We start from the raw sequence: 57,671 nt of genomic DNA, 5'->3' as shown, positions 1-57,671 counted from the left end.
AAGTATTGCGCACGGGATCACCGATAGAGATAACCCAACCGATGTGCGTTTATTGGCTAATGTTAACCCTAGTTTCAATTGGGTGCGCTTAGCACAGCGGGTGCCGGTGCGTATCAGTTTGGATAGTATCCCTAAAGATTTGACACTGGTAGCTGGGATGACCTGTGCGGTGATTGTTCACCCCAGTACCAAAAAATAAGGGCGTTGCCGTTGTAAGCCAACTACTGTCAATATTGCAAGTGGCAGGCAGGGGCGGCAGCGCATCTAGCAGTTAATAGTGATCCCAATGTGCATTGCCATAATCTGCGACCTTGACTCTGGCTTCTTGTTTGTTGGCGCTGATTAACTGCGGTTTGGCTACTGGGTGCATTTTAATCACATTGTCGGTGAACGTGATATTTGCCTCATCTAACTTAAAGACGCTGACAGCATCTGCCAAGGCATTGGCTTGCTCTAGCAGTGATTCAGCCGCAGCGGTTGCTTCTTCTACGAGTGATGCATTTTGCTGTGTGGCTTCATCCATTAAGGTTATCGCTACGTTGACTTGGTCGATACCCGTACTTTGCTCTGCTGAGGCAGTTGCGATTTCGCTAATGATATCGGCTACCTGCTGTACAGAGGATACGACTTCCTCCATGGTCTTTCCTGCATTTTCTACTTGCTTGGTGCCTTCATAAGTTTTGCTCACCGAGTCATTAATCAGCGCTTTGATTTCCTTCGCTGCGCTGGCTGAGCGCTGTGCCAAGCTCCTTACTTCGCCGGCAACCACAGCAAAACCACGGCCTTGTTCACCTGCTCTGGCTGCTTCAACTGCGGCATTGAGCGCGAGAATATTGGTTTGAAAGGCAATACTATCAATCACGCTGATAATGTCTTCAATTTTTCGTGCGCTTTCGTTAATGGCACTCATGGTAATCACTGCGTCTGAAACAACCGCACCACCTTTTACTGCCACTCCTGAAGCGCTCAGCGCCAACTGGTTGGCACGCTTAGCGTTATCTGCATTACGTTTCACGGTTGAAGCTAGCTCTTCCATGCTGGCTGCCGTTTCTTCTAGGCTGGATACTTGTTTTTCAGTACGCGCTGACAGGTCATTATTGCCTGAGGTGATTTCTGCTGCGGCGGTATTAATGGTTTCTACTGAGGCTTTCACTGTAGCAATCGGGCCAACAATCATCTCTAAGGTTTCATTCACGCCTTCTACAATTTTTCTAAAGTCACCTAAGTGCGTGCTTGCATCTACACGCACTGAAACCCGGCCATCATGCGCGGCATTAGATAGTATGTTCACATCACTGACTAACGCATTAATAGAGGTAATGCAGGTGTTCAGATTGTCTTTAATGTTATTAAAGTCTCCATTAAAGCTGGCGGTGATTTTTTCAGGAATCTCGCCACGTGCAATGTGCTCCAGGTTGCTGGCAGCCATGTTCAATGGTGTGACGATAGCGTCCAATGTGGCGTTCAGGCCTTCAATTACTTTGCGATATTCACCTAAATGTTTTGAAGCATCGGCACGGGTAGTTAAGGCACCTGCTTCTGCATCTTTTGCCAGTAGGTTGGCATCTGCCACCAGCGCTTTGATGGCAAGGCCGCAGGCATTTAAGTTGTTTTTGATGATATTAAAGTCACCTTGGTAGTGATCGGTGATTTCAGATGGGATGATGCCTTTAGAGAGATTGTCCACATAATTTGCCGCCATTGTGAGCGGGGTGATAATGGCATCTAGCAGTTGGTTAATGCCGCTGCTGATGTCTTTAATCACACCAGTAGGCAATGTGTTGGTATCAATGCGCTCGCTCAGGTTACCTGCAACAGCCTGCTTAATAAGCTCGGCCACATTTTTCTCTGCAATGACTTCGGCAGTGCGGTTGCTCCACTGCGTCATCTTGCCTAATGCATAACCATCTGTTTCATCATATACCGGGCTAACCACTAATTGCAGGTGATGCTCGGCCATAGTGGTATCTATGATTTTCTGGCGACTGATTTCAGTAGCAAACTGTTCACGGTCTGCTGCATTTTCCAGATACTGGCTTAGATTCTCGCCCATCATTTTGTCTAAAGCGAACGCAGGGTGATATTTCTGAATGCCAACACTCATTTGCTCAAACAAGGTTTTTGCCGCGTGGTTCATATAGATGAGACGATTATCGCGATTAGATAAGGTAACGGCAATCGATGCTTGGTCTAGTGTGGCTTTAATACGCTGAATGCTACTGACAGCCTCTTTGTGGTCAAAATCCAGTCTGGTTTTGAGTGCATGATAGGCATCCACTACATCGGTTAGCTCATCCCTGTGCTCAGACCTTGGTACCAGCTTGTTATTCATTTCCTCTGCACTTTCACGCAGATTGCTACCAATCGCACGCAAACGCGGAATAATGGAGCGGTTCAGGTTCCAGCCCAGTAAGCCGCATATCATGAGGGCGACAACAATAAATGCAATCGCATAGTTTCTATGTTTGATATAGTTGGCTTGTGTCACTTCGTATTCTGCGGCCACGCCTGCGTAATGTAGGCTACTCAGTTTGTTCAGGCTTTCAGTCAGTGGGTCTATCGCTTTATATACATCTGAAGTATTAAATGTCATCAAGCGTTCAATATCATCGCTACGGATAATGCCTTGCAGTAACACCGCAGACTCAAGCGCAGTATCAAATAAAGGCTGAATCTCAGCGGCTAATGCTGATTCTGTTTCTGCATGCGGGCTGGCTAAATAGGATTTCCACTCTTTGTCTAATACCAGCAGTGCCTGATCAACATTGGCGGCAGCTTCGGCAGAAGTGATAATGCCTCTTTGCAGTTTCTGGCCAGTGCTAACAATATTGGTGCTGAACATATCATTAATCACTTTTAATTGCTTTAACGGCAGCACTCTGTTCTTGTAGACACTTTCTAGGCCATGGTTGCTTTCTTTAATGCCAGAAATGCCACTAAAACCTAGCATAGAGGTGGTTAATGCCACCATAATAAAAATGCAGGCAATTTTATTGTTAATCGTAATACGGTTGGTAAACTCTTTAAATCTTCTCAGTAACGCGGTATGCCAGCGCTCTTCATGCTTGATGGCGCGGTAATGCGCACGGGCTTTCTCAACTTGTGCTTTGCTGGCTTTGGTGCTGACAGACATATAGCCAACTACTTTGCCATGCTCACGCACTGTGGTGACACAAGAATATACCCAAAAATGATCGCCGTTTTGGCACAGCCCTTGTTCCACACCTATCCATGGCTTTTTACTTTGTAGTGTCATCCATATATCGGTGAGAATTTCTTTCGGCATCTCTGGGTGGTGGATAACGCTTTGCTTTTTGCCTATCAGGTCTTGCTCGTTGAAACCGGTCACTTCTATAAAGTCACGGTTTACGTAGATAATTTTTCCTTCTAAATCAGTTTTTAAGACGATGGAAACTGATTCGTTAATCTCTCGTTCAATTTGCGTTAACGTGATATTTTCTTTCATTGCACACCTTTTTTATTATTTGTATAACAAACATGGAATAGCGCTGATTGACGAAAAACACATGCGCTATGTTCTGACTTCTGTTTTTGTTCTGCGAATCCTGTCATGATGTGTTGCTAATCACGCTGCCATTTCTATAACGGATTCGTGAGGGCTGCGGCGTTCTATAAACAGGCTATTGCCTGCAATTTCCTTGGCTTGCTTTTTGGCGTTGACACACGCGGTGGAAACCTCGTGATGTGAGTGGTAGAGCGCGGAATTTACAATTAAGGCGCCAATCGATAGGCTGACAAAGGGATGAAAGCGTTGCTCACCTTGACGGTCTTGCGTGATGATGCCGCCGCTTTTTTGATCAGCATCCGAGTAAAACATAGGAGACACTTTAGCAATCTGGGATAACAGCGTATGGCAGCGACTTTCCCAGTTTTTACTCTGAAACAGGATGATAAAGTCGTCACCGCCGATATGGCCGACAAAGTCGTAAGGACCGCAGGCATCTGCTAGCACCTGGCCGGTTCTCTGGATTACTTCATCGCCTTTTTTGTAGCCATATACATCGTTATATGGTTTGAAGTAATCAAGATCGCAGTAGCAGGCCACAAACTGTGTGCCTGATTGCAACAAGCTATCAATTTGTTCGCTAATCGGTACGTTGCCCGGCAGTAAAGTAAGCGGGTTAGCGTAGCGTGCAGTATCTATCTGCATTTTGGTGATAAGCCTGAGTAAGTCATGCCCACTTGCCATGCCCGCGTACTGGCCATTGTCAGTGACAATAAAGCCGGCAGATAGGTGGTGTGGTTTACTTTGCAGGATTAAATCGCTTAATTTTTTGAGGCTAGTGTCTTTGTCTACAATTAATGCAGACTTGTCTGTCATCATTTCGCATGGGCGCTGCCCATAAAGTTCTCTGCGGAAAGGGCGCGCGTAATCGTTAATCATGATGCTACGATTAATCAGACCAATCGGTCGACCATCCAGTACGACGGGGATGGAGTAAATCTCCTGATTCTCATCGAACATTTTAAATACATCTTCGTTCAGGCAAGTCGGGCTGACTGGGGCAGAATATTTCAGTAGTTTTTCAACAGTTGCGCGATTTTGTAGTAGGTTTTCACGCTCAAATTCGAATCTGACTAAAGAGTTTTTAATGTCAGATGATGCTTCTCGTATAGGTGTTGGGTGTGGTCTGGCAATATGGTAGCCCTGACTATAGGCAATACCTAAGTCGCGGATTGCCATCAGTTGCTCATGGGTTTCAATCCCTTCCGCAATTACTTGGGCGCCTGATTTCTCGGCGATTTCCTGAATAGAGCGTGCAAACTGTAGTTTTACCGGGTCTAGGTGAATGTTCTGTGTGAAGTGCTTATCAATCTTGACGTAGTCAGGGCGGATTTCTGACCATAAGCGCAGCCCGGAAAAACCTTCGCCCAGATCGTCGATGGCGATTTCAAATCCCATGTTCCGATAGTGATGCGTGGCATCACGCATCAATTGGTAATCCAGCGTTTGTGCGTTTTCTGTTAACTCAATGATGACCTGGCTAGGCTTTAGGCCTAATGCCTCCATATATTTCAGAGTTTCACCAGATTTTGAGTATTTTTGTAATAAGATATCCGGGCTAATGTTAAGAAATATCTTGCCCGGCAGGTTTTGCCTAGCAAATGATTCCAGCACCGTCTGGCGACAAAGATATTCCAACTCTGTCACCAAGCCACAACTTCTGGCCATTGCAAACAAAGCCATGGGGGAGTGTAACGTGCTGTTGATTGGCCCGCGGATTAGGCCTTCGTAACCAATAAACTTGCCTTGCTGCATATTAAGTATTGGCTGAAAAACAGCAGTGAGCTGCCTATTTTGAATAATGTCGTGTAGATGCAAGCAAGCAGCTTCATTGGCGCATGGGCCGAGTTCCGTCATCCATGCCGGATTACTCACTGTACTCATTTAGACCTCTGGATCGTCTTATCATGGGTAGCAATATTGACGCGCCAATGTGACATGCGCGTGACAGTTTGGTGACATTTAATAATTGGTCTTGGTGTCGGTTTTTTAATGCGATATACATTAATCACCTAGATTCACCATGAGTTTAATGCTGTCATTTACGTGTGATAGGTTAAAATCTAACTTACTTAAAATCTGTGAATTGTTGAATGACTATTGCACCACTTCCGCAGGCTGCTAACGCTTCAGTGCCAAACTTAGAGAGCCACACTCCCATGATGCGCCAGTATCTCGGCTTAAAGGCACAACATCCTGATATGTTGCTGTTCTATCGCATGGGCGACTTTTACGAGCTGTTTTTTGAAGATGCCGAAAAAGCCTCGCGATTGCTGGGCATTACCTTAACGCATCGTGGTAGCAGTAACGGGCAGCCGATTAAAATGGCTGGCGTGCCGTATCATGCAGCCGAGCAATATTTAGCCAAGCTTGCCAAAATGGGCGAGGCAGTTGCTATTTGTGAGCAAGTGGGGGATCCGGCAACTACCAAGGGCCCTGTGGCGCGTGAAGTAGCGCGGATTCTTACCCCCGGCACGCTTACCGATGCCGCACTGTTAGATGAGTCTCGTGATAATCAATTGCTCAGTATTTTTCAGGCGGATGGCGTTGTCGGCTTGGCACGATTAAATCTAGCCTCCGGTAGCTTTATTCTGAGCGAAATTGCAGTCGGTTTATTAGCGCAGGAGATTGAGCGGATTGCCCCCAGCGAAATGCTGCTTGCCGATGATTTTCAGCATCATGCATTGAGTGCAAGTAAAGTGGCTAAGCGGCGCTTGAGTACGTGGCAGTTTGATTTTGATAGTGCGTTTTCTACCCTGACTAAGCAGTTTAATACTTATGACCTGAATGGCTTTGGCTGCGCAGATATGCTGCCCGCTATTTGTGCCGCGGGTGCTTTGCTAGACTACGTGAAGCATACGCAACGCACCACTTTGCCCCATATTAATGCCTTGAGTGTAGAAACTACTAGTGCTTACTTGCAGCTGGATGCGGCAACCAGACGTAATCTGGAAATTGATATGACCTTGCGCGGCGAGGCAAGCCCCACTTTGTATTCTTTATTGAATACTACGCAGACGGCGATGGGCGCGCGCTTATTGCGTCATTGGCTGCACCACCCTTTGCAAGACCGTAACCTGGTAATGAAGCGACATGAGGCGATTGCTGACCTCACACAAACCAACCAATTTTTAAGTCTGAGGCAGACATTAAAATCAGTCGCGGATATTGAGCGTATCACTGCGCGCGTTGCACTTAAAACGGCACGCCCTAGAGATTTATCTGGATTGGCTGTGAGTTTGCAGCAATTACCTTTATTACAAGCACAGCTTGAGCCACAGTCGGCTAGCTTGCTGCAAACCTTGGCGGTTAATTTAATTCCGCCAGCAGCGGTGCTGAGCTTATTAATCACTGCCATTAAAGCGGAGCCTAGTGTGGTGCTGCGTGAAGGCGGTGTGATTGCAGATGGTTATGATGCAGAGCTGGATGAACTACGAGCGATACAAACCAATCATGGTCAGTTTTTACTGAGCTTTGAGGCCGCAGAAAAAGAACGTACAGGCATTGCCAACCTGAAAGTGGAATATAACAGTGTGCATGGCTTCTATATTGAAATGAGCCGCGCACAGGCTGAGTCTGCCCCCGCAGAATACAGGCGTCGCCAGACCCTGAAAAATGTAGAGCGCTTTATCACGCCTGAACTGAAAGCGTTTGAAGATAAAGTGCTGAGCGCGAATGACCGTGCATTGGCACGTGAAAAAATGCTGTATGAGCAAGTGCTAGCTGAGCTTGGGCAATATATCGCAGCATTACAAACTAATGCGGGTGCAGTAGCGGCGCTAGATGTGTTGTGCTGCTTTACCGAGCGAGCCATCAGCTTAAATTATGTGGCGCCTATGTTCACCACAGAAGCTGGATTAGAGGTGGTGAACGGCCGTCATCCTGTAGTTGAGCAGATTTCTTTGCAGGCATCAGGCCAGCCGTTTATCGCCAATGATGTTGTGCTTAACCCTTACCGCCAACTGCTGTTAATTACCGGTCCGAATATGGGTGGTAAATCTACTTTTATGCGGCAAACCGCATTGATTGTGTTATTAGCGTATTGTGGCTGCTATGTGCCGGCGACGAGCGTGAAGATTGGTGAAATCGACCGCATCATGACGCGAATTGGGGCATCGGACGACTTGGCGGGCGGGCGCTCCACTTTTATGGTGGAGATGACAGAAACTGCCAACATCCTCCATAACGCCACTGATAAGAGTTTGGTGTTGCTGGATGAAATTGGCCGTGGTACCTCTACATTTGATGGTTTGAGTTTGGCTTGGGCAGTTGCTAAGCAGTTGTTAGAGAAAAACCGCGCCTATACTTTATTTGCTACGCATTATTTCGAGCTGACGCGGATTGTGGATGAGTTTAAATATGCCGCCAACGTGCACTTGGATGCAGTTGAACATGGCAACACCATTGTATTTATGCATAAGGTAGAGGAGGGTGCTGCCAACCAAAGCTATGGTTTGCAAGTTGCCCAGTTGGCGGGCATCCCTAAGCCCGTTATTAGTGCAGCAAAAAGAAAGCTTGCTCAGTTAGAGCTCAATCAAGTAGCCAATCAAGATGCATCTGCCGTGCCGCAGGTTGATATGTTTATGGTGAATGAGCAAGCGGCAGATGCGCCATTACACCCAGTATTGGCAGAATTGGAGTCGCTGCAAGTTGACGATCTCACGCCTAAGCAGGCGTTAGATATGCTGTATCGTCTAAAAGAAGCCACCATTCAAGCTTAAAGCGTACGTTTGCTTTCCTAGTCTTATTCACCTGCATCTTGGAGCGCAAATGTATGTGTACACCATGATGGTGGCACTAGTCATCAATAGTGCTTCATCTTGGTACAAGCGCGTGCATACGCACTTTATTTGTGCGAACTCCTAATTTTTAAGTTGTTTCCTAGCGCACCTAAAACAGTAGATTCTATTAAAAACAAGCATTTATAATTGTTTGGCATAGTTGGCACAGCTATTGCTTATATTAGCTCAACTGATAGAGTCTTAAGCCGCTATGTTAAAAGTAATGATAGTTGATAATAATTTGGAGCGCATTAAGCCACTTAAGCAATCTTTGATTGATAGTGGCTACGATGTAATCGCGCATCTGAGAGATACCATCAATTTGAATGACGCATGCAGCAAGCTCCAGCCGGACGTTGTGGTGATTGATACGGACTCGCCAAGTCGTGACACATTGGAAAATATTTGTGTGATGACGATGAATGATCCTCGCCCTGTGATGATGTTTACCCATGATGGTAATAAAGAACAGATTAAATTGGCAACGCAGGCAGGTGTATGTGCTTATGTAGTAGGTGCTTTACCCAATGAGCGCTTGCAGCCTGTGATTGATGCAGCGGTGGCCAGGTTTGAAGAATTTAAGAATTTACGTGTTGCCTTGCAAGAGGCAAACACCAAGCTAAGCGAGCGTAAAGTAATTGAGCGTGCAAAAGGTTTAATCATGAAGCAGCGCAACGTGGATGAAAACGAGGCTTATAGCATGTTAAGAAAGATGGCGATGGAAAAGCACACGCGCATCGGATCTTTAGCGACACAAATTGTTGAAGCGGCAGAGTTGCTACTTTAACCGGATATAAAAGCAGAGTTATGTATTAAGAATTAAGCAGTACTTGCGTATAAACGCCCAATGATGGGCAGTCTACGCAAGTGCTCTAGCAGTAAATACGAGCCAATGGAGGCTCAGATCAAGTAATACAAGACAAAGGCGTCTTGATAAGCAATCAACTCTTTATTGATGAGTTGGTTCAACTTATCAGACGCCTTTTTTTTATAAATTTTTTAGATTGTTTGGATTATTTTAGGAGAGCTAAGATGGGCAATGACAATACAAGTAATAAGGCGGGAAAATTAGGTCAGCAACCAAATGTGGTGGTTGATCCAGCACGCCGTGACTTTTTTAAAATGAGTGCAGTTGGCGCATTAGGGGCAGCAGCAATGATGGGTTTAGTACCAAACGGCATCCGTACACAGGCATACGCAGCAGGTTCTGACGCACCGGAAATCAAAGAGGTGAAAATTGGTTTTATTCCTCTTACCGATTGCGCACCGATTATCGTAGCTGCGGAAATGGGTTTTGATAAGAAATACGGCATCAAAATTACCCCTTCAAAAGAAGCGTCTTGGGCTGCTGTGCGCGATAAAGTAGCTAATGGTGAGTTGCATGCAGCGCACATTCTATATGGCTTGGTGTACGGTGTTCAGCTTGGTATCGGCGGCCAACAAAAAGATATGACAGTGCTGATGGGCTTAAACCATAACGGTCAAGGTATTACGCTTTCTAACCAGCTTAAAGACAAAGGTGTGAAAGATGGTAAGAGCTTAAAACGTTTACTTGATAACGAAAACCGTGACTATACCTTCGCACAAACTTTCCCGACTGGTACCCATGCAATGTGGCTTAACTACTGGCTAGCTGCTAATGGCATTCATCCGGTAAAAGACGTTAAAAATATCGTAGTGCCTCCACCACAAATGGTTGCCAATATGCGTATTGGTAACATGGATGGTTACTGTGTGGGTGAGCCATGGAACGCTAGGGCAATTTTCGACAAAGTTGGATTTACTGTTGCTACTACACAAGATATTTGGGTAGATCACCCTGAAAAAGTTTTGGGCGCTACCGCAGAGTTTGTAGAGAAGAACCCAAATACAGCACGCGCCATCATGATGGCAATTCTTGAAGCTTGTCGTTATATCGATGCTGCAGAGAATCGTGCAAAAGTTGCTAAGTTGATTTCAGGTAAGGCATATGTGAATGCGCCAGAGCAAGTGATTGCTGGCCGCTTTGTAGGCGACTACGACAATGGCAACGGTAAAGTATGGAAAGATCCTAACTACATGAAGTTCTTTGATGATGGCAAAGTGAACTATCCATTCTTGTCTGATGGTATGTGGTTCTTAACACAGCATAAACGTTGGGGCTTGCTCAAGTCAGACCCTGACTACTTAGCGGTTGCTACCAAAGTTAACCAAACCAAACTTTATACTGAAGCTGCATCGCAATTGGGTATCAGCGTGCCTAAAAGCACAATGCGCAGCAGTAAGTTAATGGATGGCGTAGTGTGGGATGGCTCTAACCCAGCTGCTTATGCTGCATCATTTAAGATTAAAGCGTAAGCCATAAAACACAGCATCAATAGAGTTGCGCCTTAAGGAATTGAAATGACAAATACTGTAAATAAATTAATGCCTATTGCTAAATGTTTCACTTTCGGCAGTTCAAGTAGTTTAAATGTTCAGGCATATCGCTTTTTTAGATGGATATTGCCACCTATCTTTGGTTTGTTCTTGTTGGCTGTTATTTGGGCCATGATTGCTGAACACACACCAGAGTTGCCTGGACCAATTAAAACTTGGGCTTCTGCCGTTGAGTTGTTTAGTGATCCGTTTTATGACCATGGCATCAATGATAAAGGGGTGGGTTGGAATATCCTGGCGTCATTGCAACGCGTTGGTTTGGGGTTTGGCCTGGCAGCAATCATTGGCATACCACTGGGTTTTATCATCGGTCGTTTTGAGTTTGTTGCAAGAATGACCGCACCAGTCATCAGTTTGCTACGTCCAGTCTCGCCGCTGGCATGGTTGCCGATTGGCTTGCTGGTGTTTAAAGCAGCAAACCCTGCGGCGATATGGGTAATCTTTATTTCTGCAGTATGGCCGATGATTATCAATACGGCGGTTGGCGTGAATAAAGTGCCACAAGACTATATGAACGTTGCCAAAGTATTGAACTTAAGTGAGTGGAAAATCGTAACCAAAATACTGTTCCCGTTTGTGTTGCCTTACATGATGACAGGTGTGCGCTTATCTATCGGCGTGGCATGGTTAGTGATTGTGGCAGCTGAAATGTTGACGGGCGGTGTGGGTATCGGTTTCTGGGTGTGGGATGAGTGGAACAATTTAAATGTGGAACATATCATCATCGCAATTTTTATCGTAGGTATTGTTGGTTTGTTACTTGAGTATGCACTCACACAAATCGCCAAAAGATTTAGTTACGAGTAACGCACTTAAATATATCCTTTAGGAATGATCATGGAAAAAGCAAACACCGATAAATACGTACAGTTAGAGCATGTGAATATGACTTTTAACACTAAAAAAGGCACATTCAATGCACTTAAGGGTATTAATCTAAATATTAAAGAAGGCGAATTCATTTCAATCATTGGGCACTCAGGCTGTGGTAAGTCTACGGTTTTAAATTTAATAGCAGGTTTGCTTCACCCAACAGATGGCTTGATCTTTTGCGCTGGCCGTGAAATTGCAGGGCCAGGTCCTGAGCGTGCGGTTGTGTTTCAAAATCATTCATTATTGCCATGGCTCACTTGTTTTGAGAACGTGTACCTTGCAGTAGAGCGTGTATTTGAAAACGAAACTAAAGCACAGCTTGAGGCGCGCACTCATGCCGCGATTGAGCTGGTTGGTTTGACACATTCTAGTGACAAGCGCCCTAATGAAATTTCTGGTGGTATGAAGCAGCGTGTTGGTATTGCACGTGCCTTAGCCATGGAACCAAAGGTGCTGTTATTGGATGAGCCATTCGGCGCACTGGATGCATTGACCCGTGCTAACTTGCAAGATGAACTGATGAAGATCATGGCGAAATCAGGCTGCACTGCAGTGATGGTAACGCATGATGTAGACGAAGCTGTGCTGTTGTCAGACCGCGTGGTGATGATGACTAACGGTCCAAGTGCTACTATTGGTGAAATTTTGGAGGTTAATTTACCACGTCCAAGAGCGCGTTTGGCATTAGCAGAAGATAAAGAATATAACCACCTGCGCAGTGAAGTATTACGATTTTTGTATGAGCGTCATGCTAAGAAATCAGCATAAAACTAGTATTCAAGCACTCAACACTAAATTTTTTAATTTAAAAGGGATTATTAACATGAAAACTAAAGCAATATTTAAGAAAAATATGGTCATGGCTTGCACCGCGCTAGCTTTGGCTGGTATGGGGCAAGCTGCTTTCGCAGAAGATGAGGTTGCAGAATATACCTTCTTGGATTCAATCAAAGAAGGTAAGCAAATGACTAACTTTCGTTTACGTTACGAGAATGTCAATCAAGAGGCATTTAAGGCCAATGGTAAGAAGCTGGACACCGGCGAAGCTTTTACATTACGCAGCTTGATTGGCTGGCAAACTGCACCATATAAAAACTTCAGTATCGGTGCGCAAATTACAGACGTACATGAGTTTAACGATAACTTTAACGACCGCAGATACAATACGCCAGAGCATAACAATGGCACAGCCAGCGCAAGTGCAGATAAGGCACAGTACCCTAACATTGTAGACCCTGGCTTTACCGATATTAATCAGCTTTTTGTGGATTGGACTGGCATTAAAAACACTAAAGTGCGTTTAGGTCGCCAACAATTGAACTTGGATAACGTGCGTTTTATCGGTGACATTGGCTTTAGACAAAACATGCAAGTGTTTGATGGTGCTTCTGTATTAAACAAAAGCATTCCAGATGTAGAGTTGTTTGCCGCGCACTTTGATAACGTGCGTCAAATTACCACTAAAGACCGTCGTGGCAATATTGAAGTGTTGAATGCGAAATATCGCATTTCACCATCTGAATCAGTAGTAGGTTATGGCTACTTGGTAGATGTTGAAAACTTGGCACAAAACGGCGGTAATCCAAATTCAGTAGGTACAGCAGCGCAAGGTGGCAACGGCTTGGGCGGTAGTGCGGATATCCCTGCGAGTGGATCTAACTTTCAACCATCTAAAACTGACGCAAGCAGCAAAACTTTCGGTTTGCGTTTAGATGGTGTGCGTCCGATTAACCCAGACTGGAAAGTGCTATACACAGCAGAGTATGCAAAACAAACAGATTACCGTGGTGGTAGCTCATTAATTGATGCGTATTATTTCAAACTAGGCGGTGGTGCAGCATATGGTGCATGGTCAGTGCGCTTGGATCATGAAAAGCTTTCTAGCAATGATGGTAAATACGCATTCCAAACACCACTTGGCACCAACCATTTGTTCCAAGGTTGGGCTGATCAGTTCTTAGTGACTCCACGTCAAGGTATTGAAGATACGTTTGTGACCGTTGCTGGTGCCATTGATAAAGTAAAACTTTATGCTGAATATCACTTGTTCAAGTCTGATGAAAAATATCAATCTATGAATGGTAAATTTGGCGACCAATACGGTACAGAGTTTGATGTGAGTGCAACATATCCATTAAATAACAATCTGTTAGGTAAGGTTGAGTATGCTAACTTTAATGAAAGTGATGTATACGGTAACAACCTAAAAGGCGCTGCCCGTAAAGGTGATAAAGAAATCGTTTGGGTTACTGCAATGTACACATTTTAATATCGCATTAAGTGATATTGCCTAGAATCAGTGCGTAAAATATCATGCACCATTATGGAATCCCATAATGGTGCATTAGCACTGTTAGAGAGCCTGCTTTTAAAAAGTGGTTATTAACGCAAAAAAATAAGTAATTGTTTTTAATAATAAAAATTATTTTACTAAAATATGAAACTTGGCATGAATCCTGCCTATATGTGAGCAGAGTGACAATTTAGATTAATTGATGGTGAAAACATGCAAAAGATGAAATTAGTAGTAATTGGTAACGGTATGGCCGGGATGCGTACAGTGGAAGAGTTGCTGAAAATAGCGCCCGATCTTTACGATATCACCGTGTTTGGCGATGAACCTTACCCTAATTACAACCGCATTATGTTGTCTCCGGTGCTTGCAAACGAGCAAACGATTGATGACATCATTTTAAATACCAGAGAATGGTATGCAGAGAACAATATCACCCTGCACACGAGTGCGCGGGTGAACAAGATTGATCGTAAAAACCGTGTGGTTTATACGGAAGATGGCGTGAGCGCTAGCTATGATCGACTATTAATTGCAACAGGCTCTAAGCCGTTTATGCCGCCAATCCCAGGTAATGAGTTTGAGGGCGTGCTGGGCTACCGCGATATTAAAGATACCAATGACATGATTGAGGCTGCTAAAGTCTACAAGCATGCAGTGGTGATCGGTGGTGGTTTATTAGGTTTAGAGGCTGCAAATGGCTTGAAAATTCAAGGCATGGAAGTCACAGTTGTACACAAGAATCAGTGGTTGTTAGAGCGTCAGTTAGATAAAACTGCGGGCGGTATGCTACAAAAAAACCTTGAAGCTAAAGGTTTGAATTTCTTGTTGAATAAAAATACAGAGCAGTTAGTTGGAGATGACAAAGGCCGCGTGAAGGCAGTGAGATTCAGCGATGGTCAAGAAATCCCGGCAGACTTAGTAGTTTGGGCGGTTGGTATCCGTCCTAACTATGCATTAGCGGAATCAGCTGGCATTTACTGTAATAAAGGTATTGTGGTTAATGACACCATGCAAACTTATGACCCACGCGTATATTCAGTGGGTGAGTGTGTAGCGCACCGCGGTATTTCATACGGTCTGGTCGCGCCATTATTTGAAATGGCTAAAGTATGCGCAACGCACTTGGCTAACTTTGGCATAGGCCAATATAAAGGATCAGTAACATCTACTAAACTTAAAGTAACAGGCATCGATTTATTCAGTGCGGGTGACTTTATGGGTGGTAGTGATACGGAAGAGATTGTTTTGCACGACGCAGTTGGTGGGGTTTACAAAAAGCTCATCATCAAAAATGACAAAATCGTTGGTAGCGTGCTTTATGGGGATACCACGGATGGTTCGTGGTATTTTCAAATGCTTAGAGATGGCAAGGCAATCCATGAGATTCGTGACCATTTGATGTTTGGTCAAGATAGCCTTGGCAATACTGGTCATCAAGGCCAGGACAAAGCAGCAGCCATGACCAACGAGATGGAAGTGTGCGGCTGTAACGGGGTATGTAAAGGTACCATCGTTAAAGCAATTCAGGACAAAGGTTTATTCACTATCGATGATGTGAAAAAACAAACCAAAGCTGGTTCTAGCTGTGGTTCTTGCGTAGGCTTGGTTGAGCAGATTCTTGCTTCTACTTTAGGTGGCGGGTATGCCCCTCCATCAACCAGCAAGGCAGTGTGTGGATGTACCACGAAGAACCACGAAGAAGTGCGTGCGGAAATCCGTACCCATAAATACTTGAGCATCCCGGATGCAATGCAAGGCATGGCTTGGTCTACACCAAACGGCTGTGCAACTTGCCGTCCAGCGCTTAACTATTACTTGCTTTCAACATGGCCACACGAGGCGAAGGATGATCCACAATCACGTTTCATCAACGAGCGTGTACATGCAAACATCCAAAAAGATGGTACATATTCAGTGATTCCACGTATGTACGGCGGTGTAACCACACCAGACCAACTTAGAAAAATTGCGGATGTTGCAGATAAGTACGCAGTGCCTATGGTGAAAGTAACCGGCGGTCAACGTATTGACTTGCTAGGCGTGAAAAAAGACGACTTGGTTGATATGTGGAAAGACTTAGACATGCCATCAGGTTATGCCTACGGTAAGAGTATCCGTACGGTTAAAACCTGTGTTGGTTCTGAGTTCTGTCGTTTTGGTACACAAAACTCTACCCAATTAGGCATTGATATCGAAAAAGCATTCGACCATATGTGGGCACCACATAAAGTGAAGTTTGCGGTTTCAGGATGCCCACGTAACTGTGCTGAATCTGGCATTAAAGACGTTGGTATTATCGGTGTAGATTCAGGTTGGGAAATTTACGTAGGCGGTAATGGCGGTATTAAAACCGAAGCTGCGCACTTCTTGTGTAAAGTGAAAACTTCAGAAGAAGTCATGGAGTACTCTGGCGCATTTATCCAGATTTACCGTGAAGAAGCGCGCTATTTGGATCGTACCGTGCATTGGATTGAACGTGTCGGTCTAGAATACGTGAAACAACGTGTGCTAGAAGACGCAGAAGGTCGTAAAGCTGCGTACGAACGCTTGATTTATGCGCTGCAAGGTGCATCTGACCCTTGGGCTGAACGCGTGAACAACCGTGAACAACATAAAGAATATGAAACAATTACTGTGTAATATTTTGTTTAAAGATTAGGAAACGACATAATGAAGTCTAGTTTTTGGAAATCAGGTCATACCCCGACCTTGCTATCATCCTTTTTATATTTTGATTTAAGCTTTATGGTATGGGTCATGTTAGGCCCGTTAGCAGTGCAAATTGCGACCGACCTGCAGCTTACTCCGGCTGAAAAAGGCCTGATGGTGGCAACACCTGTGCTGGCAGGCGCCCTGTTGCGTATTGTGATGGGTGTTTTGGTTGATCAAATTAAACCTAAAATGGCAGGTTTAATTGGCCAAGTGATTGTGATTGCAAGCTTGCTTGCTGCATGGTTGCACGGCTTACAAACATTTCAGCATGCGTTAATGCTGGGCTTGGGTTTAGGCTTTGCTGGTGCAGCGTTTGCAGTGGCTTTGCCTTTGGCTAGCCGCTGGTATCCGCCAGAGCATCAAGGCACAGCCTTAGGGATTGCCGGTGCTGGTAACTCAGGTACTGTATTTGCGGCATTGTTTGCGCCTAGCTTGGCAGTTGCTTATGGCTGGAATAATGTATTTGGCCTAGTGTTGATTCCATTAGGCATCGCTATGTTTGTTTATATCGTTTTTGCTAAAGATGCACCGGATGCACCACCTGCAAAATCATTAAGCCAATACCTGTTGATCCTTAAAGACAAAGACGCTTGGTGGTTCATGTTCTTCTATAGCGTTACTTTTGGTGGTTTTGTAGGTTTAGCTTCATCATTAACTATTTACTTTAATGATTTGTATGCATTAGGCCCAGTAGTTGCTGGTTACTGTACGGCTGCATGCGTGTTTGCAGGTTCACTTGTGCGTCCATTAGGTGGCTGGTTAGCTGACCGCGTTGGTGGTATCCGCACTTTGTTAACCATGTATATACTAGCTGCAATTTTGTTGGTAATCATGAGTTTCGGTCAGCCAACATATCAATCAGCGCTAATGGTCATTATTCCAACCATGGCAATCTTGGGGATGGGTAATGGTGCGGTATTCCAGTTAGTGCCACAACGTTTCCGTAAAGAAATTGGTGTGATGACTGGCTTGGTCGGTATGGCAGGTGGCGTAGGTGGTTTCTACCTCGCTTCAAGTTTAGGCTTCATTAAGCAAGCAACTGGTAATTATCAAGTAGGTATATTGATTTTTGCAGGGCTGGCTGCTTTAGCGGTATTGGGCTTAACCGGTGTTAAAACACGCTGGCGTACAACTTGGGGCGCAGCAACAACTGCTAAGGTATAAGCTGGCAAAGTAAGCTATAAACGCTAAAGTAAGGTATAACCCAAGGCATCAAGCTTAGTAGCAAAGTAAAATATGTCACTTAAATTCACTGTTGGTCAGTCTAGCCTAACTGGGCCTAGAACACGTAATGAAGATTATGTTGGAGTGGTAACGCCATCAGGTGAGCAATTAAGTGTGAAGGGTGCACTTTTCGCCATCGCCGATGGCGTAAGTGGCAATGCTGGTGGTGGTGAAGCCTCTGAGATGACGGTACGTACAGTCACTACAGATTACTACGCCACGCCGGATACCTGGGAGCCTTTTACTTCTTTAGATAAAGTGTTGGGCGCCGCTAACCGCTGGCTAATTGCACAGGCTAATGCCAACAGTGCTATGGCTGGCATGGCGACCACCTTGTCTTTGCTCGTGTTGCGCGGTCAGCGCTACTACGCTGCGCATGTTGGTGATACACGTATCTACCTATTACGTAATGGCGCATTAAAGCTACTGACTACCGATCATGTGTGGGATAGGCCTGATATGCGCCATGTATTAAAGCGCGCAGTTGGGCTGGATCGGCATCTTGAGGTTGATTTTTCTGAAGGTGCTCTGCAAGAAGGCGATGTGTTTGCTTTAATGAGCGATGGTGTGTGGGATAGCGTTGGTGAGCAAACCATCCATAAAGTGTTAGGCCTATACAACAACCCGCAGATGATGTGCGATCATCTAACGAAAGCGGCCATTGAAAAAGGCAGTCAAGATAACTCTACCGCAGTAGCATTACGCGTGACCGCCTTGGGTGAAGACACTTTGCTTGAATTATTAGCCGGTGGTAGACATCTCACTGTGCCAGATAAGCTCAATGTGGGTGACCTGATTGATGATTTTGAAGTGCTTGAGGTCATGTACGAGTCGCGTGCCAGTCTGCTGTATAAAGTCAGGCACACGGCGACCAAACAGTTTTTTGTGCTGAAAACCTTGCAGCCAGCACTGGCGACAGATACCGAGAGCTGTAATGGCCTGTTGAATGAAGAGTGGCTGGCTAAGCGTGTTGTTTCCCAATATGTACCGCAAGTGTTCCCGGTTTCTGTAGAAAAGCGTAGCAAGCTTTACTACGTAATGAGCTGGCATGAAGGCTCAACGTTGCAACAGCGTTTAGATAGCGGGCATCATTTTACGGTGGCCGGTATCGGTAAAGTAGGTGTGGATATGATGCGTGGTATTGGCGCGTTGCATCGTTTAAATATTGTGCACCGAGACATTAAACCTGCTAATGTGCATCAAGGTAGTGACCAGCGGCTGCGTATTTTAGATTTAGGGGTTGCTTTAAGCATGCAGACCACTAAGTCGGATGTAGTACAAAACCCGGGCACACCTAGTTATATGGCGCCAGAATTATTTGCAGGTGAAGTGGCAACGCCGCAGAGTGATATTTATGCGGCAGGCGTTACGTTGTATCATTTACTGACGCGTAAGTATCCGCATGGTGAAATAGAGCCTTTTCAGAATCCAAAATTTGGCAGCCCAACGGCCCCAACCAGATACCGTCCAGATATTCCGTACTGGTTAGAGAACATTGTTTTAAAAGCAATTGCAACAGACCCTAAACAGCGCTTTGAAACTGCTGAAGAAATGTTGCTGGCATTGGAGCATGGTGAGTTAAAGCCAATATTGCCGCCAACCCGTACACCATTGATTGCACGGGCTAGGCTGGTTAAATGGCAATGGATAGCGATATTTTCGCTAATCCTCAATTTTTTATTGATTTATTTATTAGCTGTTTCATGATTTAACTTGATATAAAGGTAGGACTAAAATGAGTAATTGGGTAAGAGTTGCACCTCTTGAAGAAATCCCTAAATTAGGCGCACGTGTTGTGCGTAGCAAAGAGGTTGATATCGGCGTGTTTCGTTTAGAAGATGACCGTATCTACGCTGTGAACAATAGCTGCCCACACAAAGGTGGCCCATTGTCAGAAGGTATTGTGTACGGTGACAGAATTGCCTGCCCATTACATAGCTGGAAAATCAGCCTGGTGGATGGTAAAGCGGATGAACCAGATGTAGGCGAGACTGCATGTTTTAATACTAAGATTGAAGATGGCGTAGTTTATTTAGAATTAAAAGAGTAATTGATTTGATTAAGCAAACTAAAAGTACTTGTTGTTACTGCGGCGTTGGCTGCGGGGTGATTATTCATTCTGAAAACGACAAAATTATCGATGTTAAAGGTGATCCGCAGCATCCGGCAAACTTTGGGCGTTTGTGTACCAAAGGTTCGACGCTGCACCTTTCAGCCAAGCTGGATAATCGCGTGCTTTACCCTGAGCTGCGCACCAATCGCGATTTACCACGCAAGCGTGCGACATGGGATGAGTCGCTCGACCTAGCGGTTGAGAAGTTTGCGAGAACAATAGAAACACATGGTCCTGATAGCGTTGCTTTTTATCTTTCCGGGCAATTACTCACTGAAGATTATTACGTATTTAACAAACTGGCTAAGGGCTTGATTGGTACTAATAACGTAGATACTAATTCGCGCTTATGCATGTCATCCGCTGTCGCTGGTTATAAAGTGACTTTAGGTGCAGATGCGCCACCAGCCTGCTATGAGGATATTGATCATACGGAATGCTTACTGATTGCAGGCTCAAATACTGCATTTGCGCATCCGATTATTTATCGCCGTATTGAAGCGGCGAAAGAAAAAAATCCTAATTTAAAAATAGTGGTGGTTGATCCACGCCAAACTGACACAGCTAAGGCTGCCGATTTACATTTGGCTATTTTACCGGGTACTGATGTTGCGCTATTTAATGGCATGTTGCATGTCATGTTGTGGGAAGGCATGCTGGATCATGCTTATATCGAGGCTTATACCAATGGTTTTGCCGAGCTAAAAGAAACCGTACGCGAATACACACCTAAAATGGTGGCGGATATTTGCGGTATTAAAGAAGCAGATATCATCACTGCGGCCAAGTGGTTTGGTAAAGGCCCAAGCCTTTCTATGTATTGCATGGGCTTAAACCAGTCTATCCACGGCACCGAGAAGAATGCAGCGCTTATCAACTTACATTTGGCTACAGGACAAATTGGTAAGCCTGGTGCTGGACCGTTTTCCTTAACTGGTCAGCCTAATGCCATGGGCGGACGTGAGGTGGGCGGTATGGCTACGCTGCTATCAGGCCACCGTGATTTAGCCAATGCAGAGCATCGCGCTGAAGTAGCTAAATTGTGGGGGGTGGAAAGTGTGCCAGAAGCACCCGGTAAGTCTGCCATTGAAATGTTTGATGCAGTCAAAGAGGGCAGTATTAAAGCTATCTGGATTGCTTGTACTAACCCTGCGCACTCCATGCCGGATCTGAATAGCGTACTGGAAGCATTAGATACTGCTGAGTTCGTGGTGGTGCAAGATGCATTCAATAATACTGAAACTGGTCAATATGCCGATGTACTGCTACCAGCAAGCACCTGGGGTGAAAAAGAGGGTTCGGTCACAAACTCTGAACGCCGTATCACACGAGTGAATCCAGCGGTTGCCATCCCAGCAGAAGCGCGCCATGATTGGGAAATCGTGGTGGATTTTGCGCAGCGTCTGGAGCGAAGACTCGCAAAAAACAGTGCACTATTTCCTTATACTACCACTGAGCAAATCTTTAATGAGCACCGCGAAACCACACGCGGGCGTGATCTGGATATTACCGGCTTGAGTTATGCATTGCTCAACGAGCAAGGTCCGCAGCAATGGCCATTTAAAGAGGGTGATGTTACAGGTAAAGCACGCCTGTATGCCGATGGCGTGTTTCAAAAGCCCGATGGTAAAGCGCAGTTTGTAAATGCAGTATATAAAGGCACTGCCGATAAAACAGATGCGCGCTACCCATTACATTTGCTCACAGGGCGTCTGCGTGACCAATGGCATGGCATGAGCCGCACTGGTAATGTTGCCCAGCTCTTTAACCATGCGGAAGAGCCAGTGATTCAGATGAGTGCTGACGACATGATGCGACGCTCTATTAAAAACGGAGATATTGTCAGAGTCAGCAATAAACGCGGTAGTTTAGTCTTGCCGGCTCAACTGTCAGACGAGGTGAAACCATCTCAGACCTTTATCCCGATGCATTGGGGTAGTCAGTCTATGCACGGTTTAGGTGTGAATGCATTAATGCCGCCAAACTATGACAAAACTTCTAAGCAGCCGGAACTTAAGCACACTGCGATTAAGCTTGAGAAACTTGAGCTGCCTTGGCGTATGACGGTAATGCGCACTATCCATAGCTTGGATGTGATGCAGCAAATAAGAAGCTTCTTGTCGCATTTTGAATATGCCAGCTGCGGGCTGTTTGGCCGCGAGACCGAAACCCATTGTGGCATGCTTATCCTAAGGGCTGCACACACAGAAGCCCCTGATGAACAAGTGATTCAAGATATAGATGCGCTGTTGGGCATGACAGGTGACGCACCATTACTTAACTATCTGGATGCTAAACGCGGTATTAGTAAGCGTATCTTAGTGGAAACTAATCTGGAGAATAAAGCGGAAGTGACTGGGGTCAGGTTAGTGGGCGAAACGCTAGCCACAGCTTGGCTTAAAGATGTGATGGGGACTGGAGAGTTTAGCCCTGAGTTACGTCGCTGGGCATTGGCACCATTGAGTGCGCCACCGGCTGGTCAGCGTAGCCGTGGTAAAATCGTATGTAACTGCCTAGATGTTGCAGAGAACGAAATTATCGACAATATTCAATTGGGTGCAGATTTGCTGACATTGCAGAACAAGCTCAAATGCGGTACACAGTGTGGTTCATGTGTGCCAGAGTTAAAACAGTTGGTGCGCATACACGCTAAGCATTAAGGGTAAGTTTTGCCCTACGTTGAACTAGTTTTTAAGCGCTCAAGATAGAAAAAAAGCGCACTACTATGTAGTGCGCTTTTTTATTGTGTCGTGGCAATGCCTGAGAGCATTGCCTGCTCTAGCTAAAAGCGCTCTGTTACTAATTGTTTTACCAATGGGGCGAGTGCAGCTGGCAATGTGGTCATCGACAAAATAAATTGATGTGCCTCTTTCGAGGTTTTCATCAGAGATTTGACTAAAATATCTACAAATTTTGATTGCTCATAGTCGCTGTGCGTTGCAACAAACTGTGCAAGATAATGCTCAAGAAATACTAATACGATTACGTCTTCAAGGGTTTGTGCTTCCGGGTTGGATCTTGGTAGCTCCTTTTTGACTAATGCACACACATGGTCAATCACTGCCACATCATAGGCAAGTTCATTCAGAATGCTGCGTGCGGTATCTGCATGAAATGACTTCAGGGCATTGCGCCATTGGTGGTATCCTGGCTTGGTCATCGGATAGTCACTGCGTGGCGTTTTCCAGCGGCCAATATGCTGGCACCTTGCTGCGAGTAATAATGCCTCGGATGCTCCTGCGCTGTAGCGTTTAAGCATCTCCGTCATACGGCGTGCATAAAGCAACTCCTTAGGCTGACTTTCTCCTGCTACCTCTTCAAAGTTTGGGTCTAGGGCATTAAATGCATCAAAGCGTGCGATGGCTTGGTCAAACTTTGATTGATCTGAGATATTCATGTGCTAATGCGCTTCCTTGTCACGTTAATGTATCTTTAAAAGCATCTAACTTAGCTTGCTATCGGCGTGTTCAGCGAGTGCTAGTTTCAAGGCCTGGGCCAAATGCTGGTATTTAGTTTGGGCGCAAGTTAGTTGGTAAATGCGCGGTTTGATTTGAGTCAGTTGTTTTTAGGGTTTGTTGGAGGTGGTCTGTTCAGACGCAGCGCCAGATGGGCCAGCTGAGGCTGGTGAACCATTACGTTGCTTCAGCTTCTTTGCCGCTAATAATAGTTGCTCGGCAAGCTGGTCTTGCTCTTTTTGCTGCATACAGGCTTGTTCGATGCTGTTTCTGACTTCTAAAATAGTGCCGCGATGTTGATAAACTTCGCTGACTAGTGCATGTGTTTGCGTATCTTGCGCGGCTTCTAATTGCTCTTCTTTTGTTTTGCCTACCTGACGCTGCCACATGATTTTTTTTGCAGCATCACCACGTTGTTTGCAGCCTGCATCCACAACATAGGGGGATAGGTCTTTCGTTGCTTCACTGCCATTAGCTGGTTTGGCTGCAGTGTTCAAGGTTTTGCTGTAGCTATGGTTAACGCACGGCGTATCCTGAAAGCTATTACCACAACGATACATCGTTGCACTAAATGCAGCCTGTGCATTACATAGCAATGCACAGGCTATCATGTTAAGCAAAAGCGGCTGCATTAATCTGCGCTAGATAATTTCTAGTGGCTAATGATTAATGGTGGTGACCGCCTGCACCGTGTACATGCTGATGTGCAACTTCTTCTTTGTTTGCACTGCGTACGTCTGTAATAGTTGCTGTGAACACAACGCGCTCACCAGCCCATGGATGGTTGCCATCAACAATCACTTTGCCGTCAGCAATTTCGGTTACGGTGTATAGCACAACGTCGCCAGTTTCATCTTCACCTTCAAATTGCATGCCTACTTTTAATTCTGCAGCTGGGAAAGCACTTGCTGGTTCAATTTGCACTAGCTCTTCATCATATTCACCAAAAGCATCTACTGGTTGCAAATCCACGGTCACTACATCACCGATGTTTTTGCCGTGCATTGCTTCTTCAACTTTTGGGAAAATATTGTCATAACCACCATGTAGGTATGCTACTGGATCATTGCTAGATTCAAGCACGTTGCCATCAGCATCTTTAAGTTCGTAAGTCATTGTGACAACAGTGTTCATTGCAATTTGCATGGTGAAATCCTCTACCTAGGTTTTTTAAAAAATAATGTTGAAATTTTAATCTAAATTTTTGAAATTGCTTAAATACAAGCAATATTTATTTTCAGGTTTGTACGTTCTTCAGGTGTTTAGCGATGAGTCTATCTAGGGATGCAGCAAACGCTTGTCTGTCACCTTGGTTGAAAGCAGCTTGCCCGCTGATTTCTACACCATTACTACGTAGCTCTTCCATTAAGTTGCGCATGCTTAAGCGCTCTTTAATGTTGGCCTCGGTATAGAGCTCGCCGCGTGGATTTAGGGCATAAGCGCCTTTTTCCACAACTTGTGCTGCAAGTGGAATGTCCGCCGTAATCACTAAATCTCCCGCTGTTAGCGCGAGCACAATGTGATTGTCTGCTACATCAAAACCACTGGGTACTTGTATGGTTTTAATATAGGCAGAAGGCGGTGTGCGTAAAAACTGATTAGCGACGAGTGTTGTCGTAATTTTGGTGCGCTCAGCTGCTCTAAATAGAATTTCTTTAATCACAACTGGGCAGGCATCGGCATCTACCCAAATCTTCATCGTTTATATATTGGCTTGCTTTAGCGAGCTCTGCCACCGGATCTGTGCTGGCTGCCTGAGTTTGCCGTGCCTCTATTTTGCTGGCCACGCGGTGCATGACTACGGTTGCTATTACCACGATTACCATTATTAGTTGGCTGCGGCGCAAAGATTGCAGCTTGCGGCATGGCTTGATGTCTAGCTGCCTCAGACATTGGCTTTTGTGAACGAGGCTGCGCTGGTGCTGTTGGCGTACGTTTAGCTTGTTGGCCCTGTGCTATGGAGCCGTTTTTTTGTGGTGCAGCTTGTCTGCCGTTTTCCTGTGGTTTACGACGTTGGCCTTGTTGCGGGCGTGGGGCACGTGGTGCCTCTGGCTCAGGATTAGCCGCTGGCGTAAATCCTTCCACGCTCACTCTTGGGATTTCGCGCTTGATGAGTTTTTCAATGTCTTTTAATAGTTTAATTTCTTCTCTATCGACCAAAGAAACTGCTGCACCGCTGCTGCCAGCACGGCCTGTACGGCCAATACGGTGTACATAGTCTTCCGGTACATTTGGTAATTCAAAGTTTACCACTTGTGGCAATTGGTCAATATCTAAACCGCGTGCTGCAATATCGGTTGCTACTAGCACACGCATCGTGCCGTCTTTAAATTGTGCAAGCGCTTTGGTGCGAGCGCCTTGGCTCTTGTTACCATGAATCGCTGCAGCCTGAATGTCGTCTTTAATTAGTTTTTCAGCTAAGCGGTTAGCGCCGTGCTTGGTGCGAGTGAATACTAACACTTGCTTCCAGTCGTGATGTTTAATCAGATGCGTCACTAAATCACGCTTATGTGCTTGTGGCACCATGTGTACAGTTTGTTCCACCAATTCAGAGGCGGTATTGCGGCGCGCCACTTCAACAAAGCCCGGGTTGTGCAATAAGCCGTCTGCCAATGCTTTAATTTCTTCTGAGAAGGTGGCTGAAAATAGTAGGTTTTGGCGTTGCTTAGGTAACATAGCCAGTATTTTTTTAATATCGCGAATAAAGCCCATGTCCAGCATGCGGTCGGCTTCATCTAATACTAAAATCTCAATACCAGACAGATCCACATTTTTTTGATTCGCATGGTCCAGCAGACGGCCTGGGGTCGCCACTAAAATATCGAGTGGTTTTTTCATGCGTGCAATTTGTGGGTTTGCATTAACGCCGCCAAAAATCACGGTAGAGGTCAATGGCAGGTATTTGCCATACACTTTTACTGACTCCTCAATTTGTGCGGCAAGTTCACGTGTAGGTGATAGCATTAAGCAGCGTGGGCGGCTTTTAGCAGCTTCTGTGAGCGGCTTTTGGCTGAGCAAGTGCAAGATTGGCAGAGTGAAGCCTGCGGTTTTACCCGTGCCGGTTTGTGCGCCAGCTAATAAGTCACCACCAGTTAATACGAGTGGAATGGCACTTGCCTGAATCGGGGTAGGTGCTGTGTATCCAGCATCATGAATAGCGCGTAATATAGGATCAGATAAACCTAGTGTGTTAAATGTAAGTGTGTTTGTTGTTTCAATAGTCAAAGTGATAGCCTCAGCTTGGAATTTTAAGCCGACCTATTACTTTGTGAAGCAACACCAATCGAGGTAGGCATATGTAAAAATCATTAACGTGATTGTGTAAATCAGGAAAGATTTAATATTTTAAGACCGCTACGCTGATTGGTTTGCGCAGGGAATATTGTGAATTATACGGAGTATTCAGATTAAAGTCAGATTTTGTTTAGGTAACGATATTTTGTTATGCTCTGGTGTGGTTGGCTACGAGGTGCTTGCACGTCGCGTGCGAACGTTTTAATGCTGATGATTGAGCCCATGCTCTCGATCTAGCAGGCTGTAGTAGTTAGATGGTTCCAGTACCGTTGGTATTGCTTCTTCATCTAAATTGGGGTGGTCTTTACTGTAATGCAAGCCACGGCTCTCTTTGCGTTCAATCGCGCTTAATACAATCAGCTCTGCTACTTGCAGCAGATTACGTAGTTCTATTAAGTCGTTACTGATTTTAAAATTACTGTAAAACTCATGTACTTCATCACGCAGCATATGAATACGGTGTAGCGCTCGGCTGAGGCGCTTATCGGTGCGTACAATGCCAACGTAGTTCCACATAAATCGGCGTAGCTCATCCCAGGTATGGGTAATTAACACCTCCTCATCCGCGTCAGTGACACGGCTTTCATCCCAATATGGCAGGTGAGTCGCAGTATGTTGTACCTGATTTAGAATATCCTCAGCCGCTGCTTTGCCAAACACCAAGCACTCTAGCAGTGAGTTGCTAGCTAATCGATTAGCGCCATGCAGGCCAGTGCAAGAGGTTTCACCAATTGCATATAGATGCTTAACATCGGTTTGGCCTTTGTCATCGGTCATCACGCCGCCGCAGGTGTAGTGTGCTGCAGGCACCACGGGGATGGGAGACTTGCTGATGTCTATGCCAAGCTCTAAACAGCGTTTATAGATATTAGGGAAATGTTCTCGTATAAAGTCGAGCGGCTTGTGTGAAATGTCTAGATAGACACAGTCCAGCCCGCGTTTTTTCATTTCGAAGTCAATCGCGCGCGCTACAACATCTCTGGGTGCCAGTTCTGCACGCGGGTCGTGGTCCGGCATAAATCGAGTGCCATCTGGCAGCTTGAGTAGGCCGCCTTCTCCTCTCACAACTTCAGAGATCAAGAAAGATTTCGCATGAGGGTGAAATAGGCAGGTGGGGTGGAATTGAATAAACTCCATATTGGCAACGCGGCAACCGGCGCGCCATGCCATTGCAATGCCATCACCAGTGCTCACATCCGGGTTGGTGGTATAAAGGTATACTTTGCCTGCGCCGCCTGTAGCTAAAACCGTATTATGCGCACCAATCGTCATGACCTTTCCCGTACTATTATCTAGCACGTATGCGCCGAGGCATGCATTGTCATTGGCAATTTTTGGGTTGAGGTTTTTAACTTTATGCGTCGTGATTAAATCGACGGCAATATGGTTCTCAAGTAGCGTGATATTCGGATGTTGTCTGACTTGCTCAGCCAGTGTGGTTTGCACCGCATTGCCGGTTGCGTCTGCTGCGTGGATGATGCGGCGGTGACTGTGCCCACCTTCACGGGTTAAATGATAATTGCTGTTATTGTGCTCACGTGTAAATTTCACGCCTTGTTCTATTAACCACTCTACGGTTTCTTTGCCGTGTTCCACTACTTTTTTGGTCACAGCCTCATCACAGAGGCCAGCACCTGCGATTAATGTGTCCTGGATATGCGCGTCTAATGAATCATCGTTGTTGAGTACAGCTGCAATGCCGCCTTGTGCCCAATTGCTGGCCGTGTCGTTAATGCTACGTTTGCTGACCAAGCAGATTTTTTTATGATCGGCAGTTCGTAGTGCAAGCGACAGCCCCGCAAGGCCACTGCCAATAATTAAAACATCAAATTGCTGCATAATTTACAAGGATTTATGTGGAGGAGGATTGAATTGTTAGGAACTTCTGAGAGTGTATCGCGGTCTTTATAAAAGGCAATAGAAATAACATTGTAAATATAAATAAAGTAATCGTTTAATTTTATTTAAATGAAAAATTTTAAGCTGTGGAGGCAAACGCAATGATACAACCCAGTAAAATTCAGGAATTAGCCCAATTTAACTTCATTCAACCCGCTAGCCAAGGTTATACTTACAGAAGTGAGAGAGCTGAAAATAAAATTGGACAGGCTAAAGTGGGGCCGACAGAAGGGTTGCAATTAGTGTCTACTGCGCCGATTTCTGGTAATCGTGAGATCGATCACGAGCTTGTGTTGCGTGCGCAACGCGGGGACAAGCGTGCGTTTGGTTTGCTTGTTGATAAATATCAGCGCAAATTAGCGCGCTTGCTGTCGCGTATGATTCGCGACCAAGCTGAAATTGAAGATGTGGTGCAAGAGTCCTTCATCAAGGCCTATCGCGCATTACCGAACTTCAGAGGCGACAGTGCTTTTTATACTTGGTTGTATCGTATTGGTATTAATACGGCAAAGAACTACTTGGTTTCTATGGGGCGCCGTCCAACGGTATCTACCGATATTGAAATCGAAGATGCTGAAAATTTTGACAGTGGTGATGAGTTGCGCACTACGGAAACGCCTGAATCCAGCATGATGACCAAGCAGATTGCGCAAACGGTCAATGATACGGTTGAGGGCTTGCCTGAAGAGTTGAAAACAGCCATTACCTTGCGTGAAATTGAAGGTTTGAGCTATGAAGAGATTGCGACCATCATGGGTTGCCCAATTGGTACCGTGCGCTCAAGAATTTTCAGGGCACGCGAGACAATTGCGCTGAAGTTAAGACCTTTGTTGGATACGCCAGAAAATAAACGCTGGTAGTGAATCATGCACCCAATGTATCGATGCGTTGTTTGTAGTGTATTAGGAGTGAATAATGAGTGAACAAATTTCTGCTTTAATGGATGATGAAATTGCAGTTGAAGATGCCGAGCATCTGATCGCATCCATCCATACCAGTAGGCAAGCTTCGCAAACTTGGCATCAGTACCACCTCATTGGCGATGCGATGCGTGGTGATGTGGCGCTTGGTGCAGGCTTTAAACAAAAGCTCATGCAAAAGATTGAACAGGAGCCTACAGTATTGGCTCCTAGCGCATCAAAGGTGGTAAGTGGTGCGAAAACAGAGGCGCTGAAAGATAAGTTACCTGCTAGTTGGTCAATTGCGGCCTCATTTGCCGCTGTTATGGTCGTAGGCTGGCTGGCGCTACAGCAGCAATCTCAACCTAATCCATCAGCAACCTTAGAAGTCGCTAAAGCAACCACTACCAGTGAGTCTATCCCCAATGAGTACCTAATGGCACATCAGTCATTAGCACCTTCAACGAGTTCATACTATATTCAATCAGTGAATTATTCAGAATGATTTCAAGTAGTCGCGTTTTTTTGGCTAAACCCCTCGCAGGGATTACGCTATTTGTCTTATGTGTAACAAGTTTTGCTGGTCATGCGGCTACCGATGATGAGTTATGGGTAATGTTGCAAAAAGCAGCTGTTGCGGCGCGCGCTTTAAGTTATGAAGGCGTTTTCGTCTGTCAAACCGGCCAGCAGGCCAAAGCTGTACAAATCACACATTTATTTGATGGCAGAAACGAGTTTTCTCGTAATGTGGTGCTGGATGGCGCGTCACGTGAAGTGTTGAGTCAAGGCAGCAATCTGGTTATTTACAATGCAAAAAATGAAAAAATAGTCATTGAAAAGAAACGCGGTCAAAATATGTTTCCAGCCATGTTGCCGCTAAATTTTGATGCAATTAAAGAGAATTACACCGTGCATTTAAGCACGCATGAGCGTGTGGCAGATCGTCAGGCGCAGATTTTGTTTTTAGAGCCCAAAGATAGACTACGTTATAGCTATAAATTCTGGATAGACGACGAATATGGGTTGTTACTAAAGTCCGTAAGGTTCAATCAGCGCAGTGAAATTATTGAAAGCATCGGTTTTAATCGTGTGTCGCTATTGAATTCAGTTGCACTGGATTGGTTTACGCCACGTATTGATAGCAAAAAGAATTACGTGATGGCAGATGAGCCTGTTATTTTACCTGATGGTAAATTATCGGTCACTTGGGAAATTAAAGAACTGCCCGCCGGCTATCGTAAGGTAGATCAAATTGTGCGTATGGTACCCGGTAAACCTTATCCGGTGATGCATATGATTTTTTCAGATGGCTTAGCTTCGGTTTCATTGTTTATTGAACCTACCAATAAAAGCGGTAAAACTAAAGTGGCCTTGGCCTCAAGCGGCTATACCAGTTTTTATGCCGGGGTGAATAACGGCTATCTTGTGACCGCTGTCGGCGAGGTGCCTGAGGCGACCGTGGTGCAAATTGCAAATGCGGTAGTCATTGGTAAATAATCGTCAGGTCAGTTTTACTCGTCATTATGATAGAAGAACACGCAGTAGTGATTCGATGCAAGCAGGGCGTAGCTGAGCTGGAAATAGAGCGCAGGACGGCATGTGGCATCTGTGGCCAGCGCCGTGGTTGTGGCAATGCAACTTGGGGCAAAATGCTTGGTCATAAAAGTCACACATTTCTAGCGGAAAATACCATCAATGCGCAGGTTGGCGACAGTGTAGTGGTTGGTATTGATGAACGTGTAGCATTGCGATCAGTCTTTCTGTTATATGTGATACCGCTACTCAGTCTGATTTTCTTCTCAGTGATGACCGAGCTTTTATTTAACAACCAGTTGTACGTGATGTTAGCAGCCATATTGGGCTTATGCATAGGATTTGTCTGGGTTAAATGGCATCTCGTGGGGCGCGGGTCGTCTGCTGTCGGCAGCGGCGCTTACCAATATCAGGCCGTAGTGTTGCGCCATGCCGATGATGTAGACAATGATGAATGAGGCATTAACTAATTGAATTTTGCAAATTTAAACGGATTTTTTTCAAACATTTAAGTGGGGTGAGTAGATGATGAGAAGTTGGCTTGCTGCAGTTATATTTATTTTATGCTCTGCAGTGAATGTGAACGCTAAGGATTTGCCAGATTTTACTGAGTTGGCAGAGAAGCAAGGACCTGCAGTAGTGAATATCAGCATTACGCAAAATATGCGCACCAGTCCTGCGCAGCTTCCTGGCATGTTGGGTGATGAACAAATGCAGGAGTTCTTTAAACGCTTTGGTATCCCTAATTTTCCTGGCCAAAATGGCGGCGCACAGCCAGAGTACAAATCGCAGTCTCTAGGGTCTGGTTTTGTGATCAGCAGCGATGGTTATATTTTAACCAACGCACATGTGGTGTCCGACGCTGATGAGGTGATTGTTAAGTTATCAGATAAACGTGAGTTCAAAGCTAAGATTATCGGTGCGGACAAACGTACCGACGTTGCCCTGGTTAAAATTGAGGCTACTGGTTTGCCTAAAGTGGTGATTGGTGATCCAAACAAGTTAAAGGTTGGTGAGTGGGTAGCTGCAATCGGTTCACCATTTGGCTTAGAAAACACCATGACAGCAGGTATTGTGAGCGCAAAGGGCAGGGCTTTGCCGCAAGAGAACTTTGTACCATTTATACAGACTGATGTGGCGATTAACCCAGGTAACTCTGGAGGGCCCTTGTTTAATTTAGCGGGTGAAGTTGTGGGTATTAACTCACAAATTTATAGCAGAAGCGGCGGTTCTATGGGCTTGTCGTTTAGTATCCCGATTGACGTGGCGCTTGAAGTCACTAACCAATTAAAGGCTTCAGGTAAGGTAACTAGAGGTTGGTTGGGTGTTGTGATTCAAGAGTTGAGTAAGGAGTTAGCTGAATCGTTTGGGATGAAAAATACCAACGGTGCTTTGGTTGCTGCTGTGGAAAAAGGCGGACCTGCTGATAAAGGCGGGGTAGAAGCTGGTGATGTCATCATTAAATTTGACGGCAAACCAATCGCAAATTCTTCCGATTTGCCACGTGCCGTTGGTGCTGCTAAGCCGGGTAAGGCAGTGCCAGTGGAGGTGTTACGTAAGGGTAATGATAAAACCTTAAGTGTGGCGATTGGCGAGATGCCTTCAGATGGGTCTGAGGCTACACAGGCGAATAAGCCACCGGTGAAGCAGGATGCGGATCGTGTTGGTTTAATCTTAAAAGAACTGACGCCGCAACAAAAGAAAAAACTGAATGGAAAGAATGGTCTTTTGGTAATGGATGCACTAGGTGCTGTAGCGCAAGCAGGCATCAGGCGCGGTGATGTGATACTGGGGTTGAACAATACTGAAGTGCAAAGCCTTGAGCAGTTTAACAAGCAGTTAGCTGGTTTTGGTACCGGCAAAACTATCGCTTTGTTGGTATTGCGTGGTGAGAGCACCTTGTATGTGCCGGTTAAAATTCCAAGTGCTAAGTAAAATCATTTCATCGCATAATTCAACAGTAAGCATGAATCTATAGATGTTAATACTTTGAATTTGCTGTAAAATCCGAGCTGTTCGGTTAACAATAAGGGCGCCTAGTGCGCCCTTATTGTTAAGCACGCTTTTATTGTTATCTGAACAGTTCGTTCGCCGTCAATTTAGTCATTATTAAAAATTAAACATGAAAAACATTCGTAACTTTTCCATTATTGCTCACATCGATCACGGTAAATCCACTCTGGCCGATCGGATTATTCACATGTGTGGTGGCTTGGCAGATCGTGAGATGGAAGCACAAGTGCTTGATTCTATGGATATTGAGCGTGAGCGTGGTATTACGATTAAAGCGCAAACGGCGGCTTTGGAATATAAGGCGGATGATGGACAGATTTACCACCTGAACTTAATTGACACTCCGGGCCACGTGGATTTTAGCTACGAAGTTTCGCGTTCACTCTCTGCCTGCGAAGGTGCGTTGCTGGTTGTAGATGCCAGCCAAGGCGTTGAGGCACAAAGCGTGGCTAACTGCTACACCGCATTAGATTTAGGCGTTGAAGTGACTGCAGTACTGAATAAAATTGATTTGCCGTCAGCAGACCCTGATCGTGTGATTCAGGAAATTGAAGATGTGATTGGCGTAGATGCGTCAGAAGCCGTACGCTGCTCTGCTAAAACCGGTGTAGGTGTACGCGATGTATTAGAGGCAGTGATTGCCAAAGTGCCACCGCCTGTGGGCGATGCCACTAAGCCACTCAAAGCATTGGTCATTGATGCTTGGTTTGATAACTATGTGGGCGTAGTGATGCTAGTGCGTGTGATGGACGGTACACTTAAACCTAAGGATAAAATCCGCCTGATGGCGACGGGTTCTGAGCATCTGTGCGAGCAGGTGGGCGTGTTTACACCAAAGTCTCTACAAAAAACATCATTGTCAGCCGGTGAAGTAGGGTTTGTGATTGCCGGTATTAAAGAACTGGCTGCAGCTAAGGTGGGCGATACGGTGACTTTGGCTGGGAAGCCTGCAACAGAGCCGCTGGCAGGCTTTAAAGAAGTTAAACCGCAAGTGTTTGCAGGTTTGTATCCAGTTGAGTCAAATCAGTTTGAGGCTTTGCGTACCGCGCTAGAAAAGCTGAGTTTGAATGATGCGTCTTTGTTGTTTGAAGCGGAAAATTCAACGGCATTAGGTTTTGGTTTTAGATGTGGCTTCTTAGGTTTGTTGCATATGGAAATTGTGCAAGAACGTTTAGAGCGTGAATATGACATGGACCTCATTACCACAGCACCAACGGTGGTTTATGAACTGCTGCTCAAAAATGGTGAGGTGGTGCAAATTGAGAACCCATCACGCTTGCCAGAACCGTCACGCATTGAAGAGATTCGTGAGCCGATGATTGTGGTGAATTTACTGATGCCTCAGGATTATGTAGGCCCAGTGATGACCTTATGTAACGGTAAGCGCGGTATTCAACGCAATATGCAGTATATGGGCCGTCAGGTGATGCTGAGCTATGAAATGCCATTGAATGAGGTGGTGTTAGACTTCTTTGACCGCTTGAAGTCTGTATCGCGCGGCTATGCAAGTATGGATTACGAGTTTTTAGAGTTCCGTGCGGCAGATTTGGTTAAACTGGATATCATGGTGAACGGTGAGCGCGTAGATGCATTAAGTCTGATCGTGCACCGTAGTAACAGTGTTTACCGTGGACGTGAAGTGGCAGCAAAAATGCGCGAATTAATCCCGCGTCAGATGTTTGATGTGGCGATTCAAGCCTCTATCGGCGCTAACATCATTGCGCGTGAAACAGTAAAAGCAATGCGTAAGAACGTGATTGCAAAATGTTATGGCGGTGATATTACCCGTAAGCGTAAGTTGCTAGAGAAGCAAAAAGAGGGTAAAAAGCGCATGAAGCAAGTGGGTAGTGTTGAGATTCCGCAAGAAGCATTCTTAGCAATTTTAAGAGTAGAAGATAAATAAGAAAAAAGGTAAAACGCCATGATGTTCGCGCTTTTTATGATAGTCGTACTGCTGGTTACCGGCTTGATATGGCTATTTGATATTTTAGTATTGAGTAAAAAACGCCCTGCAGGGGCGGATGAGCCTGTCTTAGTCGAGTACGCTAAAAGCTTTTTCCCCGTCATCTTGGTGGTGTTTTTGGTCCGCTCATTTATTGTTGAGCCTTTCAAGATTCCGTCAGGCTCGATGATGCCAACTTTATTGGCAGGCGATTTTATTTTGGTGAATAAATTTACTTATGGCCTGCGCGTGCCTATTTTAAACAACACTTTCTTGGCGGTTAACAAACCTACCCGCGGTGATGTGATCGTGTTCCATTACCCACCTAACCCATCAATTGATTACATTAAGCGTGTAGTCGGTTTGCCTGGTGATAAAGTAGGGTATCAAGATAAGCGCCTCACGATTAATGGACAGCCGATTGCCGTTGAAAGTGCGGGTTATTATGAGTATGTGATGTCTGGGCTTAATGTGGTGCAAGCTAAGCAATACCACGAGCAATTAGGCAGTAAAAAGCATGATATTTTGGTACATGACGTGGTTGGTAATTATGACCAAGACACGATAGGTGCTAAATTTGCAGAAGGTGAAGAAATCACGGTACCAGATGGACAATATCTGGCGATGGGGGATAATCGGGATAATAGTTCAGATAGCCGAGTATGGGGTTTTGTGCCCGAGAAAAATCTAGTCGGCAAGGCGTTTTTTATCTGGATGAACTTTGATCAGGGTTCTAGAATCGGTAATAAAATAGATTAATTATTTGGTTTTGCTAAATATGGCTGTCCTAACTTGAGTGAGTATGGAGATAAACATGGTAAATAAATTAATGCATATGCAAGCGGTTAAGAAACAACAAGGCGCTACCTTGTTAGGCATGCTTATCGTTGGTGCCTTCGTTGTGTTTGTTGCTTTGATCGTAATGAAAGTAGCACCGGCTTATATAGAGTTTATGTCAGTCAAAAAAGTGCTAAAAGCTATGCAGTCTGAATCTCTAGGTACGATGAGCAATAAAGAAATTAAAGACTCGTTTGAAAAACGCGCTTCAGTTGCCTATGTCGATACGGTAAAAGGCTCAGACCTAGTGATAGAAAAAACGCCTGATGGAAGTGCGGTAGTGTCTGTGTCATATGAGGTTGTTAAGCCAATTATGGGTAATGTAAGTGTGCTGATAGACTTTTCAGCACGTAGTGATGGTAAGTAGTGTATTTAAGATATTTGAATAAGCAGCTAACTTCTGGTGGTGTTGATGTCTAAACAAGAGTTATTAAGGCGCTTGTCGCATCAATTTGTGAATGAAAGCTTGTTAACACAAGCACTCACGCACCGTAGTTATGCGGGCCAAAATAATGAACGTCTTGAGTTTTTGGGTGACGGAGCTCTGAATTTCATTATTGCACACCAGTTGTATCAACGTTTCCCCAAACTGGCCGAGGGTGATTTAAGTCGTCTGCGCGCGCAAATGGTAAAAGAAGCGACCTTGTCAGAAATCGCACTATCTCTTAACCTTGGCGATGCATTGTTGCTGGGTGAAGGTGAGCTAAAAAGTGCAGGCTGGCGCAGACCCTCTATATTGGCAGATGCGTTGGAGGCCATTATCGGTGCCGTCTATCTTGATGGTGGTTTCGATGCAGCACAAAGTTTTGTCTTGGGTTTATACGCGGGCAAGCTAGAAACTATAGACCCTAAAGTGATAGACAAAGACCCTAAATCTTTATTGCAAGAATTATTGCAAAGTAGAAAAATCGCCGTCCCTGAATATACGGTCACACACACTAGCGGTGAAGCACACGAGCAGAAGTTTGTGGTGGAGTGCCTAGTGGAAAAACATCAAATTCGCACAGTAGGCGAAGGCAGAAGCCGTCGCATTGCTGAACAGCAGGCAGCAGAACTTGCTTTGCTTGCGTTAAATAAACTCCATATTGGAAAAGCTAAAAAATGACAGATATTAATCAAGAGCTTGAAGTGAAAGCAGTCACTGCTTTCGACGGCCCCTTTAAGTGCGGTACAGTGGCAATTGTCGGGCGCCCTAACGTGGGTAAGTCCACGCTGCTAAATCATATTTTAGGGATGAAACTCGCTATTACTTCACGTAAAGCGCAAACCACACGCCATCGCCTACTGGGCATACACACGACAGATGATACACAGTATCTATTTGTTGATACGCCAGGTTTTCAGCAAAAGCATCTCAATGCGCTGAATAAAGGCCTGAATAAAACGGTCACTCAAGTGCTGACAGAAGTGGATGTGGTTCTGTTTGTGATTGAACCCATGAAATTAGGTGATGCGGATCGTAAGGTATTACAGTTATTGTCTGATAAAACACCGACTATCTTGGTGGTGAATAAGTTGGATTTAATGGGTGATAAAGGCAATGTGCTACCGTTGATTCAAGACTTTGACTTGGAATTTCCATTTTCAGAAATCGTGCCAGTTAGTGCGAAAAAGAGCCTTAACTTAGATGAGTTATTGAAATCTATCCGTAACTATTTGCCTGAGCAAGAGGCGATTTACTCTGAAGATGAGTTGACCGATAAGAACGAGCGTTTTCTGGCGGCAGAGCTGGTGCGTGAGAAGATATTTAGACTGCTAGGTGATGAAATTCCTTATTCAGTAGCAGTAGAAGTTGAAAAGTTTGAAGTAGTAGGCAAGTTGCGCCGAATTTTCTGTGCCATCATTGTTGATAAAGATAGCCAAAAACCAATGTTGATTGGTAAAAATGGTGAGAAGCTTAAGCAAATCTCCACCGAAGCCAGACAAGACATGGAAAAACTGTTTGGCGGTAAAGTTTACCTAGAGACATGGGTGAAAGTTAAAGGCGGCTGGGCAGACGATGCTCGCGCATTAAAATCGCTAGGTTATTAATCTGCGACTCTTGGGGCAGGTTGTCTGTTTTTTTGAGGGAGCGGTGCACGTTGATGCTGTTTGAGATAAATATCATTAGCGAGAGTATTTGCATCGTGGTGGTTGAATAGACCTTATGGCGTCAGTCAGTTCTCATCGTCAAGATAATCAGTCCGTTTACGTACTGCATACCTACCCGTTTAAAGAAACCAGCTTGGTAGTTGAGCTGTTTTCACGTGAGTTTGGACGCGTTGCCACCACCGCGAAAGGGGCAAGACGCCCACGCTCAGCGATGCGCGGTATGTTGCAGGCTTTTCAGCCGATGTTGGCAACATGGTCTGGTAAATTGGAGCTTAAAACACTGCATGGTTTAGAGTGGAACGGCTGCTTACTGTTGCTACAGGGAGAGGCGCTGATGTGCGGCTTCTATCTGAACGAGTTATTACTAAGGCTGCTGCCGCGTGAAGATCCGCATGAGGCTTTGTTTGCATATTACGCGGATACGCTAAAAGCGCTGGCGAGTGAGCAGCATCTAGCTACGACACTACGTCGTTTTGAGTTAAAGTTTTTGCAAGAACTTGGCTATGCTATACCGTTGCAACAAGATGCCAATAATGCACCGATTCTAATGCAGCAACATTATCGTTATGAGGCAGAGCATGGCGCGTATCCAATACGCGGTACTTTGGCACGTTATGAAAATGGTGTGCAACTTTCGGGCAAGACCTTAATCGATATGTTGAATGACGATTACAGCGATGAACAGACACAGCAACAGAGCAAGCAGTTGATGCGTTATTTGTTAGCGCATTATTTGGGTGACAAGCCACTACATACGCGGCAATTACTGATTGAATTGCAAGGGTATTAACCAGTTTCTTGAGGCAACTCAATGCTAGCGGTGGGTAAGCTGCCATAATATTTTGATTTAAAAGGTGATAAACGCATGATCAAATTGGGTGTCAATATTGACCACGTTGCAACAATCCGTCAGGCACGTGGCACTAAATATCCTAGTGTAGTACAGGCAGCTTTGCGCGCCGAGCAGTCTGGCGCAGACAGCATTACTTTACATCTGCGTGAAGATCGCCGTCATATGCAAGATGCAGATATTTTTGCATTGCGCCCCTTACTGCAAACCAAAATGAACCTGGAATGTGCGGTGACGGATGAAATGCTGGATATCGCGATTAAAGTGATGCCGCAGGATGTATGCCTAGTGCCTGAGCGTCGTGAAGAGCGCACCACTGAAGGTGGGTTAGATGTGATTGCCCATTTTGACAAAGTTAAACATGCCGTACAGAAACTAAGTGATGTAGGTATTCGTGTGTCATTGTTTATTGCACCGGATTTAGCGCAGATTGATGCGGCGGTTAAAACAGGAGCGCCGGTGATTGAATTGCATACTGGTACTTTTGCCGATGCCGAAATCGAGCGTGCGCAGATTGCAGAGCTTGATCGTATCGAGCGAGCGCTGCATCATGCTAAGGATGCACATCTAATTGTGAATGCTGGTCACGGCCTGCATTATCATAATGTGCACCACGTTGCTCGCATGTATGGATTTGAAGAGCTCAATATAGGTCACGCGATTGTGGCGCATGCCTTATTTGTGGGTTGGGATAATGCGGTACGTGAAATGAAATCTTTGATGAAAGAGTTTGCACCGAAGTAGCACTTTGGTCATAGTTAAAAGGTAATCAATGATTTTTGGAATCGGTACCGATGTGGTTGAAGTTGCACGTATTAACGACTCTATAGCAGAGTTTGGCGATATGTTTGCAAAAAAGATTTTGGCTGAAAGTGAAATGCCAAGTTATCAGAAATCTAATATTAAGCCACGTTTCTTAGCAAAACGCTTTGCGGCAAAAGAGGCTTTTTCTAAAGCGCTAGGTACGGGGTTGCGTGCGCCTGCTACTTTACAAAATATTGCAGTTTCTCATGACGAGCTAGGTAAGCCTATTTTGGTGTTGGCACCGGTGCTACAAGCATTCTTGGCTTCAAAAAATATCAGTAAAACGCACATTAGCATTAGTGATGAGAAAAACTTGGCTGCTGCATTTGTAGTGCTGGAAATCTGATGGCTGTCACACTAAGTTCAGTTGATGATCTAAATACACCAGACGTTGCACGCCGTTTTGGTGGCGTGGCCCGGCTTTACGGTGCCGATGGTTTAGCTAAGCTGCAGTCGTCGCATATTTGTGTGATTGGTATTGGTGGTGTTGGCAGTTGGGCTGCTGAGGCATTAGCGCGTAATGCGGTGGGAACCATTACTTTAATAGACTTGGATAATGTGGCCGAGTCTAATGTTAACCGTCAGTTACATGCCTTAGATCATACCTTTGGTAAGGCTAAAGTGACGGCGATGCGCGAACGTATCCTGAGTATTAACCCATTTGCACAGGTGCATGAAATTGAAGATTTTGTGACCGTTGAAAACGTAAGTGTGATGTTAAGCAGTGCATATGATTATGTGATTGATTGCATTGATGATGCTAAAGCCAAAATAGCGATAGCGGCTTATTGTCGTCAACACAAACTGCCGCTAGTCACGGTCGGTGCAGCCGGGGGTAGACTAGACCCTACACGTATTCAAGTGGCTGATTTGGCACATGTGTCTGGTGACCGCTTATTGGCGAAAGTGCGTAACCAGTTGCGCCGAGATTATCAGTTTCCTAAAGCTACTAATTCAAAAAAATCTGATAAGTTTGGAATACAGGCAGTTTACTCTGATGAAGAAGTGATTAAGCCAGATAGCGCGTGCGATGTAGCGTCAAACGCTGGGGTGACAGGTCTTAACTGTGCTGGTTATGGTTCTAGTGTATGCGTAACCGCCCCATTTGGTTTTGCTGCAACGGCTTTTGCGCTTAAAGCTTTATTATCGAAGTGATGGCTGACCTAATCTGTCTGAATGTTTAGCAAGTCGCACATGACCACAGTCACTGTGGTTAATTGACAGATGACAGTACACATAATAGCTTGAATGTAATCATAGAGAGGTAAAGCTAAATGAATTTAAGCGACTTCTTAAATCAGTCTTGCGCTACGCTAAATCACTCCAGCCAGCTATCTGAGTTGATCTTGAGCATTGCTGAGGCCGGCAAGCAAATTGCGGCCCTAGTTGCGAAAGGCAAGTTAGCTGGTGTTAGTCAACAGCTCAACAGTATCAATGTGCAGGGCGAAGCTCAAATGCAGTTAGATATAAGTAGCCATGATATTTTTATTGATTGCCTATCAAGCACTAAAGTGGTTTTTGGTGCAGTGTCAGAAGAGTTAGCTTCTCCCCATTATTTTTCAGACCACATCCCAGATGCACCATATTTAGTGTGTTTTGACCCGCTGGATGGCTCTTCCAATATTGCGTTGGACGGCGTGGTTGGCTCTATTTTCTCTATACTACCTGCACCACCCAATGCTGTACGCAGTGATGAAATTTTTCTGCAGCAAGGCATTGGTCAGATTGCCGCTGGTTATGTGTTGTATGGGCCTGCGACCATGCTAGTGATTTCAGCCGGTGCTGGCACACATGCTTTTACCTTAGACCCAGATACCAAAGTATTTGAATTAACGCATCCTGATTTAAAGATTCCAGCACATTACCCAGAGTTTGCGATTAACGCTAGCCGACAACGTTTTTGGGAGGCGCCGATGCAGCAATATATTGCTGATTGTCTTGCTGGTGAAGAAGGGGTGCGGCAATGTAATTTTAATATGCGCTGGATGGCGAGCATGGTGGCAGATATCCACCGCATATTAATGCGAGGGGGCGTATTTCTTTATCCAAAAGATCACCAAGTAACAGATAGAGCCGGTAGATTAAGATTATTATATGAAGTGAGCCCCATGGGTATGTTGATTGAGCAGGCAGGTGGAAAAGCCAGTACTGCTCGTGCATCCGTATTAGATTTACAGCCCTTACAGATTCATCAGCGCGTACCTGCTATATTAGGCTCTATCAACGAAGTTGATTTAATTGAGCAGTATCACCAAAGCTGAGGGTTTTACAGTAAGTTATTTTTAACTGAGTTGTCATAAAAGGGTGCTCTATGGCGATGATCTCTTTAAGGCAGTTACTAGACCATGCCGCCGAGCATGATTATGGATTGCCGGCATTTAATATCAATAATATGGAGCAGATACACTCCATTTTGCTCGCTGCAAACGAGGTAGATAGCCCTGTTATTTTGCAAGCATCCGCAGGTGCACGTGGCTATGCAGGTGAGCCATTTTTAAGAAAAATGGTTGAAGCGGCCATTGAGCAGTACCCACATATCCCTATTTGTATGCATCAAGACCATGGCGCATCGCCTGCTGTGTGCCAAATGGCAATCCGCAGTGGGTTTTCTAGTGTGATGATGGATGGGTCATTATTGGCTGACGCTAAAACCCCAGCTAGCTATGAATACAATGTAGATGTCACTAAACGCGTAGTAGAGTTTGCGCATGCCGTGGGCGTTTCTGTGGAGGGCGAGCTGGGTTGTTTAGGTTCTTTAGAAACCGGCCAGGCTGGTGATGAGGATGGCAGTGGTGCGACAGGGATATTGAGCGAATCACAATTACTAACAGACCCTGATGAAGCGGCGGCTTTTGTGGCTGCGACTAAAGTAGATGCTTTAGCCATTGCGATTGGTACGAGTCACGGCGCTTATAAGTTTAGCAGACCACCCACAGGCGATACGCTTGCTATTGATCGCATTAAAGCGATTCATGCGCGAATCCCTAATACGCATTTAGTGATGCACGGCTCTTCCAGCGTTTCTCAAGCCTCATTGGAGATGATTCGGAAATATGGCGGAAGAATCAAAGAAACCTATGGGGTGCCTGTATCGCAAATTGTAGAAGGCATTAGAAATGGTGTGAGAAAGGTCAATATCGATACGGATATACGTTTAGCCATGACTGCTGCGATTAGGGAAAGCATGGCTTTGCATCCAGAAGAGTTTGATCCACGAATCTATTTCAAATCTGCTATCTTGGCAGCACAGCAGTTATGTAAAGATCGTTTTGAGGCATTTGGCAGTGCAGGGCGTGCCAGTCAGATTAAAGTGGTATCAATGGAGTACATGGCTGCGCGCTATGTTAAGGATTAGCCAAATATGAACGCTCGACGCAACTTGGTTGTAGGCAACTGGAAGTTGCATGGAACTCTCGCAGGGAATCATGGTTTATTACTACAGTTAATAACGAACCTTAAAGGCCTGAATGCAATAGATTTTGCAGTATGTTTGCCTTATGTGTATTTATTTCAAGCTCAACAACTGCTAGCTGGGAGTAATATTCTTTGGGGCTCGCAGAATGTGAGTCAATATGATGAAGGTGCTTACACCTCTTGTATTTCAGCCGCGATGATCGCAGAGTTTGGTTGTCGTTTTGTGATTCTTGCTCATTCTGAGCGGCGCATGTTAAGACTAGAAGGCCATGAAGTGACCGCTCAGCGTCTTTTAAGGGCATTAGAAGGCGGTTTGACACCGATTTACTGTGTAGGTGAAGCCCAAGCTGAGCGTGATGCAGGCATTGCTGAAGATGCCGTTAAGAAGCAAGTGCTCAACATGTTGCACAGCTTGGATGATGATGCGTTTGTACGTGCCAAACAATGCAATATGGTCGTGGCCTATGAGCCAGTTTGGGCGATTGGCACTGGACAACATGCAAGCCCGCAACAAGCACAATCTATGCATGCTTACATTCGTCAACTGATTGCGACAAGAGACCCTGCATTTGCGCAGCGTGTAAGGATTATTTACGGTGGAAGCCTAAGTGCTGATAACGCATATGCAATGTTAGAAATGCCAGATATTGATGGCGCTTTGCTTGGTCGCTCTGCATTAGTGGCAGAATCATTTACTGAAATTTGCCGAATTGCTAATAGTTTGGCTTTAGAAGCACATCAGCAGTCAACCTAAATAGTGAACCTATAGTCACAGCCGCAGTCATTGCTAGATGTCTCAGGTCACCCATCTATCATTTAAAGGTAATAAGTCTAAGCTTCCTAGCAAAATTTGCGTGCAATGTGGACGCACCATGACATGGCGTAAGTCATGGTCTAAAAATTGGGATTCTGTTAAATACTGTTCAACTGCATGTAAGCAAAGCGCAAAAAAATAATGAGAAATGTGATCGTGATATTGGGTGACCAGCTCAATCTGGATAATCCAGCATTAGAAGGATTTGACTGCGAGCAGGATCTAGTGCTGATGGTTGAGGCGCAGCATGAGTCGACGCACGTATGGTCACACAAAGCGCGTATTGCATTATTTTTATCTGCGATGCGCCATTTTGCACAAACCTTGCAAAGCCAGCATTACCCATTGCGCTATTTAAAGCTGGGTGATCATGAGCATGTTGATTTAGCCAGTGCATGGTTAGCTTTGCTCTCAGAATATGACCCTCAACAAATCATTGTTTGTGAGCCAGGGGATTATCGGGTTTTAAAAGCGCTAGAGGATTGTGCATCAACATTAAATAAACGGTTGATCGTGCGTGATGATACGTTTTTCTTATGTAGTCAGGCTGACTTTAAGCGTTGGGCTGGACAAGGTAAGCAGCTGCGCATGGAGTATTTCTATCGGTACATGCGCAAACGCTATCACGTGTTAATGGCTGGTGAAGAGCCTGTTGGTGGAAAGTGGAGTTATGACCACGAAAACCGGAAATCCTTTAGTAAGGATGGTCCACAAAACATTCCTGCAGTTCCTGAATTCGAGATAGACCCGATTACTCAAGCAGTGTTTGCGGATGTTGAGCGGCTCTTTCCGGAGCACCCAGGTAGGATTGATGATTTCTGTTGGCCTGTCACACGGGCGCAGGCACTCTTATTTTTGCAACACTTTATAGCGACTAAGTTAGTTGACTTCGGCACGCATCAAGATGCAATGTGGCAAAGTGACTTAGCCTCAGGTGCGTTTCTATGGCACTCATTATTAGCTTCACCCCTCAATTTAAAACTGCTACACCCAAAAGAGGTGATTGAGGCTATAGAGCAAGCTTATGTAAAAGATAATTTACCTTTAGCCAGCGTAGAGGGGTTTATTCGACAGATATTAGGATGGCGAGAGTTTATTCGAGGCCTATATTGGCTAGATATGCCTGCAATGGCGGAGGCTAACCATTATGCACATCAGCGAGACTTACCCAATTGGTACTGGACAGGTAAAACCAATATGAACTGTATGCGTCAAACCATAAAGCAGACGATGCAATATGGGTATGCGCACCATATTCAACGCCTAATGGTCACGGGTATGTTCGGTTTGTTGGCGGAAATTGAGCCAAAACAAGTAGCAGATTGGTATTTAGCGGTCTATGTCGATGCAGTAGATTGGGTTGAGTTGCCCAATGTGGTGGGGATGGCTTTACATGCTAACGGTGGAAGATTCACAAGCAAGCCTTATATTGCCAGTGGTGCTTATATTAAGCGCATGAGCAATTACTGCAATAGTTGCAGCTATCAGCCAGACCTGAAAACTTCTGCAAAGGCTTGCCCAGTGACCACGCTATACTGGAACTTTCTCATCAAGCATGAGCAAGTGTTGCTCAATAATCCAAGAACGTTGTTAATGGTTAAAAATCTAAACAGATTTAACGATGAAGAAAAGACATTGATTCAACACAAAGCCCAGCAGGTTCTAAATGCGCTTGATGAGATTTAAGTGAGCATGGATGCCAGCTTGGCATTGATGGCATTTGTGAATTTTCATGATACTGTCACAATTGACAATTATGCTGAATGAAATAATTAATTAAAAAAACATCATGCGTTCAGTTAACTCACCTCTCAAATTACTTAATCGAGATATCAGTATATTGGCGTTTAATGCACGTGTATTGAGTCTTGCACAAAATGCGGAGTATCCTCTACTAGAGCGTTTGCGTTTTCTTTGCATTGTGTCCTCTAATCTAGATGAGTTTTTTGAAGTACGCGCCGCACCGCATGTGGATGCCATGCGTGACAATGAAAAGAAGACTGATATCAGCGTACAGAGCTATTTGGAAATATCCAAAGTTGCCCATACGTTAGTAGAAAAACAGTACGAGATTTTTAATACAGATTTAATGCCCGCTCTAGCCAGTGCAGGTGTGTATCTGGTGTCTAACGCTGAGCGTACCTTGGAGCAAAAGCGTTGGGTCGCACGTTACTTTGAGTCTAGTGTGCGCCCGTTATTGGTACCCGTCGCACTTGATCCCTCCCATCCTTTTCCGCAAGTCGCCAATAAATCTTTAAATTTTATTGTGTCACTGGGCGGTACCGACGCATTTGGCCGCAATAATAATATTGCAATTGTGAAGGTGCCGAGAGCGTTACCTCGCTTAATCAAACTGCCTAAGCACTTAAGTGGTAAGCAACAAAAATTTGTGTCGCTCTCTAGTGTTATTCGCGCGCATCTGGCTAGCTTATTTACTGGCCGAGAGGTGCTATGTTTCTCACAGTTTAGGGTAACTCGGCACTCTGATTTGGCAGTAGATGAAGAAGATGTAAAAAATCTGCGTACAGCCTTAAGAAAAGGTTTAGTACAACGGCATTTTGGTGAGGCGGTGCGCTTAGAGGTGTCACATGGTTGTGATGAAAAACTAGCCAAGCTGTTGCTGCAACAATTTGATTTGCCTAAACAGTCGCTTTATCGCGTGAATGGTTTAGTTAATTTAGCACGCTTGATGCAGTTGGCAGATTTAGCTGAAGGTGACCACCTCAAGTTTAAACCGCATGAGCCGCAGATAAGTCAGCAGTTAGTGTCTAATCAGTCATTTTTCTCACAGCTCAAACAGCGCGACATTCTTATCCATCAGCCTTACGAGAGCTTTGAGTCTGTGATTGATTTCTTGCGTGAAGCTGTGCATGACCCAGATGTGCTTTCTATCCAGCAAACTATTTATCGCACTGGCTCTGACCCGCGTATGCTTAAGTTGCTGCAAGAAGCAGTGCGCCGTGGCAAAGAGGTGATGGCCGTGGTGGAGCTTAAGGCCAGGTTTGATGAAGAGGCAAACATCAACTGGGCAGAGGATTTAGAGTCAGTGGGCGCTCAAGTGGTCTATGGCATTGTGGGGCTAAAAACCCATGCCAAAATGTTACTGGTAATGCGCCGTGAAACCAACGGCCTTCAGTACTATGGGCATGTTTCAACCGGCAACTATAACCCAAGAACAGCACGCCTCTATACCGATGTTAGCATGCTTACCGCAGATGCGCAGATTACCCGTGATATGGAGCATTTGTTTAGGCATATTGCGAGCCAGGTCAAATTGCCTCGTATGCAAAAACTGTTGGTTGCGCCGTTTAACTTACACAAACAAATGTTGGCTAAGATTAGGGCCGCAGAAATGTGTGCCAAATCCGGGCAGCCTGCCTCTATTATTTTAAAAATGAATGCATTAACGGATGAGGTTCTCGTAAAGGCGTTAGTGAAGGCTGGGCGTGCCGGGGTGGAGGTGGATTTGATTCTGCGTGGTGCGTGTATATTGCCGATTGATGCGCCAGGCCTGAATGGACGCATTCGTGTACGTTCAGTGATTGGTCGCTTGCTTGAGCATTCGCGCGTGTTTTATTTCAAAATCGCAGAGGTCGAGCATATGTGGCTATCCAGTGCCGATTGGATGAACCGCAACATGATGCGCCGTGTTGAGATTGCGTGGCCGATTACAGATGCAAAAAATCGTGCACGGATTTTGCAAGAGTGCTGCCAAATGTATCTGGAAGATAATCATGATGCATGGATATTAAATGCGGATGGCAGCTATCAACCTATCGCGGCACAAGCACATAAAGCCAAGCCCGGTGAGCCAGTGCGTATTAATAGTGCGCAACTGCAATTACTGCATAAATATACGGATTAATTAAGCTGGTTAATCAATCATGGCAAATTTAATCATTTGGCGACACGCCGAAGCTGAAGCGCAAAGTGAGAGCGGTCATGACCGAGACCGTGTACTCACCAAGCGTGGTCGTAAAGATGCTGGCAGAATAGCAAAATGGCTATATAAACACTTGCCGGAGCATACCGAGTTGCTATGCAGCCCAGCACGCCGTTGCCTGCAAACAGCAGATGCTTTGCATGATTTAAATCAGATGGAAATTAAAATTGCTGACTGCTTAAGCTTGGATAGTCATGTGGGTCGCATGACGCAAGAAATCGACAATCAGGACGACACGCAAACTATCATACTAGTTGGGCATCAGCCTAACCTTGGTTTATTCATTGCTAAACTGCTAGGCTTCCATCAAAGCGCATGTGTGGTAAAGAAGGGAGCTATTTGGTGGCTAAAGCAGCGTAAGTTAGATGGCGTTTCACATTACTACATTGAAGCCGTCAAGCAACCTGGTTTTTAATTAAGTCAAATACTGTATCTCTCTAAGCTGTTCGTCATGCATATGGCTATACACAATTATTTAACTGTGCTATTTTGATTCTGTAGGCATATTTAATACTCGTACGTGGTTGCCTTAATCGACAGTCTGTAGTCGTTAGTTCTTGTGGGCTGTGCAGGTGAAGCCATCTTTTAGACTCAATTTTAATGATAAGGGGTACTTGCCATGATTTTTGTTAAACGTTTTTTCAGTGCATTTCTTGCAGCTTCAATTTTATTTACAGGCTCTGTGCAGACAGTGCAGGCGGCTATGATTAGCTCGGCGCAAGTTGCGGAGAGTGTTTTCTCAGGCGCAGCTGACCAAGACCGTGCGCGCATCATCACTGCCTTGTCTCGTCAGGATGTACAAGCTGCGTTAATTGAACATGGGATTGACCCAGCACAAGCACGCAGTCGTGTTGCTTCGCTCACTGATGAAGAAGCAAGCACGATGGCGACACAGATCGAAAATGCACCAGCTGGTAGCGGTATTATTGGCGCTATTATTTTAGTGTTCTTAGTGCTCTTGCTTACTGATATCCTTGGTTTTACTAAAGTGTATCCATTTACACGTTCTATTCGCTAATCGTGTATTAGCTTAGTCAGGTTTTGTTACAGCGAGAAGCCAGCATGTTTCGTAAGTTAATCATGCTGGCTTTTTGTTTATTACTCAATGCCTGTGCTGCAACAGGTGTGCGTGAGGCAGTACAAAACCCATCACTTCCTAGGCAGCATGAGCTGACCCAGACCCCGTTCTTTCCTCAATCGCAATATCACTGTGGGCCGGCCGCATTAGCAACTGCGCTCAATGCCGTTGATATTCGCGTGACACCAGATCAGCTGGTACCAGAGGTTTACATTCCAGCTCGCAAGGGTAGTTTGCAGATTGAAATGCTAGCTGCCGCACGTAGGCATGGGGCTTTGTCGGTAAAGTTGGCGCCTAAGCTTGATGCGGTGCTGGAAGAGGTTGCAGCCGGCAATGTGGTGGTGGTGATGCAGAATCTAGGCTTATCTTGGGTGCCCTCTTGGCATTACGCCGTAGTCGTTGGATACAGTCTTGACCGTGAGCTAGTTTGGTTGCGCTCGGGTACTTTCGAACGCTTTGAAATGAGCTTGAGCGCATTTCAGCGCACTTGGGCACGCAGTGGATATTGGGCGTTTGTGGCATTAAAGCCAGGCAGCTTACCTAAAGCGGATGATCCGGATGCGGTTGCAAAAGCGATAGTGGCTTTTGAGAGCAATGCAAATAAGGCAGATGTCTATTTGGCATATGATGTGGCCGCTAAACGCTGGCCTAATCATTTGGTATTGCTGATGGGCTTAGGGAATAGTGCTTACGCCTTAGGTCATTATTCTCATGCGATTAATGCTTTCCGTAATGCGACGATTGCCTATCCCAACGCTGCCGCTGCCTATAATAATTTGGCAAGTGTGTTATTGCTTCAAGGTGAGCCTGTAGCAGCCAAAGAGGCGGCCGAAAAAGCTTTGCAGCTCGCACAGTCAGACCCGGTACTCCGTGCTGAGGTCATGAAAACAGTGGATGAAGTTAACGCTTATAAGGCCAAAAAACCACACTAACTGGTCAGTGTGGTTTTTCAGTATACGTGTTGTCAGCGCTGTGGAGTGCCTTCAACTCTAGAGCGCATCACTATGGTAGTGCTTGTTCTATAGAAGTAGATCATTAACGCATCGCTTTGATGTATCGCGTCATGGCCAGCGCCTTACTCTCACCAGCAGTGACGCGAAACAACCTTCAGTATGCGTTTATTTCTTTTTAGGTCTGCCAGTTTTAATGGCAGGCACTTTACTCATCGCTGCTTTTAATGCGGCGTCTGTCATGGCACTTAACTGCATAATGCCTGCGCGTAGTAACTCACTCTTTTTAGCTGGCTGACCCAATTTAGTGAGGCGCTCTTTAAGCACCGCAAATTGCGCGTACTCAGTTTTAGGCATTGTGAAGCTATCACGCTCCATTTTTAGTTTTGGCGTTTTTTCTTTTAACACTTTGGTTTTTTCAGCGGTTTTTTCAGTTTTTTTGGTGCTGGTTACGCTGGTTTTTACAGTCGCTTTAGCTGCCGGTTTAGCGGCTGTTATTTTTGCTGCGGCAGGTTTAGCAGCTACAACTTTCGCTGCGGCTTGTTTTACAGCCGGTTTGCTCACCGGTGCTACTTTGGCAGCAGGTTTGTTTGTTTCTGTGCTTGTTACTTTTTCAGCTGTTGATTTTAACGCTTCAGCCTGAATTGAATTGATTTTTGACATGGTTACACTCCAAATAAACGATATAAACAGTTTATACCGTTTATTTTGGAACGCAAATGAATTTTTTGTGACAGTTTTATATAGTATTTACTAGCTCAAAATGCCAGTTTATTTTCTGCCATGCAAGTGTCTCTTCATCCAGCAGGTAGTGAGATTGTGGATACTTGCTTGCCCATGATTTTGGTAGAGAGAGCTTAAAGCCATTATTATTTAACGCCAATTGTATGCCGCGTAAGTTTGGCATTTGTCGTGCATGACATAAGATAACAGCTAGTCGCATACAAATTAATTGCATCACTAGCACGCGGTCTGAGAAGTCAGCCTCCAGTCGCTTTAACTTACCGCGATGACCTAAGATGATTAAGCTTAAGCAATGCAGTTCACTTTGCGAAAAGCCCACAGGCTCGGTATGGTCTAGGATGTACGCACCATGCAGGTGAGCATCTACCGGTGAGATAATGCCGCCAATTTCATGCAGTTGTGCAGCCCAGCGTAATTTACGTGCGTGTTTAAAGTATTCGCCGTCTGCAAAAGTAGTGCTATCGCTTATCTTTTCAAATAACTTCTCGGCAACTTCGGCAACTGTATTAGCATGCGTTTCGTCTACGTCAAATTTGCGCGCTAAACGCTGAATCGATGAATTGCGAAGATCCAGCATATCGTTCTCACGCGCCAGCATGTCGTACAGCAGGCCATGTCTTAACGCACCTTTCGCCACGTTTAAGGTGTCTATGTTAAGAAACTCAAAAACAGCAATTAGTACAGAAAGGCCGCCAGCAATGACTGGTTTGCGGTCTTCTTTTAAGCCATTCAAGCGCAGCTTATCTACGTACCTTGCTTTGAGCAGCTCTTCTTTTAGCCAATATAAACTTTCTTTGCTGACAGCATCTGCTGGTTTGCCATATTGCACCAGAACGTCTGCTACTGCCCCCACCGTACCAGAAGCGCCGTAAGCCACATCCCAGTGTGTGCTGTTAAAGTGATTGCCTAGGGTTTCAAAGATAGACTCAGCCGAAATTTCAGCGCGGGTAAATGCTTTTTCAGTAAACTCGCCATTTGCAAAATGCTTAAGTGCCCACGCTACAGAGCCCACGTGCAGAGATGCGGTTTGGGTTGACTCAAAGCCACGACCAAGGATGAACTCGGTTGAGCGTCCGCCGATGTCTATCACTAATCTTTTTTCATCTGATTGCGGCAAAAATCTGCTCACCCCTTGATAGATCAGGCGAGCTTCTTCCACGCCAGAAATCACCTCTACTTCAAAGCCAAGCGCCTTTTTTGCGAGCTTTAGGAAGTAGTCGCGATTGTTGGCCTCACGCAAGGTTTGTGTTGCAACGGCACGCACGTGAGCCGCGTCAAAACCTTGTAAGCGTTCACCAAACCTAGATAAGCAACGAATACCACGCTCTATCGCCTCGGTAGTTAGATTGCGGTCTTCATCTAAATCGCCACCTTGTCTGACAGCTTCCTTGATGTACTCTACACGCTCAATATGGCCGCTATCTAGTCGGCCAATTTCAAGCCTGAAGCTATTGGAGCCAAGGTCAATTGCCGCTAGCAGGGCTTTATCTGCGGGGGAGCTATTTGATTGATTGTTCATAAGGGATGCAGTTTTTTTGAGCGAGTTTTATGTGAAACAATAATACTGTTTATTTTGTGATTATAGTTTGAAAGTTTCATGACATTGGCTGTTTTGAATAATAATTTAACCAAGTCGTTAGGCTTATCGCTTGAAAATCTAAGGCTAATCCCCACATAGCTACTATTGTTTTATTCTTAACTTTAGGAGCTTAATTTATGTCCACTGCGACAGCACAACAAGAAATTCATCCAAAAGAGTCAATGGCCTTTCAGGCTGAGGTGAAACAACTCTTGCAGTTGATGATTCACTCTTTATACAGCAACAAAGAAATTGTGTTGCGTGAGCTGATTTCAAATGCATCTGATGCGGCAGATAAATTACGTTTTGAAGCGTTAGCAAACGGCGCACTTTATGAAAATGACAGCGAGTTAAAAATTCGCATTGCTTTTGATAAAGAAGCACGTACCCTCACCATTGCCGATAATGGCATCGGCATGAGCCGCGATGAGGTGATTGCAAACATCGGTACTATTGCTAAATCTGGTACTAAAGAGTTTTTTAACGCCTTAACTGGTGATCAGGCTAAAGATGCCAATTTAATCGGTCAGTTCGGTGTGGGCTTTTACTCAGCATTTATCATTGCAGACAAAGTAACCCTGACTACACGCCGTGCCGGTGCAACTGAAGCTGTGCGCTGGGAGTCAGCAGGTGAGGGTGACTTTACGATTGAAGCCGCAGATAAAGCTAGCCGTGGCACGGAAATTACGCTGCATTTACGTGAAGGTGAAGATGAGTTCTTAAGTGACTGGAAACTTAAAACCATCATCCGCAAATATTCAGACCATATCACGTTGCCAATCGTGATGAAGAAATCTGAATGGAAAGATGGTGCTGAGGTGGCAACCGATGAAGATGAAACCGTAAACAGGGCATCTGCATTATGGGCACGTAGTAAAAACGACATTACGGAAGAAGAGTACCAAGAGTTTTATAAACATGTGTCACATGATTTTGAAAATCCGCTCGCCTACACGCATAGCCGTGTAGAGGGTAAGCAAGAGTATATTTCTTTATTGTACGTGCCTAGTAAAGCCCCGTTTGACTTGTATGATCGAGACCGTCGTCATGGCATTAAACTATACGTTAAACGCGTGTTTATTATGGAAGACGCTGAGAAGTTGATGCCTCAATATCTGCGTTTTGTACGTGGCGTGATTGATACTTCTGATTTACCGTTGAATGTATCGCGCGAAATTTTACAATCAAGCCGTGATGTCGATGCAATTAAAGCTGGTTCTGTGAAGAAAGTGCTGGGTTTATTAGAAGACATGGCTGAAAACAAGCCTGAAGATTACGCTAAGTTCTATCAAGAGTTTGGCCGTGTACTTAAAGAAGGCCCAGGCGAGGACTTTGCGAATAAAGAGAAGATTGCTGGCTTATTGCGTTTTGCGTCAACTAAAGCTGATACTGATGTGCAAGATGTGTCATTTAAAGACTATATTGCACGCATGCAAGCTGAGCAGGATGTGATTTATTACATTACTGCCGACAGCTTTGCAGCCGCGCAACACAGCCCGCACTTGGAGATTTTCCGTAAAAAAGGTATTGAAGTGTTGTTGATGAGCGACCGCGTGGATGAGTGGTTGCTCGGTAGCCTGACAGAGTTTGAAGGTAAAAAACTACAATCTATCGCTAAGGGCGATTTGGACTTAGGTAAGCTTGAATCTGAAACTGAGAAAGAGATTCAGAAGAAAATCGAAGAAGAATCAAAAACCTTGGTTGAGAAAATCAAGCAAACATTGGGTAGCCAGGTAAAAGACGTGCGCGTGACCCATCGCCTAACAGACTCTCCTGCATGCTTGGTGAGCGATGCGCAAGATTTGTCTGGCAACTTAGCACGTATTTTGAAAGCGGCTGGTCAAAATGCGCCAGAAAGTAAGCCAATTTTAGAAATTAACCCTAGTCACAAATTGGTAAAACGTCTGGAAGCTGAGTCTGCAGAGACAGTGTTTGCCGATTTAACGCATGTGCTGTTTGATCAGGCACTGTTGGCAGAAGGCGGTACTTTGGAAGACCCAGCTAGTTTTGTTAAGCGCATGAATAGCTTAATTAGCTAACTTATTGTTGTTAAATAGAAAACCGCCCTGCGTAAGCTCGGCGGTTTTTTTATTGCTGTTCTAAACTGCTATGCACAGCGTAACTTTCAAAGAACGGTCATAAAGCTGGCTCAATTTTTGCTAAAATAACAATACCATTCAATAATTTAAGATTATCTAAAATGAAAACTCCAGCCGAAACTAAAGCTAAACCTAAGAAAACAGTCAAAGCTAAGTCGATTGCAATCCCTAAACTCGGGCCAATTCAGCAGGCTTTGAAAAATCATTTGATATTCTCTAGCTTCAAGACCAGTGAGGCTGCGACGCCCCGTGACTGGTATGACGCCGCTAGTTATAGCGTGCGTGATCATGTCGTAGAGCGTTGGGTTCAGACGGCGGAGTCTTATTATCGCGATGACCCTAAGCGAGTTTACTATTTGTCATTAGAATTTTTGATTGGGCGCATGCTGAGCAATGCCGCACTAAATTTGGGCATTAATGAAGAGCTTAAAGACGGGATGGCTGCATTGGGCCGTGATTTGGAGAATGCGGTAGAGTTTGAGACAGACGCTGCGCTAGGTAACGGCGGTTTAGGCCGTTTGGCTGCGTGTTTTCTTGACTCAATGGCGACAATGGACATTCCAGCAGCTGGATACGGCATTCGTTATGAATACGGGATGTTTAGGCAATCCATCGAAAATGGTCAGCAGGTGGAAAACCCAGATAATTGGCTGCGCTATGGCAATATTTGGGAGTTCCAACGTCCTGAAGCCACTTATAACATCAAGTTTCACGGGCATGTGGTTAAGTATCCGAACGATCAGGGTGAGGAGGTTCAGCACTGGGTGGATGCTGAGCATGTAATTGCGATGGCTTACGATGTGCCGGTGCCTGGCTATGGTACAGATACTGTCAATAATTTGCGTTTATGGTCAGCTAAAGCCGCGCGTGAGTTTGATTTAAGGCATTTCAATGACGGGAATTACGAAAAAGCGGTAGAAGAGCGTAATGCGACCGAGAATATTTCAAAAGTACTTTACCCAAATGACACATCAGTGCTGGGTAAAGAGCTGCGCTTAAAACAGCAGTATTTCTTTGTTTCTGCTTCTATTCAAGATATTTTGCGTCGCTTCTTAAGTACACATGAGATCAAAACACAAGATGACTGGAAAATTCTGCCAGAAAAAATAGCGATTCAGCTCAATGATACACACCCGTCTGTAGGGGTGGCAGAAATGATGTATCAATTGGTAGATGTACATCAATTACCTTGGGCTTTTGCTTGGGAACTGGTTGTTAAGATTTTCGCTTACACTAACCATACTTTAATGCCAGAAGCGCTAGAGACTTGGACCGTGGACCTTTTTGGCCGTTTGCTGCCACGTCATTTGGAAATTATTTATCAAATTAATCATGAGTTCTTACACATGGTTAACCACCACTTCCCAGGTGATGCTGAGTTGTTAAGACGTGTATCAATTATTGATGAAGATCACGGTCGCCGCGTACGTATGGCGCATTTGGCTGTGGTTGGCAGTCACACCGTCAACGGCGTAGCCGCCCTGCATAGTGAGTTGCTAAAAAGCACGCTGTTCGCTGACTTTGACCGCATTTTCCCAGGCAAACTGACGAATGTGACCAATGGTATTACCCCACGTCGCTGGTTAAATCAGGCAAACCCTGGTTTAACGGCCTTAATCGAGGCGGCGATTGGCTCTGGCTTTAAGAAAGATCTGACGCAAATTAAAAAAATCACGCCACTGGCGGATGACCCTGACTTTAGAAAAGCATTTGCGCAAGTGAAGCTTGCCAACAAACAAAGGTTAGCTGCAAAAATTGAGGCGAAGACCGGAGTTAAATTAAATGTACATAGCTTGTTTGATGTACAGATTAAGCGTATTCATGAATACAAACGTCAGCTACTTAACGTGCTGCACGTGATTACCCTTTATAACCGTATTCGTCGTGGTGATAAAGATATTACGCCACGTACCATTATTTTTGGCGGTAAGGCTGCGCCTGGTTACTGGATGGCAAAGCATATTATTCGTTTGATTAATGATGTTGCCACCATTGTGAATGAAGACATTGCGGTAGGCGATAAGCTGAAGGTAGTGTTCTACCCAAATTACGAAGTTTCAGCTGCTGAGATTTTATTCCCAGGGAGTGATCTTTCTGAGCAGATTTCTACTGCAGGTACAGAGGCTAGTGGTACTGGCAATATGAAAATGGCTTTGAATGGCGCACTTACTATCGGTACGTTAGATGGTGCTAACGTGGAAATTAAAGAAGAAGTTGGCGATGAAAATATCTTCATCTTTGGTTTAACGACCCCGCAAGTAGCTGAAGTGAAAGCAAGTGGTTACCAACCGCGTGATTATTACAATAGCAACCCAGAGCTTAAGCACGTGCTGGACATGATTGCAGATGGCTATTTCTCTATTGATGAGCCGGGCCGTTATAAAGTGATTGTGGATAATTTGCTCAATAACGATCAATACTTGTTATTGGCAGACTATGCTAGCTATATCGAAGCACAGGAGCGCGTAGGTAAGCTATATCAAAAGCCAGATGACTGGACGCGTATGGCGATCTTAAACGTAGCGAATATGGCTAAGTTTTCAAGTGATCGTGCAATTGCTGATTATGCCAAGGAAATTTGGCATGTGACGCCGCAAGCCAAGACTAAAACAAAGGCTAAAGCCAAAAAATAAATTGCTAGCAGGCTGGCGCATAGGCATTCATTGGGTTGTATTGTTAACATCAATTAATTGTCATACTATGCAATTAGAATTGTAAGGTTAATTTTTTAATCCCAACTGGGATAATGAATGGAGAAGTCTATGCGCTACCTAGTGGCACTTTTTAGTTTTATATTATTCGCGACGCATGCCAATGCCTTAAGCGTGAGTGACCTTAGCAATGCAGAAGCTAGCGGTGGGCTAAAAGAGGCACTGATTCAGGCTGCGGGTAAGGCTGTTGGCCAACTGAGTGCGACAGACGGCTTCTTCGGCAACAAGGAAGTTAAAATTCCGCTGCCAGAAACATTGCAAAAAGCTGAAAAAGCCATGCGCATGTTTGGTATGGGTAAGCAGGCTGACGAACTGGTGCTTAAAATGAATCGCGCAGCAGAAGCGGCCGTCCCGGAAGCTAAAGCCTTGCTGGTTGATTCAGTTAAAAAAATGAGTGTTGCGGATGCCAAAGCCATATTGGCTGGCGGTGATGATGCTGCGACACAATATTTTAAAAAAACCACCTCAGCACCGATGGCTGAAAAGTTCTTACCAATTGTGAAAAAAGCCACAGAGAACGTGCAGCTTGCTCAGCAATATAATAAATTTGCAGAGATGGGCAGCAAGTATGGGGTGGTTAAAAAAGAACAATCCAACCTAGAACAGTATGTCACCCAAAAAACACTAGATGGCGTTTATTTGATGATGGCGAAAGAAGAAGCCGCTATCCGTAAAGACCCAGTCGGGCAAGCAAGCAATTTGCTGAAAAAGGTGTTTGGTACGCTGGTTCAGTAGGTTTGGCGTAGCGTAACAGTTAATCACAGACTACTCTTAATCAC

48 protein-coding genes (1 of these 48 running past the window's edge) are annotated in these 57,671 nt (G+C 45.0%); 38 read left to right on the top strand and 10 right to left on the bottom strand.

What is annotated here, in order from left to right:
• Window positions 1–199, top strand: partial view of an efflux RND transporter periplasmic adaptor subunit gene (locus tag C3Y98_RS09475; RefSeq protein ID WP_135278358.1) — the 3' end only. The gene continues 680 nt to the left of window position 1, outside the view; only the last 199 of its 879 coding nucleotides appear in the window; the start codon falls outside the window, past its left edge; the stop codon is at window positions 197–199.
• 72 nt (window positions 200–271) lie between these two features.
• Here C3Y98_RS09475 and C3Y98_RS09470 read toward each other — a convergent pair whose 3' ends face one another.
• Complete coding sequence (locus tag C3Y98_RS09470) at window positions 272–3,466, bottom strand: methyl-accepting chemotaxis protein (RefSeq protein ID WP_135278357.1); 3,195 nt, start codon at window positions 3,464–3,466, stop codon at window positions 272–274.
• A 120-nt stretch (window positions 3,467–3,586) separates the two neighbouring features.
• A complete protein-coding gene (locus tag C3Y98_RS09465) occupies window positions 3,587–5,410 on the bottom strand; it encodes a GGDEF domain-containing protein (RefSeq protein ID WP_135278356.1) in 1,824 nt (607 codons plus the stop codon).
• Between the two features lie 209 nt (window positions 5,411–5,619).
• Here C3Y98_RS09465 and mutS point away from each other — a divergent pair, with 209 nt between their 5' ends.
• The 11 genes from mutS (at window position 5,620) to C3Y98_RS09410 (ending at window position 22,603) form a co-directional block, all read left to right on the top strand.
• Window positions 5,620–8,247: a DNA mismatch repair protein MutS gene (gene mutS / locus C3Y98_RS09460; RefSeq protein ID WP_135278355.1), complete on the top strand. Its 2,628-nt coding sequence runs from the start codon at window positions 5,620–5,622 to the stop codon at window positions 8,245–8,247.
• 283 nt (window positions 8,248–8,530) lie between these two features.
• Entirely contained in the window at window positions 8,531–9,094 is a 564-nt protein-coding gene (locus tag C3Y98_RS09455) for an ANTAR domain-containing response regulator (RefSeq protein WP_245234355.1), read from the top strand.
• A gap of 245 nt (window positions 9,095–9,339) precedes the next feature.
• Window positions 9,340–10,644 (top strand): CmpA/NrtA family ABC transporter substrate-binding protein, encoded by a 1,305-nt coding sequence (locus tag C3Y98_RS09450; protein ID WP_135278353.1) that lies wholly within the window; start codon window positions 9,340–9,342, stop codon window positions 10,642–10,644.
• A 45-nt stretch (window positions 10,645–10,689) separates the two neighbouring features.
• Window positions 10,690–11,532 carry a nitrate ABC transporter permease gene (gene ntrB, locus C3Y98_RS09445; RefSeq protein ID WP_135278352.1) on the top strand — a complete coding sequence of 281 codons (843 nt, stop codon included), beginning with the start codon at window positions 10,690–10,692 and terminating at the stop codon, window positions 11,530–11,532.
• Between the two features lie 30 nt (window positions 11,533–11,562).
• Window positions 11,563–12,366 (top strand): ABC transporter ATP-binding protein, encoded by an 804-nt coding sequence (locus tag C3Y98_RS09440; protein ID WP_135278351.1) that lies wholly within the window; start codon window positions 11,563–11,565, stop codon window positions 12,364–12,366.
• Between the two features lie 55 nt (window positions 12,367–12,421).
• On the top strand, window positions 12,422–13,867 hold the full coding sequence (locus C3Y98_RS09435) for an alginate export family protein (RefSeq protein ID WP_135278350.1): 1,446 nt from the start codon (window positions 12,422–12,424) through the stop codon (window positions 13,865–13,867).
• Between the two features lie 237 nt (window positions 13,868–14,104).
• The gene (nirB, locus tag C3Y98_RS09430; protein WP_135278349.1) at window positions 14,105–16,534 is read left to right on the top strand and encodes a nitrite reductase large subunit NirB; all 2,430 of its coding nucleotides are present in this window, start codon (window positions 14,105–14,107) and stop codon (window positions 16,532–16,534) included.
• 30 nt (window positions 16,535–16,564) lie between these two features.
• Window positions 16,565–17,770, top strand: a complete 1,206-nt coding sequence (locus tag C3Y98_RS09425; RefSeq protein WP_135278348.1) for a nitrate/nitrite transporter — start codon at window positions 16,565–16,567, stop codon at window positions 17,768–17,770.
• 72 nt (window positions 17,771–17,842) lie between these two features.
• Complete coding sequence (locus C3Y98_RS09420) at window positions 17,843–19,537, top strand: bifunctional protein-serine/threonine kinase/phosphatase (protein ID WP_135278347.1); 1,695 nt, start codon at window positions 17,843–17,845, stop codon at window positions 19,535–19,537.
• A 28-nt stretch (window positions 19,538–19,565) separates the two neighbouring features.
• Window positions 19,566–19,880, top strand: a complete 315-nt coding sequence (gene nirD, locus C3Y98_RS09415) for a nitrite reductase small subunit NirD (RefSeq protein ID WP_135278346.1) — start codon at window positions 19,566–19,568, stop codon at window positions 19,878–19,880.
• A 5-nt stretch (window positions 19,881–19,885) separates the two neighbouring features.
• Complete coding sequence (locus C3Y98_RS09410; RefSeq protein ID WP_135278345.1) at window positions 19,886–22,603, top strand: nitrate reductase; 2,718 nt, start codon at window positions 19,886–19,888, stop codon at window positions 22,601–22,603.
• A 122-nt stretch (window positions 22,604–22,725) separates the two neighbouring features.
• On the opposite strand, the gene C3Y98_RS09405 is transcribed toward C3Y98_RS09410, so the two are convergent.
• The 6 genes from C3Y98_RS09405 to nadB form a co-directional block, all read right to left on the bottom strand.
• The gene (locus C3Y98_RS09405; RefSeq protein WP_135278344.1) at window positions 22,726–23,340 is read right to left on the bottom strand and encodes a DUF4202 domain-containing protein; all 615 of its coding nucleotides are present in this window, start codon (window positions 23,338–23,340) and stop codon (window positions 22,726–22,728) included.
• Between the two features lie 168 nt (window positions 23,341–23,508).
• Entirely contained in the window at window positions 23,509–24,009 is a 501-nt protein-coding gene (locus C3Y98_RS09400; RefSeq protein WP_245234363.1) for a hypothetical protein, read from the bottom strand.
• A 55-nt stretch (window positions 24,010–24,064) separates the two neighbouring features.
• Window positions 24,065–24,544 (bottom strand): FKBP-type peptidyl-prolyl cis-trans isomerase, encoded by a 480-nt coding sequence (locus tag C3Y98_RS09395; protein ID WP_135278342.1) that lies wholly within the window; start codon window positions 24,542–24,544, stop codon window positions 24,065–24,067.
• A 91-nt stretch (window positions 24,545–24,635) separates the two neighbouring features.
• Window positions 24,636–25,097 carry a YaiI/YqxD family protein gene (locus C3Y98_RS09390; protein WP_135278341.1) on the bottom strand — a complete coding sequence of 154 codons (462 nt, stop codon included), beginning with the start codon at window positions 25,095–25,097 and terminating at the stop codon, window positions 24,636–24,638.
• A gap of 20 nt (window positions 25,098–25,117) precedes the next feature.
• Window positions 25,118–26,623, bottom strand: coding sequence for a DEAD/DEAH box helicase (locus C3Y98_RS09385; RefSeq protein WP_135278340.1), 1,506 nt, complete (start codon window positions 26,621–26,623; stop codon window positions 25,118–25,120).
• A gap of 270 nt (window positions 26,624–26,893) precedes the next feature.
• Window positions 26,894–28,531 (bottom strand): L-aspartate oxidase, encoded by a 1,638-nt coding sequence (gene nadB / locus C3Y98_RS09380; protein WP_135278339.1) that lies wholly within the window; start codon window positions 28,529–28,531, stop codon window positions 26,894–26,896.
• 317 nt (window positions 28,532–28,848) lie between these two features.
• Between nadB and rpoE the strand changes: the two genes are divergently transcribed.
• The 23 genes from rpoE (at window position 28,849) to C3Y98_RS09265 (ending at window position 49,741) form a co-directional block, all read left to right on the top strand.
• Window positions 28,849–29,451 (top strand): RNA polymerase sigma factor RpoE, encoded by a 603-nt coding sequence (gene rpoE, locus C3Y98_RS09375; RefSeq protein WP_135278489.1) that lies wholly within the window; start codon window positions 28,849–28,851, stop codon window positions 29,449–29,451.
• 55 nt (window positions 29,452–29,506) lie between these two features.
• Complete coding sequence (locus tag C3Y98_RS09370; protein WP_135278338.1) at window positions 29,507–29,995, top strand: sigma-E factor negative regulatory protein; 489 nt, start codon at window positions 29,507–29,509, stop codon at window positions 29,993–29,995.
• Window positions 29,992–30,987: a MucB/RseB C-terminal domain-containing protein gene (locus tag C3Y98_RS09365; protein ID WP_135278337.1), complete on the top strand. Its 996-nt coding sequence runs from the start codon at window positions 29,992–29,994 to the stop codon at window positions 30,985–30,987. The genes C3Y98_RS09370 and C3Y98_RS09365 overlap by 4 nt, the downstream gene beginning before the upstream one ends.
• Window positions 30,988–31,013: 26 nt before the next feature.
• Window positions 31,014–31,481, top strand: coding sequence for a SoxR reducing system RseC family protein (locus tag C3Y98_RS09360; RefSeq protein ID WP_135278336.1), 468 nt, complete (start codon window positions 31,014–31,016; stop codon window positions 31,479–31,481).
• 67 nt (window positions 31,482–31,548) lie between these two features.
• A complete protein-coding gene (locus tag C3Y98_RS09355; protein ID WP_135278335.1) occupies window positions 31,549–32,958 on the top strand; it encodes a DegQ family serine endoprotease in 1,410 nt (469 codons plus the stop codon).
• Between the two features lie 187 nt (window positions 32,959–33,145).
• Window positions 33,146–34,939 (top strand): translation elongation factor 4, encoded by a 1,794-nt coding sequence (gene lepA / locus C3Y98_RS09350; protein WP_135278334.1) that lies wholly within the window; start codon window positions 33,146–33,148, stop codon window positions 34,937–34,939.
• Window positions 34,940–34,957: 18 nt separating this feature from the next.
• Window positions 34,958–35,737 (top strand): signal peptidase I, encoded by a 780-nt coding sequence (lepB, locus tag C3Y98_RS09345; protein ID WP_135278333.1) that lies wholly within the window; start codon window positions 34,958–34,960, stop codon window positions 35,735–35,737.
• Between the two features lie 55 nt (window positions 35,738–35,792).
• The gene (locus C3Y98_RS09340; RefSeq protein WP_135278332.1) at window positions 35,793–36,182 is read left to right on the top strand and encodes a DUF4845 domain-containing protein; all 390 of its coding nucleotides are present in this window, start codon (window positions 35,793–35,795) and stop codon (window positions 36,180–36,182) included.
• Window positions 36,183–36,227: 45 nt separating this feature from the next.
• Window positions 36,228–36,920, top strand: a complete 693-nt coding sequence (gene rnc / locus C3Y98_RS09335; RefSeq protein ID WP_135278331.1) for a ribonuclease III — start codon at window positions 36,228–36,230, stop codon at window positions 36,918–36,920.
• Window positions 36,917–37,846, top strand: a complete 930-nt coding sequence (gene era, locus C3Y98_RS09330; protein ID WP_135278330.1) for a GTPase Era — start codon at window positions 36,917–36,919, stop codon at window positions 37,844–37,846. The genes rnc and era overlap by 4 nt, the downstream gene beginning before the upstream one ends.
• 115 nt (window positions 37,847–37,961) lie before the next feature.
• Window positions 37,962–38,696: a DNA repair protein RecO gene (recO, locus tag C3Y98_RS09325; RefSeq protein ID WP_135278329.1), complete on the top strand. Its 735-nt coding sequence runs from the start codon at window positions 37,962–37,964 to the stop codon at window positions 38,694–38,696.
• Window positions 38,697–38,771: 75 nt separating this feature from the next.
• Window positions 38,772–39,500, top strand: a complete 729-nt coding sequence (gene pdxJ / locus C3Y98_RS09320) for a pyridoxine 5'-phosphate synthase (protein WP_135278328.1) — start codon at window positions 38,772–38,774, stop codon at window positions 39,498–39,500.
• Window positions 39,501–39,528: 28 nt separating this feature from the next.
• Entirely contained in the window at window positions 39,529–39,906 is a 378-nt protein-coding gene (acpS, locus tag C3Y98_RS09315; protein ID WP_135278327.1) for a holo-ACP synthase, read from the top strand.
• On the top strand, window positions 39,906–40,715 hold the full coding sequence (locus C3Y98_RS09310; RefSeq protein ID WP_135278326.1) for a tRNA threonylcarbamoyladenosine dehydratase: 810 nt from the start codon (window positions 39,906–39,908) through the stop codon (window positions 40,713–40,715). The genes acpS and C3Y98_RS09310 overlap by 1 nt, the downstream gene beginning before the upstream one ends.
• Before the next feature lie 119 nt (window positions 40,716–40,834).
• Complete coding sequence (locus tag C3Y98_RS09305; protein ID WP_135278325.1) at window positions 40,835–41,821, top strand: class 1 fructose-bisphosphatase; 987 nt, start codon at window positions 40,835–40,837, stop codon at window positions 41,819–41,821.
• Window positions 41,822–41,871: 50 nt separating this feature from the next.
• The gene (fba, locus tag C3Y98_RS09300; protein WP_135278324.1) at window positions 41,872–42,915 is read left to right on the top strand and encodes a class II fructose-bisphosphate aldolase; all 1,044 of its coding nucleotides are present in this window, start codon (window positions 41,872–41,874) and stop codon (window positions 42,913–42,915) included.
• Between the two features lie 6 nt (window positions 42,916–42,921).
• Complete coding sequence (gene tpiA, locus C3Y98_RS09295) at window positions 42,922–43,728, top strand: triose-phosphate isomerase (RefSeq protein ID WP_135278323.1); 807 nt, start codon at window positions 42,922–42,924, stop codon at window positions 43,726–43,728.
• Between the two features lie 37 nt (window positions 43,729–43,765).
• Window positions 43,766–43,930, top strand: coding sequence for a DUF2256 domain-containing protein (locus tag C3Y98_RS12915; RefSeq protein WP_135278322.1), 165 nt, complete (start codon window positions 43,766–43,768; stop codon window positions 43,928–43,930).
• Entirely contained in the window at window positions 43,930–45,474 is a 1,545-nt protein-coding gene (locus tag C3Y98_RS09285) for a cryptochrome/photolyase family protein (protein ID WP_135278321.1), read from the top strand. The genes C3Y98_RS12915 and C3Y98_RS09285 overlap by 1 nt, the downstream gene beginning before the upstream one ends.
• 103 nt (window positions 45,475–45,577) lie before the next feature.
• Window positions 45,578–47,653 (top strand): polyphosphate kinase 1, encoded by a 2,076-nt coding sequence (gene ppk1 / locus C3Y98_RS09280; RefSeq protein WP_135278320.1) that lies wholly within the window; start codon window positions 45,578–45,580, stop codon window positions 47,651–47,653.
• A 19-nt stretch (window positions 47,654–47,672) separates the two neighbouring features.
• Window positions 47,673–48,146, top strand: coding sequence for a SixA phosphatase family protein (locus tag C3Y98_RS09275; protein ID WP_135278319.1), 474 nt, complete (start codon window positions 47,673–47,675; stop codon window positions 48,144–48,146).
• 204 nt (window positions 48,147–48,350) lie between these two features.
• Complete coding sequence (locus C3Y98_RS09270) at window positions 48,351–48,749, top strand: PA2779 family protein (RefSeq protein ID WP_135278318.1); 399 nt, start codon at window positions 48,351–48,353, stop codon at window positions 48,747–48,749.
• Between the two features lie 44 nt (window positions 48,750–48,793).
• Window positions 48,794–49,741, top strand: coding sequence for a PA2778 family cysteine peptidase (locus tag C3Y98_RS09265; RefSeq protein WP_135278317.1), 948 nt, complete (start codon window positions 48,794–48,796; stop codon window positions 49,739–49,741).
• A 186-nt stretch (window positions 49,742–49,927) separates the two neighbouring features.
• On the opposite strand, the gene C3Y98_RS09260 is transcribed toward C3Y98_RS09265, so the two are convergent.
• Window positions 49,928–50,422, bottom strand: a complete 495-nt coding sequence (locus tag C3Y98_RS09260) for a hypothetical protein (RefSeq protein WP_135278316.1) — start codon at window positions 50,420–50,422, stop codon at window positions 49,928–49,930.
• 76 nt (window positions 50,423–50,498) lie between these two features.
• Entirely contained in the window at window positions 50,499–52,022 is a 1,524-nt protein-coding gene (locus C3Y98_RS09255) for a Ppx/GppA phosphatase family protein (protein ID WP_135278315.1), read from the bottom strand.
• A gap of 197 nt (window positions 52,023–52,219) precedes the next feature.
• Here C3Y98_RS09255 and htpG point away from each other — a divergent pair, with 197 nt between their 5' ends.
• From htpG to C3Y98_RS09240, 3 genes are all read left to right on the top strand, one after another.
• Window positions 52,220–54,121, top strand: coding sequence for a molecular chaperone HtpG (gene htpG / locus C3Y98_RS09250; RefSeq protein ID WP_135278314.1), 1,902 nt, complete (start codon window positions 52,220–52,222; stop codon window positions 54,119–54,121).
• A gap of 161 nt (window positions 54,122–54,282) precedes the next feature.
• A complete protein-coding gene (locus C3Y98_RS09245; protein WP_135278313.1) occupies window positions 54,283–56,814 on the top strand; it encodes a glycogen/starch/alpha-glucan phosphorylase in 2,532 nt (843 codons plus the stop codon).
• Between the two features lie 129 nt (window positions 56,815–56,943).
• Window positions 56,944–57,627 carry a DUF4197 domain-containing protein gene (locus C3Y98_RS09240; RefSeq protein WP_135278488.1) on the top strand — a complete coding sequence of 228 codons (684 nt, stop codon included), beginning with the start codon at window positions 56,944–56,946 and terminating at the stop codon, window positions 57,625–57,627.
• The last annotated feature ends 44 nt before the right edge of the window (window positions 57,628–57,671 follow it).

The organism is Methylotenera oryzisoli (assembly GCF_004661485.1).
Taxonomy (GTDB): domain Bacteria; phylum Pseudomonadota; class Gammaproteobacteria; order Burkholderiales; family Methylophilaceae; genus Methylotenera; species Methylotenera oryzisoli.
This window is presented reverse-complemented; position numbering and strand designations above follow the sequence as displayed.

Bases quoted from the DNA above. Each gene is read 5' to 3' on its own strand.
- lepA (WP_135278334.1), top strand. From the start codon at position 33,146: ATGAAAAACATTCGTAACTTTTCCATTATTGCTCACATCGATCACGGT.
- nirB (WP_135278349.1), top strand. From the start codon at position 14,105: ATGCAAAAGATGAAATTAGTAGTAATTGGTAACGGTATGGCCGGGATG.
- nirD (WP_135278346.1), top strand. From the start codon at position 19,566: ATGAGTAATTGGGTAAGAGTTGCACCTCTTGAAGAAATCCCTAAATTA.
- C3Y98_RS09420 (WP_135278347.1), top strand. From the start codon at position 17,843: ATGTCACTTAAATTCACTGTTGGTCAGTCTAGCCTAACTGGGCCTAGA.
- C3Y98_RS09390 (WP_135278341.1), bottom strand. From the start codon at position 25,097: ATGAAGATTTGGGTAGATGCCGATGCCTGCCCAGTTGTGATTAAAGAA.
- C3Y98_RS09255 (WP_135278315.1), bottom strand. From the start codon at position 52,022: ATGAACAATCAATCAAATAGCTCCCCCGCAGATAAAGCCCTGCTAGCG.
- C3Y98_RS09245 (WP_135278313.1), top strand. From the start codon at position 54,283: ATGAAAACTCCAGCCGAAACTAAAGCTAAACCTAAGAAAACAGTCAAA.
- C3Y98_RS09465 (WP_135278356.1), bottom strand. From the start codon at position 5,410: ATGAGTACAGTGAGTAATCCGGCATGGATGACGGAACTCGGCCCATGC.
- lepB (WP_135278333.1), top strand. From the start codon at position 34,958: ATGATGTTCGCGCTTTTTATGATAGTCGTACTGCTGGTTACCGGCTTG.
- C3Y98_RS09450 (WP_135278353.1), top strand. From the start codon at position 9,340: ATGGGCAATGACAATACAAGTAATAAGGCGGGAAAATTAGGTCAGCAA.
- C3Y98_RS09435 (WP_135278350.1), top strand. From the start codon at position 12,422: ATGAAAACTAAAGCAATATTTAAGAAAAATATGGTCATGGCTTGCACC.
- C3Y98_RS12915 (WP_135278322.1), top strand. From the start codon at position 43,766: ATGTCTCAGGTCACCCATCTATCATTTAAAGGTAATAAGTCTAAGCTT.
- C3Y98_RS09270 (WP_135278318.1), top strand. From the start codon at position 48,351: ATGATTTTTGTTAAACGTTTTTTCAGTGCATTTCTTGCAGCTTCAATT.
- htpG (WP_135278314.1), top strand. From the start codon at position 52,220: ATGTCCACTGCGACAGCACAACAAGAAATTCATCCAAAAGAGTCAATG.
- C3Y98_RS09310 (WP_135278326.1), top strand. From the start codon at position 39,906: ATGGCTGTCACACTAAGTTCAGTTGATGATCTAAATACACCAGACGTT.
- mutS (WP_135278355.1), top strand. From the start codon at position 5,620: ATGACTATTGCACCACTTCCGCAGGCTGCTAACGCTTCAGTGCCAAAC.
- C3Y98_RS09400 (WP_245234363.1), bottom strand. From the start codon at position 24,009: ATGATAGCCTGTGCATTGCTATGTAATGCACAGGCTGCATTTAGTGCA.
- C3Y98_RS09405 (WP_135278344.1), bottom strand. From the start codon at position 23,340: ATGAATATCTCAGATCAATCAAAGTTTGACCAAGCCATCGCACGCTTT.
- tpiA (WP_135278323.1), top strand. From the start codon at position 42,922: ATGAACGCTCGACGCAACTTGGTTGTAGGCAACTGGAAGTTGCATGGA.
- recO (WP_135278329.1), top strand. From the start codon at position 37,962: ATGGCGTCAGTCAGTTCTCATCGTCAAGATAATCAGTCCGTTTACGTA.
- ntrB (WP_135278352.1), top strand. From the start codon at position 10,690: ATGACAAATACTGTAAATAAATTAATGCCTATTGCTAAATGTTTCACT.
- C3Y98_RS09260 (WP_135278316.1), bottom strand. From the start codon at position 50,422: ATGTCAAAAATCAATTCAATTCAGGCTGAAGCGTTAAAATCAACAGCT.
- C3Y98_RS09365 (WP_135278337.1), top strand. From the start codon at position 29,992: ATGATTTCAAGTAGTCGCGTTTTTTTGGCTAAACCCCTCGCAGGGATT.
- pdxJ (WP_135278328.1), top strand. From the start codon at position 38,772: ATGATCAAATTGGGTGTCAATATTGACCACGTTGCAACAATCCGTCAG.
- rnc (WP_135278331.1), top strand. From the start codon at position 36,228: ATGTCTAAACAAGAGTTATTAAGGCGCTTGTCGCATCAATTTGTGAAT.
- C3Y98_RS09265 (WP_135278317.1), top strand. From the start codon at position 48,794: ATGTTTCGTAAGTTAATCATGCTGGCTTTTTGTTTATTACTCAATGCC.
- C3Y98_RS09395 (WP_135278342.1), bottom strand. From the start codon at position 24,544: ATGCAAATTGCAATGAACACTGTTGTCACAATGACTTACGAACTTAAA.
- C3Y98_RS09360 (WP_135278336.1), top strand. From the start codon at position 31,014: ATGATAGAAGAACACGCAGTAGTGATTCGATGCAAGCAGGGCGTAGCT.
- C3Y98_RS09425 (WP_135278348.1), top strand. From the start codon at position 16,565: ATGAAGTCTAGTTTTTGGAAATCAGGTCATACCCCGACCTTGCTATCA.
- C3Y98_RS09355 (WP_135278335.1), top strand. From the start codon at position 31,549: ATGATGAGAAGTTGGCTTGCTGCAGTTATATTTATTTTATGCTCTGCA.
- C3Y98_RS09285 (WP_135278321.1), top strand. From the start codon at position 43,930: ATGAGAAATGTGATCGTGATATTGGGTGACCAGCTCAATCTGGATAAT.
- C3Y98_RS09275 (WP_135278319.1), top strand. From the start codon at position 47,673: ATGGCAAATTTAATCATTTGGCGACACGCCGAAGCTGAAGCGCAAAGT.
- C3Y98_RS09470 (WP_135278357.1), bottom strand. From the start codon at position 3,466: ATGAAAGAAAATATCACGTTAACGCAAATTGAACGAGAGATTAACGAA.
- fba (WP_135278324.1), top strand. From the start codon at position 41,872: ATGGCGATGATCTCTTTAAGGCAGTTACTAGACCATGCCGCCGAGCAT.
- acpS (WP_135278327.1), top strand. From the start codon at position 39,529: ATGATTTTTGGAATCGGTACCGATGTGGTTGAAGTTGCACGTATTAAC.
- C3Y98_RS09340 (WP_135278332.1), top strand. From the start codon at position 35,793: ATGGTAAATAAATTAATGCATATGCAAGCGGTTAAGAAACAACAAGGC.
- C3Y98_RS09455 (WP_245234355.1), top strand. From the start codon at position 8,531: ATGATAGTTGATAATAATTTGGAGCGCATTAAGCCACTTAAGCAATCT.
- C3Y98_RS09305 (WP_135278325.1), top strand. From the start codon at position 40,835: ATGAATTTAAGCGACTTCTTAAATCAGTCTTGCGCTACGCTAAATCAC.
- era (WP_135278330.1), top strand. From the start codon at position 36,917: ATGACAGATATTAATCAAGAGCTTGAAGTGAAAGCAGTCACTGCTTTC.
- ppk1 (WP_135278320.1), top strand. From the start codon at position 45,578: ATGCGTTCAGTTAACTCACCTCTCAAATTACTTAATCGAGATATCAGT.
- nadB (WP_135278339.1), bottom strand. From the start codon at position 28,531: ATGCAGCAATTTGATGTTTTAATTATTGGCAGTGGCCTTGCGGGGCTG.
- C3Y98_RS09370 (WP_135278338.1), top strand. From the start codon at position 29,507: ATGAGTGAACAAATTTCTGCTTTAATGGATGATGAAATTGCAGTTGAA.
- C3Y98_RS09240 (WP_135278488.1), top strand. From the start codon at position 56,944: ATGCGCTACCTAGTGGCACTTTTTAGTTTTATATTATTCGCGACGCAT.
- C3Y98_RS09440 (WP_135278351.1), top strand. From the start codon at position 11,563: ATGGAAAAAGCAAACACCGATAAATACGTACAGTTAGAGCATGTGAAT.